The sequence below is a fragment of the Desulfurobacterium atlanticum genome (assembly GCF_900188395.1).
GTDB classification, from domain to species: Bacteria; Aquificota; Aquificia; order Desulfurobacteriales; family Desulfurobacteriaceae; genus Desulfurobacterium_A; species Desulfurobacterium_A atlanticum.
Genome location: NZ_FZOB01000006.1, coordinates 1 through 57,671, shown reverse-complemented (window position 1 = coordinate 57,671; position 57,671 = coordinate 1). Strand labels below are relative to the sequence as shown.

The window sequence follows — 57,671 nt, the reverse complement described above, 5'->3', positions numbered from 1 at the left end:
GTTTGCCTCTCTTATGGCAATTACAATGTATGTTTCTTATATAGACCAGATAAAGCTGAACCTTTCTGGCCAGAAAGGTTCAGCGGTTCTTCCAGCTGTTACCGTTGTCAACTGTATCTCCTGGATAATGTATGGTTATTTAAAAGAGAAGAAGGATTGGCCTATTATTGTTTGCAATCTTCCAGGTGTTGTTCTTGGAGCGGTAACATTTTTAACAGCAATTTTTTAATTTTTTTTCCATCTGTTTCAGGTATTCTACATAACCTATTTTTTCAAGGGTCTGGGCTTTAGCTTCAACCTGACTCTTCATTGAAGATTTATACTTTTTCACCTTTTCTCTTATTTCAGGATACTTGTTCCCTAAAATTTGCACTGCTAAAAGGCCTGCATTTTTTGCGTTGTTTATTGCTACGGTTGCTACAGGAACACCGCCTGGCATCTGGACTATTGATAGCAAAGAATCTATACCGTTTAATGTAGATGTTTTTACAGGAACACCTATAACAGGTAGCGGTGTTATTGATGCTACCATCCCAGGTAGATGTGCCGCACCACCTGCCCCGGCTATTATAATCTCAAGTCCTTTATCTTCAGCAGTTTTGGCATAATCAAAAAGTCTTTCAGGTGTTCTATGGGCTGAAACTATTGTCAGCTCATAATCTATTCCAAATTCGTCAAGCACTTTTGCTGCTTCTTTCATTACTGGAAGGTCTGAATCACTCCCCATAATTATTCCAACTAAAGGTTTTTTCATATCTTTTCCTCCCCTTTAATTTTGACAGTTCTTTTAACTATATCAGCTTTTTCAATTGCTTTTTCAATGTTTTTGTCAACAACTGTTACATGTCCCATTTTTCTGAAAGGTTTTGTTTCTTTTTTACAGTAAAAGTGAAAAGAGATACCGGGGATGGACAGAATCTCCTCAAGTCCTTCTATTACAGGTTTTCCTTTATAACCTGCTTCCCCTAAGAGATTTATCATAACAGCTGGAACTATCTGCTTGGTAGAACCAAGAGGAAGGTCAGTAATGGCTCTTATATGTTGTTCAAACTGACAGGTTAAACAGGTTTCTATTGTGTGATGTCCTGAGTTGTGAGGGCGAGGAGCTACTTCATTAACAAGTATTTTTCCCTCTTTTGTGAGGAACATCTCCATGGCGAAAACGCCGATACCATCAAGAACTCTGACCGTTTCTATTGCTATTTCTCTGGCTGCTTTTAAGAATTTCTCCTCTATTCTTGCAGGTGCGACTACCGTATCACAGATATTTGCTCGTTCATCAAAAACCATCTCAACAACGGGATATGTTTTGATTTCTCCTTTAATATTTCTTGCTACCAGGACAGAAATTTCTTTTTCTATATCAACCATTTTCTCTATGAAAGTTTCTCCTCCAAGTCTGTTTTCAATATCTTTTTCCGATTTTAGAACGAAAACGCCTCTACCATCATAGCCACCTTTTCTCGTTTTCTGAACTACAGGAAAACCGAATGCTTTTAGATCATCGCAGGAGATGACCTCTTTGTATTCAGGAACGGGAATTCCGTTTTTTGACAGAGTTTTCTTCTGTATGTATTTATCCTGAATTATTTCAAGGGTATATGGAGATGGAAAGATTTTGTATCCTTTATCAAATAGCCTTTTAAGCACTTTAGTGTTAACATTTTCAAGGTCATAAGTTACTACATCACAGTTTTGCGCAAGCTCTTCCAACTTATTTTCATCGTGGAAATTCCCTATAATCTGTCTATCTGCCACCTGTCCTGCCGGTGATTCGGGAGTCGGGTCAAGTATGGTAACATGGAATCCCATCTTTTTGGCTTTCTGTGTCATCATCTTTCCAAGCTGGCCACCACCAACAATTCCAAGTTTAAAAAGTGGATATGAAAATTGCTTCATACTGATGCCTCCAGAGGTTGAGCTTGAAGGAATTATATCAGAAATATGTCGTAAAAAGAGATAAATAGTCTAAGCTTTAACAATCGCTTTTAAAGCTTTAACAAATTTTTAATAGAATAAAAACAAACTAAATTATGAGGAAATTGTGAAATACTATCCGTGTATGGTGCTTGATATAACTTATCGTCCTTTCACAATCTTTTCCCATTTTAAATCTTTTGTTCTTGTTTATTCAGGTAAGGCGGAAGTGATTCAAAACTATGAAACGAAAGTTATAAAAGCGGTTGATAGGAGTATTCCTGCTCCTCTCGTTATAAAGATAGCTATTCTTTCAAAACACTGGGAGAAAGTTGCACCTTCAAGGAGAGCAGTTTTCTTAAGAGATAATTTTACCTGTGCTTATTGTGGTAAGCTTGTTAAGGATAGTGAAGCTACAATAGATCACATAATTCCGAAAAGTAGAGGTGGTAAATTTAGCTGGGATAATCTTATTACAGCGTGTGATAGTTGTAATCAGAAGAAAGGAGACAAATTACCTGACGAAGCAGGAATGCCTTTACTCTTTAAACCTTACAGGCCGACAAAGTTTGAGGTTGAGTTAAAACGCTGGAAAATAAACAGTGAATTTGAAGTTGCTCTTGAGATTTTCTTTCCAAAATATAAGGTTCTTATCAAAAAGTAGATCTGTTTGATAAAAACTCTTCAAGAATCAGGGCTGCCGCAATGTCGTCTTTTCTGTTTCTTTTTTTAAGTGTTTCAAGATTTTCTGCTGTTGCCGTTGTTAAATACTCATCCTGAAACACAATTTCAATGTTTAATTTTTTATTTTCAAGATAAGATTTAAGTTTTTCTGCAAATTTCTCTATTTTCTCTGCCATTTTTGTTTTTTTACCGTTTGATGTTAAGGGAAGTCCTATGATTACGGTGGTTATACCGTATTTTTTTATCAGCCTTTCTATCTCAGAAAAAGTCTCTCTGTTGGTTTTCCTCTCTATAATGCCTGAAGGAGAAGCTATTATTCCTGATAAACTTGTGGCAACGCCGATTCTTTTAAATCCCACATCAAGGGCAAGGTATTTTTTATTCCGTCTTGTTTGTCCCATTTACGATGATTCCTTTTTCCCTGTATTTAATCCTCTGCTGCTCTTCCTTTATCAGTTTTTCAATATCTTTTCGCTCTTTCGCTACCTGAATATATATTTCAACCCTGCTGTTTCTTGCTCTAAGTATTGGATTGTTCCAGGTATAAAGTGGACGGGTGTCTCCGTATCCTACAGCCATAAGCCTATCCTGCGGTATTCCTTTGGATATAAAATATCTTATAACGGCAGTGGCCCTTCTAAGGGATAAATCCCAGGAATCTTTAATGCCGTCTATCGGTTTTTTAGGTTCTCCTATATCGGTATGACCTTCAACTCTTATTGTGTAGTTTCCGTCTATCATTTTTATCGTTTTCACAACTTCATCAAGGGCTTTCTTGGCTTCAGGTGTTAGATTAAAGGAGTTTTTTTCAAACAGCACTCTGTTAAAAATTCTTAGCAGAACATACTGCTTGGTAACCACTATCTGATATCCAGAGATGGGCAGGGTTCTTGCCAGTATTTTTCCAAGCTTTTTTGCAAGGTCTTTTGTATAAAATTTGATTGGTTTAACAATTGAAAACTTTTTAAAGTATTTTGCCCTTTCTCCTTGAAAGTAGGACAGAAACTTTGCAGCTTTTGACACATCAAGACTGCTCATTGAATATAGAAGGATGAAAAATGTAAGAAGAAGTGACATAAGGTCACTAAAACTTGTAAGCCATGCCGGAAAACTTTTACATTCATCCTTCTTCTTTCTCACAGTTTCTCCTTATTGAGGTAGTTCTACAGCTATTTCTATACGCCTGTTTTTTTCCCTTCCTTCAGGTGTTGTGTTTGGAGCTATCGGGTGTGTTGGACCAAAACCGGCTGCAGACATCAGTTTAGGATCATATCCTTCTTTTTCAAAGATTCTAAGTACTGCTACTGCTCTTGCTGCTGAAAGTTCCCAGTTTGAAGGAAATTCTTTAGTTTTTATAGGAATACTGTCCGTATATCCTTCTATTCTTATGGGAACACTTATTGCTTTTAACTTATCACACATCTCTTTTATAGCAGGTAGAGCACTTCTGTATGGTGTGGCACTTCCCGGAGGAAAGAGTTTGTTCGTATTAATTCTTATTTTAATTTCTGTAGCGTATTTTGCTACTTCTGCTTTCAATCCTTTTTGTTGAAGCATTTTATGGATTTTTGCTATCTGTTCTTCTATCTCTCTACGGGAGCGCATTTTGGGATAAGTTTTTGGCATCTGAATGTTTAAGTTCGTTCCTTCAGGAATTCCACCTTCCTGGAATATTACCTCTCCACCAAAAGCAGATGATAGTCCCTTTATAACCTGTTCAAACTTTTCAAGGGAAATTGTACTCATAGAATAAAGAAGAATAAAGAAAGTAAGAAGAAGAGACATTAGGTCTCCAAAGCTTGTAAGCCATGCCGGGAAGCTTTTACACTCCTGCTTCTTTTTTCTCAAGGATTACTCCTCTTTAAGTTCCACACCAAAAAGACCACCAAGTTTCTGTTTTAGGATGTTTGGGTTTGCTCCTTTTTCTATAGCTTCAGCGGTCATAAGATACGCTTCTTTAAATGTCATGTTAAGTTCTTTATAATATTTCAGTTTTTTTGTTATCGGAATACAAAGAACGTTTGCAAGGATAGCTCCGTAAAGGGTTGTAATCATAGCAACAGCCATACCAGGACCAAGAGCAGCCGGGTCGCTAAGGTTCTGAAGCATCTGGATAAGACCTATAAGTGTTCCAATCATACCGAAAGCCGGGAAAAGATCTCCAAGGGTTTCCCAGACAGCCGCTTCTGTTGACAGTTTCTGTTCTATCTGTGCCATGGCAGCTTCAGCGTTACTGTTTATCTCTTCCATATCAAGGCCGTCTATAAGCATTCTCATGATATTTCCAAGAAATGGGTCACGGGAATAAAATTCATCAATGCTTGATTCAAGAGCCAGAATTCCCTCTTTTCTTGCTTTTTTTGCTATGTCAACAAGAAAATCTATTGTTTCTATCGGGTCGGGAAGGCCTGGGTTAAGGGCTTTAAGGAATGCCTTTAGCCCGCCTATATACTCTCCCATCGGGAATCCTGCCATGGCAGCAGAGAAGCCACCACCGACAGTAATAAGAAGAGAAGGAATGTTTATAAATGCTCCGGCACTTCCACCAAGAACAATAGTTATGATAATCAGAAGGAAAGCTGCTGCAAGACCTATAAGCGTTGCTATATCCATTGAGCACCCCGTTCTCTTTAATACTTATATATTTTTTATCGGCTTAAATGTCAAAAATTTTACCCGGATTCATTATGTTATTTGGATCAAGAGCTTTTTTTACAGCTATCATTTTCTCAAGAGCTTTTCCAACTTCAAGTGGCAAAAACTCTTTCTTCATAAATCCTATTCCGTGTTCTCCAGATACAGAACCGCCTATTTCTATAGTAAACCTGAAAAGATCTCTTACAGCTTTGAAGACCCTTTCCTCTTCGTGAGGTTCATACATAAAGTTTACGTGGATGTTTCCATCTCCGGCGTGTCCGAAATTAACTACCATTATGCTGTAACGGTTAGCAATTTTGTATGTTTCTTTAATGAGTTGGGGGATTTTACTTCTTTGAACAACTACATCTTCGTTAATTTTTTTCGGTTTAAGCTGAACAATGGCAGGGGATAACTGTCTTCTTGCTTTCCAAATCTCTTCTCTCTCTTTTTCATTTGAAGCTTTTTTTATTGTTTTTGCTCCTGCTTTTTTACACACCTGGAGGGCTTTTTCTATAAGCATGTCAACAATTTCTTTATATCCGTCAACTTCTATTATAAGGAGACCTTCAGCATCAGTAGGGAGACCCAATTTTGCGTACTTTTCTACCGCTACTATAGAATTTTTATCAAGAAGTTCTAAAGCAGTTGGAATTATTTTTGCCTTAAACATTTCCGCAACGGCTGTAGCTGCATCTTCAACTTTGTTAAAAATTGCCATAGCGGTTCTTACAGCTTCAGGGGCAGGGATAAGTTTAAGGTAGGCTTTCGTTATTATTCCTAACGTTCCTTCAGAACCTATCATTAAATCTTTCAGATTATATCCAGCCACACTTTTTACCGTTTTTGCGCCAAGATTTGTTATTGTTCCGTCAGCAAAGACAGTTTCAAGTTGCATTACATAATCTTTTGTAACTCCATATTTAACACACCTTGGGCCACCTGCATTTTCTGCTATGTTGCCGCCTATTGTTGAGTATTTATAACTTGAAGGATCCGGCGGATAAAATAGTCCTCTTTTCTCCACTTCCATCTGCATGTTGTAAGTAACTACTCCGGCTTCAACAAGTGTTCCAAGGTTATCTTCATCAATCTCAAGGATTTTGTTCATCTTTTCTGTTGTTACTACTATCCCGCCTGTTGTCGGTGCAGCCCCTCCTGTTAAACCTGAACCTGCACCTCTTGGGAATACAGGAATAAGTTCTTCATTTGCAAATGATAAGATTTTTGATACATCTTCGGAAGTTTCAGGGAAGACAACCACATCGGGAATTCCTTTTCCGCCGGTTGGGGTTGCATCATAAGAATAACTTATACAGAAATCCTGGGAATCTTTTACTTTTTCACTTCCTATTAAACTTTTAAGATGCTTTGCTATGTAATCTTTCCTTTTCATTTAGCCTCCACTTTGCAGCGGTTAATTGTAAAAATGGTGTCTGGAAGTTTAACATTTTCCTGCCACTTTTCTATTATGTAGGTTATGGTACTTCCATCTTCATTTATAACCTGGAATGATACTGGATAGGGTTTATCTTCTTTGAATATGATGATTATTTTTTCGTAAGTGACGTTTTTTCTTTTAGGAGTTATTTCATAGGCTATTTTGTCTTTAAATTTCGCGTCGGAAACTAACATAAAATATTTGCTGAACTCTTGAGGGTATTCCAGTATTCTTATGATTGGAAAATAGTCCATGCTTTCTTCTGTGGAGGTTTTTTCAAGTTTATTATTTTCAGGTATGCATGTCCATACGGTTTTTCCATCTGAAACTATTTCTATTTTGGAGTTTTTTGTATAGCTCCATTTAAATTTGGCTGGACGTTTGTATTCAATTTTACCTTTGTAAATGTCTTTTTCCTCAAGTTCTGGATCGTATTCTGTTATTTGAACAAAAGATATTTCAAGAGTTTTCACCTTTTCAAGATGGGATAGAAAATTTGAAAATTTCGTTTTAGCATTAGCTTGCAGAGAGAAAAACATTAAGATTATTGCCATAAGAATTGCCATTTTTTTCATAAGCTGTTAACCTCCTTTTATATACCGTATAATTATACCTGCTGTTTTATTTAAAATTATGTGGAGAAATTTATGCGAATAATAGGTGGAAAGTATAAAGGAAGAAAACTTTTTTCAATGCCCAAAAGAAAAGATACCAAACTTTTAAGACCGACTACTGACAGAGTTAAAGAATCCGTATTTTCAATTCTTGATGAATATCTTGAAGGTGTAAGATTCCTTGACCTTTTTGCCGGGACAGGAAATGTTGGGATAGAAGCTTTAAGTAGGGGAGCAGGAGAAGTTGTCTTTGTGGAATCGGATAGAAGGTTTTGTGAACTTATAAAGAAAAATCTTAAAACACTTGGAATTTCTCCAGATAAATACAGGATAATTTGTGATGACTACACAAAAGCTCTTAAAAAACTTGCTTCAGCCGGCAGGAAATTTGATTTTATCTATGCTGACCCCCCTTATGAAAAAGGATACTATAACCGTATAGTTAATTTAGTTAAAAATTTTAACCTTCTTGATGAAAACGGGTTGCTTATTCTTGAAGAGCCAAAGAGCAATCCTTTCCTACCAAATGATATTAAGTGGATAGTTGAAAGACGAAATTATGGCACGACAACTGTTACTTTTTTGAATTTTGCTGAATCTTTTTCGGAGGAGTAATGTTTGAGATTTCAAAGACTTTCACCTTTTCTGCGGCTCATTCGGTTTTCTCTCAACAACTAAATCCTAAGTGGACTACAAACACCTATCCTAAATGCAGAAGGCTTCCTGGTCATGGACATGATTATAAATTAACCGTTTATCTTTGTTCAGAAACTTTGGATAAGTCTCAAATGGTGACAGATTTTCATCATCTTTCGTGGTTTAAGCAGTTTTTAGACAGATGTTTTGACCATAAGTTAATCTTGAGCCTTCAGGATTCAGGAACGCTGCTTTTTTTAAAAAAGCTGAATCTTATAGATGATGATGTTTTTTCCCTTCCTGAGATTGAGAAAATGAAGCCTTCTGTGAAATTTTACGGAGTTGAAACTGACTTCTCTTTTGTTTCAGGTGAGATAGATGTTGATGCTATAGACCTGAGCAGATTTATTTACCTAACATTTGATAACTTCTCCTGTCCAGCCTTTTCTGAAAAGAGTGTTGTAGAGATAGATTTTTATCAGAGGCTTCTTGATGGTATAGCCCTTTTTAAATATTCACCAACATCAGAACAGATGGCAAAGTTTTTCTACAAGTTTATAAATAAGAACATAGAACCTCTTGGAGTTAGGTGTAGCAGGGTGTCAATATCTGAAACAGAAACCTCATGTGCTACATACAGTGAATAGATATGGAGCTTCTTTTACCGGCAGGTAGAAAAGAACATATTTTTGCTGCTTTTAATTATGGAGCTGATGCCTGTTATCTTGGTGTTGGCAGGTATAATGCACGTGCTGGAAGTGAGAATTTTACTGTTGAAGATTACAGAAGGTTTTTGAAGTTTGCACGGGATAAAAATGCAAAAATTTATATAACCTTTAATACTGTTTTGAAAAATAGCGAAATAGAGAAGGTTTTTTCTATTCTTGATGAAATTTACGATTTAAATCCTGATGGTATCATAATTCAGGATCTGGGGCTTGCCTATCTTGTAAAAAGAGAATTTCCCAAAATACCGCTTATAGCGAGTACTCAGCTCGGGATTCATAACATAAGTAGCGCTAAATTTGCAGAAGATTTCGGATTTAAAAGAGTAATTCTTGCAAGAGAACTGACTTTAAAAGAAATAGAGGAGATAAAAAAGAATACTTCTATAGAGATAGAAACATTTATTCACGGTGCTATCTGTTATTCCTATTCTGGTTTTTGCTTTGCTTCTTCATTTTTAGGAGGACATTCGGGAAATAGGGGAAAGTGTTCACAGGTGTGCAGAATGTTCTTTGACGGTGATTTTAAAGGTTCTGTTTTTAATCTAAAAGACCTTGCTGGCTTTGATTATGTGAAGAAACTTTATGAGATTGGAATAGACAGTTTAAAAATTGAAGGGAGACTGAAAGACCCTTTATATGTTGCTGTTAACGCTTTTGTTTACAGACAGTTTATAGATGAAGCTTCTGGAAAGATAAAGATAGATGGCAGTAAAAAAGAATACTTCAGGAAAATATCAAAAATCGTATTTTCCCGTAAAACCTGGAATGGATATTTTGAAAATGACCATCCTGAAGACTGTATAGATTCTGAATATACAGGAAATTACGGTCTATTCATTGGAAAAGTGAAAAAGACAGTCAGACAAGGGTTTGTTGTTGATAAACTTTCTTTCCCTGTCAAAAAGCATGATGGCCTTTTAATTTTTGAGGATGGAAAACCTTTCCCGACAAAAGTTTTTAAGGTAGCAGGTAAGAAGATTTTTATTAAACCGTTTAAACACTTCAAAGTTAATAGTGATGTATATCTTGTTCATTCTGTAAAGCTTCAAAATAGTTTTCCGATAAGGCTTTTGAAAACTTCTGAAGCAAAGCCTACGATTGAAATTTCAGTAGAATTACAGGAAGGTAGCATAAATGTGAAAGCTTTTAATCCTGTGAGAGAAGTTGGAAAAGATTTTTCTCTTCCCCTAAAAACAGAAAAACCTGAGAAGATTACAATAACAGAAAAAATGTTAAAGGTGGAGTTTAAAAAATCGGGAAATTACAGCTTTGATGTTCTTGTAAAAGAGGTTTCTGTTTCAGGTAAATTTTTTATTTCTAAAAGAGAACTTTCTTCAGCAAGGAAGCAGATTTTCAAAGAAATAGAAAAGCTTTTATTCAAGAAGAAGAAATATAAAGTTTCTGATGTTGAAAAATTTTCTTTAGAATTTGAAAAGATTTTTGTTGTTGATGATATTAACTTTGATTCTTTCTTATCTTTACCTGATAGCCACTTTTTAAATTCTATACTATTCTTAAAATCTTTTGATGTTTTGAAATTCAGAAAGCTTATAGACAAAGGTTTTAGGGTGGGAGTTTCTCTCCCGCTGATAGTAAAGACGTATGAGGAAGAGAAGCTAAAAAAATTTATTGAAAAACTTATAGAACTTGGTATAAAAGATTTTCTTATTCCTTCTGTTTATGGGATAGCCCTGTTTAAAGGAAAAGAGGTTAATCTTTATGGAGATTACACCCTTTACACTTCAAATTCTGAAACGTTAAAGTTTTTTGATTCTTTAGGATTTAAATCGTTTACATACAATGTTGAAGATGATTTTCAAAATATATCCTCTCTTTCATCTGCTAATGGTATAATAATTATTTTTCAGGATACTCCTCTTTTCTATTCACAAACCTGCCTTAAGAAAGTTTTTAAATCCCGCTTCTGCAACCTTAAAGTTTGCAGTGAAAAGTACAGGATTACTAAAATTTCAGGGAAAAGAGATAAGTTCTTTATTTCTTTTACAGATTGCAGAACAGTTATGTTCTGGTATTATCCTTTAAATTTAAACAGATTTTCACAGCAACTGTCAGGTATAAGGCGTTACGATTTTATAAATCGTTTCTATTCATCAGAAAAGATGAAAGAAATTATAGAAGGAAAATATAAAAAAGGTCATATTGGAAATCTCCTGAGGGGATTAAAATAAAACTGAAATTTAATATAATGCCGCTAACATTTCCTTAACTTTTCAGGAGGAGAGATGGCAGTTTGTGAGACAATGTTTAAAAAGATGTCTTTAAAAGATGTTCCTGTTGAAAAATTGAAAGGCTCCAGGGTTTTTGTTAGAGTTGATTTTAATGTTCCACTTGAAAATGGCGTTATTATGAATGATAAAAGGATAAGGGCAGCTCTTCCGACAATCAACTATCTCATAGACCATGGAGCCAAAATAATTCTTTGTTCCCACCTTGATAGACCTAAAGGAAGGGATAAAAGATTTTCTTTAAAACCTGTTGCCGAAAGGCTTTCAAGATTACTTGAGAAAGATGTTTTTTTTGTTCCTGACTGTATAGGAGAGGAAGTGAAAAGTGCTATAGAAAACCTTAAAGAAGGGGAGGTTGCTCTTCTTGAAAACGTCAGGTTTTATCCTGAAGAGACAAAAAATGATGAAGAGTTTGCAAAGAAACTTGCAGAATTCGCTGATATTTATGTAAACGATGCTTTCGGCACTGCTCATAGAAAACACGCATCCACATACGGGATTACAAAGTTTGTTGATCTTGCTGTTGCAGGATTTTTGCTTGAAAAAGAGATAGAGTATTTAAGAATGGCTCTTGATAATCCTAAGAGACCGCTTGTTCTTATTATTGGAGGTGCAAAAGTTTCGAGTAAATTGCAGGTGATAGAGAATTTACTTAAAGTTGTTGATAAGATGTTAATTGGCGGGGGGATGGCTTACACTTTCTTAAAAGCCGCAGGGTATGAAGTTGGAAAATCTCTTGTGGAAGAAGATTTTGTTGATTCAGCAAGGGAAATAATGAAGATGGCAGATAGTAACGGTGTTAAACTTTACATACCTGTTGACAGTATGAACGCTGAGGAGTTTAAAGAGAATACGAAAGTTAAACTTACAACTTTCAAAGAGATTCCTGAAGATATGATGGGACTTGATATAGGACCTGCTACCGTTAAACTTTTTGAAGAAGCTATGGCTGATGCAGAAACAATTGTCTGGAACGGTCCTATGGGCGTTTTTGAGATGGAAAAGTTTAGATTCGGCACAATGGCTATAGGTAAAGTTGTAGCATCAAAAAAGGAAGCTCTAACAATTGTTGGTGGTGGAGACAGTGTGGCAGCTCTTGAGCTTTTAGGACTTGAACATTCTGTTGACCACGTTTCTACAGGCGGTGGAGCGTTTCTTGAATTTCTTGCAGGCAAAGAACTTCCCGGAGTTGTAGCCCTTACAGATAAAGAGTAAGGGAGGGAAACTTCCCTCCCTATTTTAATTAATCTTCAATTACTCTCTTTACAAGTTCATAGGCAACTTTTGCAGCTGTTGGTGGACTTACTTTTGCAGAGTTAAACTTCATATGGAAAAGGTCTATTTTTGTTATATCAGCATCAGCAATATCTTTGTAGAATCTTTGTTCCCTTTCATCAAGCTGTTTGATTCTTTCAATGGCTTCATCTATTGAAATTCCAAGTTTTTCTGCGCAAAGCTTTGCTCTGTAATCCATAGGTGCTTCTATTTTAAAGTGAACTGTGTTTGGATATTCTGCTAAAATTGCGCAGGCTCCATGTCCTACAAGAATAACATTGTTTGAAAAAGCCATATTCATAACAACTTTAACAAGCATCTCTTTAAACTCTTCAAATGTCACCTCTCTTTCTTCCTCTTCTCCTTTCAAAATAGAGAAATCAAGAAACTTTCTGCTGAACTGAAGAAAATCAGCAAGAGATAATTTTGCAGCAAGATAGTTAAAATCATCAAACTCTTCAAGTTTTTCTGTTGGAAGATTAAGCCTTTTTGCGGTCTGGATAAGAATTTCCTTGTAAAGGACGTCATATCCGGTCAATTTTGCAAGCTCATTTGCAAACTCAAGCCCTTTTGAACCATAATCAAAGGTTACTGTAATAACTCCCATCTTTCCCTCCAGAATATCTTTAACTTTTGGAAATTTTCCACTTATTAGTAATTCTCTAATTTGCTCTATTATCTCAAAAAAGGTTTCTTCACTCAAGGTTGAAGGTAAATTTTTGAAAAATTGTGTTAGTTTTTTTTCAAAGTCAGGGAACTGCTTCTCTATTATTTCTGCTATCTCTTCATCTTCGTAAAGAATGTCTATTCCCTCTTCAATCCATTCCTTCTTCAATAATCTCCTCCAGGTCAAACGAAGGAAGCTCCTTCAGGCTTTTAAGGCCGAAATGGATTAAAAATTCCTTTGTTGTGCCGTAAAGTTTTGCTCTTCCAGGTCCCTTTTTCCTTCCGACAACTTCTATAAGCCTTTTTTCAAGGAGACTTTTTATCGCCCCGTCTGATGTTTTTCCTCTGATAGTTTCTATTTCTCTTTTTGATACAGGCTGTTTGTATGCTACAATTGCAAGAACTTCAAGCAGGTGCCTGGAAAGCTTTATTGGTTTATCCTCAACAAATCTTTTCACAAAATTTGCAATTTCCGGATTTGTGTAAAACTTATAGCCTTCAGCAACCTCTTCTAAAATTATACCTCTATTTGCAAAGTTTTGTTTAACTTTTTCTAATGCCAGTTTTACTTCTTCTATTTCAATTTCAAGTTTTTTGGCTATCTCTTCTGCTGTAACAGGTTCTTCAGATACAAATATTACTGCTTCAACTATCTTTTCAATCTCCTGCATTTTCTGTCTCTCTTACAACTCTCAAAGTTGCATCTGGAATTGAAAAAGATTTCATAACTTTTGAAAACTGTTCTCTTAGAGATTCGTTAGTGTAAAGTTTTTTTATAAGAAATGCAAGTTTTTCAGGGGTTAAATTTTTCTGTCTATAAAGGAAACAACCTTCTTTTTCTTCAATAAGCTTTACATTAAAATATTGATGGTCATCCGCTGCAAAAGGATAAGGAATAAAAACGGTGGGAATACCAAAAAAGCATAGTTCAGATACTGCCAGTGCACCACTTCTTGATATTGCTATGTCTGCACTTTTATAGAAGAGCCATGGGGTATCAGTAAATGAAATAACTTTTGCTGATATATTTAGGCTGTTGTAAACTTCTTTTAACCTTCCCTCTTTTTCTTTCCCTGTTATGTGTAATATCTGTATATCTTCTTTGTCTTTCAGTAAGGGTACGGTTTTTTCCATCAACTGATTTATGAAAAGAGCTCCCTGACTTCCACCAAAAATAAGAATTGTGAATTTTTCTATGTCAATACCAAGTTTTTCTCTTGCTTCTTTTTTAGAAATATTACATTCTATAATTTCCTTTCTTAAAGGATTTCCTGTTAAGATGCCCTTGGGAAAATATTTAAAACAGAAACTATTAGCTATTAAAGTTTTGTTTCCTATTTTGTTTAAAATTTTGTTCGTTTTTCCAGGTATTGAATTTTGTTCATGAATAATAACAGGGATTTTCTTTATTTTTCCCACAACTCCTGCTGGGAAGGATACATATCCGCCAAAGAGTAGAATTCTGTCAGGTTTATAATTATTAGCTATCTTTTTCATTTTCCTTATAGCTAAAAATAGAGAGGCGGCTCCCTTTAAACTACCTGCAAATCCTTTACCCCTGACTCCAGATATGGGTAGAAACATTTTTTTACACGGTATCCGGCTTTGCTTTTGAAATTCTATACCGTTTTCTGTTCCGATGTATAAAACATCGTGCCCATTTTCCATAAGCTTTTCTATTGTTGCAACTGCAGGAAAGAAGTGTCCTCCTGTTCCTCCTCCTGCCACAATTATTCTCATCCGTACCGTCCTCTTTGAACTTCTTTAAAGTTTATTCTTGTTTTTTCCGGTAAATTCTTGGCAATACTCATTAAAAGTCCTACGGCTATATACATTGCAATAAGGGAACTTCCACCCTGACTTACGAAAGGAAGGGTTATTCCTGTGGTGGGAACAAGGCCAATATTTACGCCTATATGAACCATTCCTTCAAGGAAGATATAAAGGGTTAAACCTAAAGAGAGGAATTTACCCATTTTATCGTCAGTTCTGTCAGCTATCTGGAGACCTGTAAATAGAATTGCAAAAAAGAGGATAAGTATAAAACTGGCCACTATAAAGCCTCCCTCTTCACCTATATGGGCGTATATAAAATCACTAAATGCAAGTGGTAGAAATGCCAATTTCTGCTGTCCCTGACCTATCCCAACACCTGTTAAACCACCTTTTGCAAATGAGACAAGAGCCTGAACAAGCTGATAGCTGTCGCTTTTCCCCGGTGCTTTAAAGTATGCCAGTGGATTAAAGAGCATCTTTATTCTGGCAATTCTGTAAGGGGCTGTTATAACTGCAAGGAAAAACATGGCACTTCCTATTGCAAAAGGGATTAAAATGTAGCTTAACCGAAATCCGGTGATAAATATCATTGCAAAAACTGAAATAAAAACTATCATTGCTGAGCCAAGGTCTTTTTCTAAAAGGATTAAAAATATAGGAATGAAAACAAGAATCATGAAGCCGATGAAAACCTCATAACTGTTCTCTATTTCATACCACTTTCTTTCAAGATAACCGGCAACAAACAAAATTATAAACACTTTAGCAAACTCTGCAGGTTGAAGAGAGAATCCACCTATTCTAATCCAGCTTCTTGCTCCGTTTACTTCAACGCCGAATATAAGAACAAATATGAGTATAAATAAAGTTGCTCCATATATAGACCACAGCCATCGCTTTTCTTTAAGCTTTTTGTAATCAAACAGTTTATATGTGAAGTACCATGCTATTAGAGCTATAAAAAGAGAGATAATTTGCTTCATTAAAAGGTAATAGGGTGAGTTTCCACGTGATACGCAGAAGAAATAACTTCCGGTATAAATGAAAATCAATCCTATAACCGTTAAAATAACAGCAAATATAAATATCAATTTTCCAAGTGTTTCAGGTTTCATTTAATCTCCTCAACTATCTGTTTGAAAATTTTACCCCTCTCTTCAAAGTTTTTAAACATATCAAAACTTGAACATCCTGGAGAAAAAAGTATTACATCTCCATGTTGAGAGCTGTTAAACGCAGAAATTACAGCATCTTCTAAACTTTGTTTTATTTCAATTTCCGTTTCATTTTCAAAAAGTGATTTGAACATTAAAGCTGTTTCGCCTATTGCTATTAACTTTTTAACTTTATTCCTTATCAAGTCTTTTAACGGAGAAAAATCTATTCCTTTATCTTTACCGCCAGCTATTAGAATAACTTTTTCAAAGCTTAAAAGTGCCTTTTCAAGAGAATCAATATTTGTTGATTTTGAATCGTTTATAAATTTTACTCCACCTATTTCCTTTACAAATTCAAGCCGGTGTTCAAGTCCTTTAAAGTCTTTAATCGCTTCTAAGAATTCAGAAACAGAAAATCCAAGCTCTTTTACAACAAGAATAGAAGCCATAATGTTTTGTATGTTGTGGTATCCAGATAAAGGCAAAAAGTTAGCGTTAATCTGCATCTTTTCTATGTTTACAAAACCTTCTTCGTAAAAGATATCGGCTTTTTCCTTCATGCTGAAATATAAAAAGTTGTTCCCTTTCAGGTTCTTAAGATTTCTGTCATCTTTGTTTAGAATTATTTTTCCCGTTGTATGGTCTATAAGATTTAGTTTTGCTCTTTTATATTCATCAAAATCTTTGTATCTATTAAGATGGTCCGGAGTTATGTTTAAAATAACAGAAATTTCACATTTAAAGTTTTTTAAATCCTCAATCTGATAGCTTGAAAGCTCAATTACAGAAATTGAATCGCTGTCTGTTTCTGAAGCGAATTCGGAAACAGGAATTCCGTAATTTCCTCCTATAAAAACTTTCCCTTTTTTCCAGAGTTTTTTCAGACCGTGATAGATGAGAGCGGTTGTTGTGGTTTTTCCATTTGTTCCGGTTATACATATAACTTTTCCCTTTAAAAACCTTCCTGCAAGTTCAACTTCTCCTATTACCTCTATTCTTTTTTCTTTATAAAATTTGACAGTCGGATGGCTCTGAGGAATTCCGGGAGATTTAACCACAAAATCTGGATTTTCAGGCAGTTTCCCTTTTTCTTTGTCGTCGTAATAGGTTACATTGTAACCGAGTTTTTCAAGGAGTTTTCCGGCAGATTTACCGCTTTTGCCTTTTCCAAGAACAACAACCATTTTGCTAATCTCCGGCTTTTTCATAATTTATAATTTTGCTGTAATCTTAAAAATTTTCAAACCTTAAATCTATGGAGTTTTTATGAGAGTTGAAAGGCTTGATAACGGAGCTTTTGTTGTTTTGAAATCAAGAAAGGATGTTTCTTCAGTTTCGGTGCAGTTCTGGTTGAAAACAGGAGCTGTTTTTGAAGACAATGAAAATCGCGGAGTTGCCCATTTTCTTGAGCACATGGTGTTTAACGGAACAAGAAATTTTCTTCCTGGTGAGATAGAGAAGATGGTTGAAAATGCCGGTGGTGAAATCAATGCGGCAACTTCTTACGATTACACTTTTTACTACATTACTCTTCCTGCAAAACATGTTTCTCTTGCTGTTAAATTATTAAAAGAGCTTGTGTTTTTTCCTGTTCTTTCACAGGAGATGGTTGAGAAAGAGAAGCCTATAGTTCTTGAAGAGATAGCACGTTCTGAAAACAATCCAAAGACGCTTTTATGGAGAGAGTTTCTAAAACATCTTTATAAAAAGTCTAACTACAGGTATCCTATTCTTGGTTTTAGGGATACTGTATCATCTTTTACCGATAAAACGGTTAAAGAGTTTCATCAGAAACACTATCATGCAGGTAATTTAACCGTTGCGATTTCAGGTAATGTTGATGAAAACTCTCTGTTAACATTAATTAAAAAAGAGTTGAAGGAGATTCCGTCTGAAGAAAGAAATTTTTTTGTAACTGTTGATGATACAACCACATGTAAGGAGACTTTTGTTTTAAAGCACCCTGCAGTTGCAAATATCCATACCGTTGTAGGTTGGAGATTGCCGGGATTAATTCAAGAGCAAAATGTGGCTCCGTTTATTCTCCTTGAGTCCATTCTTTCTTACGGCAGAAGCTCAATTCTTTATCAGGAGATTACTGAAAAAGGTTTTGCTTTTGGTGTCAGTGCTGGATTTGAAGAGTTTTTAGGCGGTAGTTCCTTTTATATCTACGGAATAACCGATAGTAGCAGGAATGGAAAGTTTAAAGAGAAACTTTTTTCCATTTTAAACTCCTTTAACACTGAAGAAGTTTTTGAGTTTGCAAAGAGGAAAGTGCTGAAATCGGAAATTTTCAAAAGAGAAGCTGTTGAATTGGAAGCTGAAGAGATTGGATATTCAATGACTCTGCTTGAAAGTCTTGAAATTTATGAAAGTTTAATAGAAAAAATTAGTTCTCTTTCCTTTGAAGATTTTTTAGAGGAGACAGCCTTTATTAAAACATCTCCCCTTATTATTGAACTTATACCTGAAGATATGGAGGTTATATTATGATAGATAAACTCTGGGAATTTATTGCTACAGGATGTTACAGCGGAAAACTTCCTAAAATGCCAGGCACCTGGGGGTCCATTTTCGCTGCTGTTCTAATCTATTTTTTCTGGCCAGATAATTTACTATTTCAGGGAGTAATTGTTCTTTTAACTTTTGTATTAAGTGTGCTTTCTTCCCATTTTTATTCTTTAAATCTTGGAGTAAAAGATCCAGATTCTGTTGTTATAGATGAGATAATAGGAATGCAAATAGCAATGCTTGGAATAAAGCCTTCTTTATCTGCGGTGCTTTTTGCCTTGGTAATCTTTAGAATTATTGATATAATGAAACCGCCGCCGATAAAGATGTTTGAAAAATTGCCCGGTGGATTTGGTATCACCGTTGACGATATGGTCGCCGGGCTTTATACCAATCTACTTCTCAGGCTACTTGTCTGGAGGAACTATGTTTAAAAAAATCTTAATAGCAAACAGAAGTGAGGTTGCCACAAGGGTTATTCGTGCCTGTAAAGAGCTTGGTATTAAAACAGTTGCTATCTATTCTGAAGCTGATGTTAACTCCCTTCACGTTAAAAAAGCTGATGAAGCTTATATGATTCACGGAGATCCTGTAAAAGCTTACCTTAACTACTATAAAATAGTAGATATTGCCAAAAGGGCTGGAGCAGACGCCATCCATCCTGGATATGGATTTCTTTCAGAAAGGCCAGATTTTGCTGATTATTGTCGTAGAAAAGGTATTGAATTTATTGGGCCTTCAGTTGAACATTTGAAAATGTTCGGTAGCAAACTTGAAGCAAAGAAGGTAATGAAAGAATTGGGTGTTCCTGTAGCAGAAGGAAGCGAAAAACCGATTACTGATTTGGAAGAGGCAAAAGAACTTGCCAGAAGAATAGGTTATCCTGTTATGATAAAAGCTTCTCACGGTGGAGGCGGAAGAGGTTTAAGAGTCGTCCGAAATGAAGAGGAGCTTGTAAGACAGTTTACCACTGCTGTTGCAGAAGCCGAAGCTTCATTTGGAAAGGGTGAAGTTTTCATTGAAAAATATATAGAAGAGCCTCGCCACATTGAGATACAGATAGTTGCTGATAAGCATGGTAATGTTGTTCACCTTGGAGAGAGAGACTGTTCTATGCAAAGACGCCACCAGAAGGTTCTTGAAATAGCTCCATCTCCTGTTTTAACTAAAAGGCAGCGAGAGAAACTTGGAAATATATGTGTAAAAGTTGCTAAAGAGATAGGATATTATGGTGTTGGAACGTGGGAATTTCTTATGGATAGATATGGGAATTTCTACTTTATGGAGGTAAATCCAAGGCTTCAGGTTGAGCATACAATTACCGAAGAGGTTACAGGTATTGATATTGTTCAGGAGCAGATAAGAATAGCTGCTGGCATGAATCTCTCTTTTTCTCAGAGAAACATAAATATTTACGGATTTGCGATGCAATTTAGAATAAATGCTGAAAATGTTGCAAGGGATTTTGCTCCTTCACCTGGAACTATTACAGCTTACTACTCTCCCGGTGGTATAGGTGTGAGAATAGACGGAGTTGTTTATAAAGGCTATAAGATTCCTCCTTACTACGATTCTATGATTGCAAAACTTATAGTTTGGGGAAGAAACTGGGATGAGGCTATAAGGCGTTCCCGTAGAGCTCTTGATGAGTTTGTGATAAGAGGTGTCCCTACCACTATTCCATTTTTCAAGAAAATTCTCAACGATCCTGAGTTTATCCATGGCAGGTTTGATACTTCATTTATAGATAGGAAAATCAAAGAGTTTAGTTTTGTTAAAGAGCCTGATCCTGAAATTCTTGCACTGGCTCTTTCTGCAGCTATTGCTGCTCATCACGGACTTTAATTTTAGGAGGAACAGTTATGGGCAGAAAACTCCAGTTTACAGATGTTACGTTAAGGGATGCTCATCAATCCCTTTTTGCAACCAGGATGAAAACAAAGGATATGATAGATATAGCTCCTGTAATAGACAAAGCAGGTTTCTGGTCTGTTGAAATGTGGGGTGGTGCTACTTTTGATGCCTGTTTGAGATTTTTGAGAGAAGATCCCTGGGAAAGATTGAAAATTTTAAGAAAACTTATGCCAAACTCAAAGCTTCAGATGCTTTTAAGAGGTCAAAATCTTGTAGGATACAGGCACTATCCTGATGATGTTGTGAAAGCTTTTGTAAGAAAAGCTGCAGAAAATGGAATAGATGTTTTCAGGGTTTTTGACGCTCTTAATGATTTGAGAAATGTTGAAGTTGCTGTTGAAACGGCGAAAGAGTGTGGAAAGATAGTTGAAGGAGCTATTTCTTACACAGTTAGCCCTGTTCATACTGAGGATTTATACATAGAGCTTGCTCTTCAATATAAAGAGATGGGCGTTGATATTATCACAATAAAAGATATGGCAAGTTTGCTATCTCCTGAAAGAGCATATTCACTTGTTAAAGCTCTCAAGGAAGAGGTTGGACTACCTGTTCATATTCATACTCACTGCACAAGTGGAATGGCTGAAATGGCACAGCTTAAAGCAGTTGAGGCAGGTGCTGATATTATGGACGTTGCCATTTCTCCCCTTGCTTCTGATACTTCTCATCCGTGTGCTGAGACGATGGCTTTTGTTTTTAAAGGTTTTGGTTATGATGTTCCACTTGATAAAGATGCTCTTTCAAAAATGGCTAAACACTTTAAAGAAGTTAGAAAACACTATAAGAAATATGATATGGACTTTAAAGGTGTTGATGCAGGAGTTCTTGAACATCAAATACCAGGTGGGATGATGTCAAACCTTGTTAACCAGCTAAAAGAGCAGGGAGCCCTTGATAAGCTTGATGAAGTTTTAAAAGAGATTCCAAGAGTCAGAGAAGATTTAGGTTATCCTCCACTTGTAACACCTACCAGCCAGATAGTTGGTACTCAGGCTGTTTTAAATGTTCTGTCAGGTGAAAGGTATAAAATGATTACTCAGGAAACAAAAAATTATGTTAAGGGTCTTTACGGTAAACCTCCAGCTCCTATAAAAGAGGAAATTATCAAGAAGATTTTAGGAGAGGAGCAGCCTATAACATGCAGACCTGCTGATTTACTTGAGCCAGAACTTGAGCAGAGAAGGAAAGAGATAGGAGATCTTGCCAGGTCTGAAGAAGACGTTCTTTCCTACTGTATCTTTCCACAGGTTGCTAAAGAGTTCTTTGAATGGAGAGAGAAAGTTGAAAAAGGAGAGATACCTGCAATTTCTGAAGAGGATCTTGCAGATACGATGGAGGAAGAAAATCTCTGCCCGCAACCTCTTGCACCTACAGAGTTTGTTATCAATGTTCACGGTGAAAGCTACCATGTGAAAATTGCAGGTGTTGGCCACAAAACAGAAGGTAAAAAACCTTACTTTATTAAAATAGATGGAAGACTTGAAGAAGTTGTAGTTGAGCCGCTTGTTGAAGTTGTCCCTACCGCTGGAGAGGTTGAAATAAGCGGTGGGTTGACAAGCAGTTCAAAAAGGCCAAAAGCTATAAAAGAGGGTGATGTAACATCTCCTATGCCTGCAAAAGTTGTTGAAATAAGAGTTGAAGAAGGGCAACAGGTTAAGGAAGGGGATGTTGTTGCTATAGTGGAAGCTATGAAGATGCAGAATGAGGTTCATGCACCTATAAGTGGAACGGTGAAAGCTATATATGTTAAACCTGGTGATCAGGTTAATCCTGATGAAGCTATAATGACAATAGAGTAGGAGTTTGCCTATGCCGAAAATAATACTTGTTAGACACGGAAAGACAGTCTGGAATGCAGAAGGCAGGTATCAGGGAAAGATGGATATTCCTTTAAATGAGGAAGGAAAAGAACAGGCAAGAAGAGCAGGAGAAGCTTTAAAGGATTTCCCTGTTAAGGCTGTTTATTCAAGTCCTCTTAAAAGATGTTTTGATACTGCATCTGAGATTGCGAAACATCACGACCTTGAAGTTAATACTGAAGAAGGCTTTAAAGAAATAGACCACGGAGAGTGGGAAGGACTTTTAGCTTCAGAAGTAGAAAATAAGTATCCGGAACTTTACAGATTATGGAAGGAGAAACCTTCTGCAGTTAAAATGCCAGGAGAAGGTGGTGAATCTCTACAGGATGTTTATAATAGGGCTGTAAAAGCCTTTGAAAATGTAGTTTCAAAACATTCAGATGATGAGCTTATTGTAATTGTAGGTCATGATGCAACAAATAAAATTCTTATGTGCTATCTTCTTGGAACAGACCTTGATAAATTCTGGGCTTTTAAACAGGCAAATTGCGGAATAACAGTTCTTGAGTATAATCCTGAAACAAAGAAGGTTGTGGTTCATGTTGCAAATGCTACAGGACATCTTGGGAAAGATATAGATTTTGAAATTCAAAAATCTTTGTAAGGTAGGAGTGTCTCCCTCTCCTGCCTTCTTATTTTTAAACCTATCATGGAAAAACTTTTTGATTTAAAAGCTCATTTTGGTGATTTAAAAGCCGGATATTTTCTGGAAAGATTAAATCGATTTGTAGGTCTGTGCAGACTAAAAGATGGAAAGAAGATAACCTGCCATATTGCGGATACAGGGCGGTTAAAAGAAATTTTAACAGAAGGCAGGGAAATACTGTTAGCTTTGAATCCTAAAGGTTATAAAACCGATGCAAAACTTGTGGCTGCAAAAATGGAGGAAGGTTTTATCCTTCTTAATACATCTATCCATTCAAAAATAGCAGAAAACATTATAAAAAGTGGAGCTTTAGGCTTTGTTCCCTTAAAGCTTGAGAAAGAGGTTGCTTTTGGAAAAAGCAGAATAGACTTTCTACTTGACGGTGATCACTTTGTTGAAGTTAAAGGATGTAATCTTAAAGTTGGCGATAAAGGTCTTTTTCCAGATGCTCCAACAGTCAGAGGAAGAAAACATCTTCTTGAGCTTATTAATGCTGTAGAGAAAGGTTTTAAGGCAACTATATTGGTTATGGTAATGAGAGATGTGAGCTATTTTTCTCCGAATTTTGATACTGACCCTGATTTTTCAAAAACATTTTTAAAAGCACTTGAAGTTGGGGTTAACTTTAAAGCAGTAAAAGTAAGAATTAAGCATAATTACAACTTGGTTCTCTCTCATGAAGTGAAGCTTCAGATTTGATTTCTCTACTTTCTTGCTCTTTTTTATCAAGGTAATACCACCAGTATTTTTTAGGTGGTTTAGGAAATGTCATTTTTCTTAATCTGCTACACAACACCTTGGTGCTGTAAAAACTTGCTTTTTCTTTTAGTTCATTATCAAGTGTTGAGAGTTTTCTCATATAGGCATTGCTAATATTTCTGTTTTTCCTTATTTCCTCTTCTATTTTTGTCCTTATGTTAAAGAGAAGAGCCCACTCAAGGTAATTTTCTTCATCAATACCGTTAAGATACAATTCGTAAAAGAAGAGAAGATTGTCAAGTTTTCTGTTAAGGAGCTTTTTCATCCGCCGTCTCCTTAATGGATTTTGGCACTTGCTATTTAGTATCGGCAGAAGTTTTGGAAATTTTAGTAAATTTTATGTATAAGTCAATATCTGAAACTTTTTATATTTGAAAGTTTTTCTTAAAGGTTTTCTTCCAGTATTTTCCTTCCATTCTTTTTTTTCCACACTATTTTGCAATACCCTGCTCTACCTGATAACTCTTTATATTTTTCATATCTAAACGGCTCTTTCTTAAAAAAGTTTCTGTGGTAATCTTCCGCTTCATAGAAGTTTTCAAATGGTTTTATTTGGGTTGCTATAGGTTCGGTAAAGAGCTTACTTTCTTCAAGAATTTTTTTACTCTTTTCTGCTAACTTTTTTTGCTCTTCATTGTGATAGAAGATAACTGTTTGGTATTGGGGTCCTCTATCGGCAAACTGTCCGTTTTTATCTGTAGGATCTATACAACACCAGAAAGCTATAAGAAGTTCTCTATAGGAGATTTTTGTAGAATCATACTTTACTTTAACAGCTTCAACATGACCTGTTTCACCTGTTAAAACTTCCTCATAAGATGGATTTTTAACTGTTCCTCCTGCATAGCCGGGAATAACTTCTATAACTCCTTCCAATTTGGAAAATGTTTCTTCAAGACACCAGAAACAGCCACCTGCAAAAGTAGCTTCCTTTATCATACTCTTCTCCTTTAAGGGATATTAAATGGGAGTTTAAAGGGTCTTGAAATGGTAATCTTTCTATGTTTGCTGTAGTAGAAAGTTTCCAGAATAAAGCAGATGAGGAAAAGAGATATTGATACTAAAAATGTTTTCTTATTTGAAATGTATTGATATTTTAATATTTCAACTGCTACAAAAGTGATAACAATAAGGTTAAAGAAAATCAGTCCTTTGTTTCCGTCAACTTTTCCATTTTCGGTGAGTTTTAAATGTGAATAGATAACAAATATGTAAATTACTGTTGTTATAAGGCTTATCATTGAAGCAACAGAAGTTATATTAAAAAATAGGGCAAATAGCAAAGCAATAGAACATGTCAGGTAGAGTCCAAAATGTTCACTCATCCATTCCCTTTTTAACTGTTTCCTGGGAAACGGAATATACCCTTTTTTCATAAGGGCGTAAGCAGCATTTGCCCCGCTATAAAGTGTTGCATTAAGTGCTGATGAGATACTTATAAGAGCACCAATGCTTAAAAGAAAAAAACCTAATTTTCCAAGAGCCGGTTCAGCAGCAACAGCAAGGGCATTTTCCTGATATTTTACGAGCTTATCTACAGGTATGGCTCCAAGTGCTGACAGAGAGACAGAAACATATATAAAGAGAACAACAATAATACTTATAAAAATAGCTTTTGGCACGGTTTTTTCAGGACTTTCTATATTTTCACTTGCATTTGTTATAAGTCCAAATCCCATGTAGGAAAGGAAAAAGATAACAGAAGCGTTCAATATTCCTTTTATACCCTGTGGAGAAAAGTCAAAGTGGAGAAATTCTGGATTAAAAACGGTAAATCCAGCCACGATGAAAAGAAGAAGAATCAAGATTTTTATTAAAACTATCCAGAATTCAAGTTTTCCAACAGCTTCACTTCCTCCGAAAAAGTTTAAAGCTCCAAATAGGGAAATTATGAAAACTATAATGAATGTTTGAATTGATGGATTGTGTATATTTATAAACGGAAGAAGATAGCCTGCAAAACTTATTGCAAAAAGTGCTATAGATATTACATAGCTTATCCACATCAAAATGCTTAAGCTTCCTGTTATTGCTCCTCCTCCGATTGCTTTTTCTATGAAGGCAATTGGCCCTGCGTTTGAAACTATTTTTGTCCCGAGCTTTGCATAAGAATATCCGACCATAAGGGCATAGATACCGCTTAATATAAAAGCAAACGGTAAATCTGTTCCAGCAATTTTAACACCGACACCGAATATGGAAAATATGCTTGCTCCTATCATTGTTCCGACTGCAAGTGAAACTGCTTGAAGAAAGGTTAATTTTTTCTCTTTCATTTTCTCCTCATTTTTCTTTTTTACTAATTCTATCAGTTTCCAACTTTAAGTTTAAATTAACCAAATCTTTACAAAATAACTGCTACTTTTACTCTCAGGAATTTTAAAATTTTCTGGAGGTAAAGATGAAGGGGTTGAAGGATGTGTCAAGAAGAGGATTTTTAAGGATCCTCATGGCTGTTGTTGCGTGTGTTTTAGCTTTCCCGCCTTTAGTTGCTCAGGCTGCAGGGAAAACTGCAAAGTATGTTTTCTACTTTATCGGTGATGGGATGGCTTTTACTCAGAGAATGGCTGCCGAAAATTATAAGGGTGAAAAGCTTATGATGAATAAGCTTCCTGCTCAGGGAATGGCAACAACATACGCTGCCAACAGGTTTATTACAGGTTCAGCAGCAGCGGGGACAGCTCTTGCCTGTGGTCATAAAACAAATATAGGTGTTATAGGGCTTACTCCTGATGGAAAAAGACTTGAAACAATCGCAGAACTTGCTAAAAAGGATGGTAAAAAAATAGGAATTATAACTTCCACATCAATTGATCATGCTACTCCGGCAGCTTTTTATGCTCATGTTCCAAAAAGAAGCCACTACTACGATATAGCTATTCAGCTTGCAGAGAGTAACTTTGACTATTTTGCTGGTGGCGGTTTTAAGGATCCTAACAATAAAAAGAAAAACAGTAAGCATTATGTTGGAAATGCCATTGAGTATATTAAAAATCACGGATACAGAATAATCACTTCAAAAGAAGAGTTTGAAAATTTAAGGAAAGGAGATGAGAAAGTTGTTGTTATTAACCCAAGGCTCCAGCCAGGAAAGTCTCTTCCTTACACAATAGATCAGACAAAGCAGGATATAACTCTTGCTGAATTTCTCAAAAAGGGAATAGAACTGCTTGATAACCCGAATGGATTTTTCATAATGCTTGAAGGTGGAAAGATAGATTGGGCGTGTCATGCCAACGATGGAACAACCGCTATTCAGGATACTCTTGCCTTTGACGATGCTATAAAGGTGGCTTACGATTTTTATAGAAGACATCCTGATGAAACACTTATTGTTGTTACTGCTGATCATGAAACTGGCGGTCTTGCTCTTGGGTTTGCCGGCACAAAATACTCAACAAACTTTGCCGTTCTTCACGCTCAAGATATGTCATATCAAAGATTTACAGATGAAATAGTTAAAAAACTTAAAAGAAAAGGGAACGTTACTTTTGAAGATGTTAAACCTTTAATAACAAAGTATTTTGGTCTTAAATTTGAAGGTTTATCAACAGACCCTCTTGTTTTGAAGCCTTATGAAGTTGCTCAGCTTAAAGTTGCGTTTATGGACAGTATGAATAATGCAAAAGGAAAGAAAGATCCTTACAAGTATCTTCTCTATGGTGGTTATGAGCCTCTTACAGTAACAATTACACACATTCTTAACCATCATGCAGGTATGGGCTGGACATCCTATAAGCACACCGGTGTTCCTGTTCCAACATCAGCTGTAGGTGTTGGTGCTGAAATGTTTAACGGATTTTACGACAACACAGATATAGCTAAAAAGCTTATGAAAGCTATGGGTTATGCACCTGTTGTTCATTACGCTGAAAACGCTGCTTACACTTACGCTAACTAAGGGGATATTGATGGGTGGTTTCCTGAAACATAAAGATGCTGCTGTTACACTGCTGTTTCTGATTTTGAGTATAGGTCTATTCTTCTTTCCCAATGAGTTTGCAAATAGAATTGATAAGAATGCTGTAAGGTGTAAAGGAACCATACTGAAAGTGGATAACAGTGATGTAAGGCAGCACGGATTGATAAAAACGGGAAACCAGGATGTTGTTTTAAAGATAGAAGATGGTCCTTTTAAAGGGAAAGTTTTGAAAGCTGACAATCCTTTACTTGGAAGGCTTGATAGAGATAAACTTTTTAAACCGGGAGATGAAGCTTTTGTGATTTTGACGGTTAACAGCAAAGGAAAAATAATATTTGTTAATCCGCAGAGTTATTACAGGCTTGGAACAGAGTTTTTGCTTTTTGTTATGTTTGTGGCTGCGGTGCTGATATTTGGTGGATGGACAGGAGCAAGAGCGCTCCTGTCTTTTCTTTTTACGGCTCTTGTTATATGGAAAATTCTGATACCTTACACTTTAAAAGGTGTAAATCCTGTGTTTCTTTCTCTTGGAGTGGTTGCCGTTCTTACAACAGCAATTATCTTTCTTGTTGCCGGTATATCAAGAAGAGGAGTCGCAGCCTTTTTAGGTTCAATGCTGGGAATCTCTACAACCTGCGTTCTTGCTCTATTTTTTACATATAAAAGTCATATAAACGGTGCTGTTATGCCGTTTTCAGAAACGCTTCTTTATGCAGGATTTGGAAAACTTGATTTAACCCAGATTTTTATAGCTTCTATCTTTATTTCAGCTTCCGGAGCTGCTATGGATATAGCTATGGACATAGCAGCAAGTATAGATGAGATTGCAAACAGAAATCCTGACCTTTCAAGATTTCAGCTTATGGTTTCGGGAGTAAGAATAGGAAGGTATGTGGTTGGAACAATGGTTACAACGCTCCTTCTTGCCTACTGTGGTGGATATATGACCCTTCTTATGTATTTTATGGCAGAAGGTGTTCCAGTTGATACGATGCTTAACATAATTTTTGTTTCAGCGGAAGTTATTAAAACATTAACCGGAAGTTTTGGATTGATTCTTACTGCACCTTTTACTGCTTTTGTTGGAGCATATCTTCTTGGAAAGAGGAAAGTTCCCCAAACAGAATCTCTCCAGCCTTCTCAAGAACTCTAAGGTTATATCCGCCTTCAAGGGTTAAAAGTATTGGTATATTTTCTGTTTTTGCAATTTTGAAGACACTTTTAATTACAATTTCCGTTCCCTTATCAGAAACATTAAGACCTGTTAGGGGGTCAAGAGTATGGAAATCAAATCCTGCTGATATAAGTAAAATTTCTGGAGAAAAGCTATGGACAATTTCAGGTAAAGTTTCTGTGTATATAGGAATAAAAGTTTCATCTCCGCTTCCTGAAGGTAAAGGAATATTATGGATGTGAAAATTGTTTTCCTTTATACTTCCTGTTCCCGGGTAAAAAGGAAACTGGTGAGTTGAAAAATAGAATATTTGAGGATAGTTTTCTATCAGATGCTGGGTTCCGTTACCGTGATGGGCGTCAAAATCAACAATGAAAATTTTTTTAAAGCCAATTTTAAGAGCTTTTATAGCTGCCACAACAATGTTGTTGAAAAGGCAGAATCCCATGGCTCTATTAAACTCTGCGTGGTGTCCGGGAGGTCTTGCAGCACATAACACACTTTTCTCTCCTTCTTTTATCAGTTCTACTCCTTTTTCACACGCTCCTGCTGCAAAAACAGCAGCTTTAAAACTGTACTCATTGACATAGGTATCAGGGTCAAGATAATCAAATCCTGCCATTGAAGCACTTTTAACCTTGCTTATGTACCTTTTATCATGAATTTTCTCAAGGAGTTTCATATTTACAGGTTCTGACTCTAATACTTTCAGCGGAAATTGAGATACAGTTTTCATAAAGCTTTTAAGTCTTTCCGCATTTTCAGGATGGGATGGAAGGTTGTGCTTTAGAAATATGTCAGAGTATAATACTGTTGCCATCTTTTTTCCTTAAAAAGGTTTGCTTAATATATTAAAATATTTCTGGAGATTGCTAAATGGTATTTTCCTCTTTTCTTATAAGAAACAGGAAAGGCGCTCTTGCATCTGTTATTACTCAGGTTACAGGATTTTCTGGTAAAAAGGTAAAAAGATTGATTGATGAAGGAGTTGTATCTATTAACGGTGTGAAAGTCAGGAAGAGAAATTTTCCTCTTTCTTTTAAAGATTCTGTGGAGTTTTCTGTATCTGAATTCCTTTTTCAAAAAAACTTTGATATTGAAGTTCTTTATGAAGATGAAATTTTCCTTGTAGTTAATAAGCCTCCGTTTATTAACACAAACAATGATAAGCCTGACTTAGAAGGAATTTTAAGAAGAAAATATGGAAATATTTATGCTGTTCATAGGCTTGATAAACAGACTTCAGGTGCTGTTATTTTTGTTAAAGATAAAAAAGTTTTTTATGCTATGGTTGAAATTTTTAAAAGAAAAAAGATAACTAAAACTTACAAAGCAGTTATTTCAGGAAGATTTTTCTTAGAAAAAATGCTCTCTTTTAAGCTTGATGGAAGGGATGCAGTTTCTTTTATAAAACCTGTTGAGATTTTTGAAAATGCAACCCTTGTAGATGTCAGGATAGAAACAGGGAGAAAGCATCAGATAAGAAGACATCTTTCCATGCTGGGCTTTCCGGTGGCAGGAGAGTTTCTATACTGGAAAAAAACGTTCCCTTTTCTTTTAAGATTTGCTCCAAGAATTATGCTTCATTCTGAACACATTTCCTTTAAATCACCTGTTAATGGGAAAAGGATAGATATTAAAGCTCCAATTTTAGAAGATTTTAGAAGTTTCTTGAATGTGGTAAGGAGAGGCAGGGAAGTCCTACCTCTCAAGGAATATACTTAAATCAATATCAAGACCATGATTTCTTAGCTTTTTAAGAGCTTTTGACTCTATCTGCCTAATCCTTTCTCTTGTAACCTTGAAAGCTCTTCCAACCTGTTCAAGGGTGTGTTCAGGATGGCCATCAAGTCCAAAGCGAAGTTTTAAAACATCCGCTTCCCTTTCGTTTAACACTGCAAGAAGTTGGGAAACTTTTTCTTTAAGGTCATTTTTAATAATTATATCTTCAGGTATTGGACTTTTAACATCTTCAATAAAACTTCCCAGTGTGCTGTCTTCATCATCTCCTATAGGCGTCTCAAGGGATACAGGTTCCTGGGAAATCTGCATTATTGCCCTTACTTTACTTACAGGCATTTTCAATCTTTCTGCTATCTCTTCAGGTTTAGGATCTCTTCCCATTTCAAGGAACATCTGACGGGAAACTTTTATAAGCTTATTAATTGTTTCTATCATATGAACGGGTATTCTTATTGTTCTTGCCTGGTCAGCTATTGCTCTTGTTATTGCCTGTCTTATCCACCATGTAGCATAAGTACTGAATTTGTATCCTCTTCTGTATTCAAACTTGTCAACAGCTTTCATAAGCCCTATGTTGCCTTCCTGAATAAGGTCAAGGAACTGAAGTCCTCTGTTTATATACTTTTTCGCTATACTTACAACAAGTCTTAAGTTTGAACGCACAAGAATTTGCTTTGCTTCCTGGGAATCTTTTTTATAGTAATAAACTTTCTCAGCTATTTCGTAAAAGGTTCTTTTAGGCATTCCTATTTCTTGGGACAGTTTTGTATATCTTTCTTTGTAGTGGAGGTATTTATTAACAAACTTTTTAATTTCCCGTGTTGTGTATTTGGAGTTATCTATCTTTTCCTGAATTTCTGGATTATCAAACATTTTTGGAAGTTTCTCTATAGGAGTTCCGAGAAAGGAAAGCTTACCGCTTAATTTCTGAATGTTTTTTTCACATTTTTTCAGCTCTCTCATTTTACAGTAAAGATCTTCAGCCATTGAATCGTATATGGAAAATGAAAGTGGAAGCTGTCTTAGTAAAATATTTATATTGGCCCATACCCTAAGAAGTTCTTTTTTATTCTTTTTATTTCTCGGTCTTTTCTGGTATGTTGCATATCTTTTTTCAAATTCAGGCAGAATTTCCTTTATCTGGCTCACTATTGCAAAAAACTTTTTTCTCCTTTCAGCTTCTCCACCTTCTGCGAAATCATCAGGAGAACGCAATATGTCCCTTACTTTTAATCTGTCGTTTCTAATCTCTTCATCTGCATAAAGAATAAAATCAAGAACTTTACGAGTTTTAAGCAGATACCTTATAAGTGCTTTTCTTCCAAGTTCTACTCTCTTTGCAAGGGTTATTTCTTCATGTCTTTTAAGGAGAGGAATTCCGCCCATTTCTCTAAGATAAAGCCTTATCGGATCATCAGAACGGGGCATGGTGTCCGGGGAAATTGTTATCTGAAGTTTGGAAAGGTCTATTGCTTCGGCACCCTCTTTTGGTATAATGTCTATATCGTATTCGTCAAGCTGCGTCATGAGTTCTTCCAATAGTTCGGGGGTGAGAGCTTCTTCGTCTATGTGTTCTATAAGTTCATCAAAGGTTACATAGCCCTTCTCTCGCCCCAGGGCTATAAGTTCTTCAAAGTGACCTTTTTCCAAGGCTGCACCTCCTTAAGGTTTAATTGATACATGAAAGTATATCCTCTATTCCCCCAACCTCTTTGTTTGAAAGATTTATTGACATAAGCTTAAGTTTTTTCTTAATGTTAAACTCTTTAACATTTCTTAGTTTCCTCTCAATTTCCTTTTTTAAAACTCTACAAAGTGCGGCTTTAATCTCATCTTCTGTGAATTCAGTTAAAGAGAGTTCTGCAAGGATTCCGCCAAGCTCTGGATACTCTTTCTCAAGTTCAATAGGATTTGGTGGTTTCTCGCTGTGTTTTAAAAGTATGTAAAGTTTTCTGCATTCATCGGAAATAAAAAGGTTTGGAGAGATTTCTACTTTAGAAGGAATTTTTCTTTCAAGTAGTCCTTTTATAAAAGCTTTTTCATATTCTGGAGTTGGAAGTTTTGAAGAAGTTGTTTCTTTAGTAAAACTTCTATTTGCAGTTTTTATTAGAGATTTAAGCCATTTAATATCACTGTCTGTTTCCACAGAAAGCTCTGAAAGGAATCTTCTCAATTTAAAAGGATCTACAGTATCAAAATAGGAAAATATGGAAACAACCTGTTTTATGGTATCTGTTTTCTCTTCTAAAGAAGAAGTTTTTGCAAGCTTTATCAGATATTTAGAGAGGGGTAGCGCTTGAGAAATTATTTCGTCTAACAGTTTTTTGTTTCTGGATAAGGAGTCTGGGTCTTCTCCTTCAGGAGGTCTTGCAATAAACGGTTCAACACCAAGTTTAGCGAAAATTTCAGCAGCTCTAAGGGTTGCTCTTTCTCCAGCACTGTCTCCGTCAAAAAAGAGAACAATTTTTTTTGCATATCTTTTTAAAGTTTTTGCGTGATTTTCTGTTAGGGATGTTCCCATTGGTGCTACAGCTTTTTCTATCCCTGCCTGAAACAGTGAAATTACGTCAAAATAACCTTCAACAACTATCACTTCTTTATCTTTTAGAATGTTTTCTTTTGCCTGATAGAATCCGTAAAGTATGTTTCCTTTATGAAAAATATCGTTCTCAGGGCTGTTTATGTATTTGGGAGTTTGATTTTTTCTTAAGGCTCTTGCACCGAATGCTACAATTTTTCCTGTATGGTTAAAAATAGGGATTATCAGTCTGTTCGCAAAAAACGGCTTTCCTTTTTCGGTTACTAAATTAAGTTTTTTAAGGATTTCTCTATCTTTTTTAAGATCTTTAAGGTAGGTTTCAGGTGCGTATCCAAGCAAGAATCGTTTGATTGTCGTGTTTTCTAAATTTCTATTTAAAAGATAATCTTTTATTTTTTCTACTTTGGAGTGAAAATATTTAGCTACTTCGTAAGCGGTCTCATACAGTATATCTGTTTCTTCATCTATTTCTGAAAATTCTGATGGAAACTCAATTCCTGTTATCTCGCATAGCCTTTTTACAGCTTCATAAAAAGAAAGATTTTCATATTTTTCAATAAAGGTTATAGCTGTGCCACCAACTCCGCATCCAAAACATTTGAAAATCTGCTTTTCAGGACTGACAACAAAGGAAGGAGTTTTTTCAGGGTGAAAAGGACAGAGAGCTGAGTAGTTTCTTCCAACCTGTTTCAAAGTTAAATATTGAGATATAACATCTACTATGTCAACTCTTGAAAGCAGGTCTTCAATAAATGAAAGGGGAATTTTTTTTCTCCCCAATTATATCACCTCTTTCTGAAGTAGTAAACAACTCACAAGTAAAATTATTCTTATTCAGGGATAAGTCAAGATAGAACAGGGGGAAGAAATCCCCCTTGAATTTTATTCGTGCATAAAAAGAAAATAATCTGTAGCTGTTGATGGGACATCTTCAGCTCTAACAGGCCCAACTTTCTTGGGTTTAACCCCTGGAGGTGGTGGTGTTCTCAAAGCTTCTTTTCTTGCTTCGATAACTTTTTCTGCCGTTATGTTTCTTGGAATGGCAAACACCTGATTTGGATAGATAAGATGTGGATTTTTAATTTGATCTCTGTTTGCTTTGTAAATTAAGGGCCACTGCCATGGGTCGTTGTAGATGTAGCTCTTTGAAGCTATCCCCCACAGAGTATCTCCTTTAACCACTCTGTAGCTTTTTGGCAAAGCCATAAAAGCTCTTCTTAGTTTTTCAACTTTGCTTTCGGCTTTCTTAAGTTTTGCCTTTAATGCGGCTATCTTTGCTTCAAGCTGTTTTCTATACTCAATCTCCTTTTTCAGTTCGGCTACTTCTTGAGAAAGAAGATTATATCTTCTGAGAAGATCTGCCTCTTTCGCTTTAAGCATTGCAAGTTCTTGTTCCTCTTTCTCAAGCTGAGCTTTAAGTTTGTTATATTCTTCAAGAGCTTTTTGGTATTTTTCTTCAAGTTCAGCATAAGTATTTGCTGTAACTTTCTCATTTTCTACATTCATTGGTGCTTTGTTCTCAATTTTTGTAGTGTTTTCGGCAACGCAAGTTGTATAGTTAGAAATATTACTTGGACAAGAAGTAGCAGCAATAGATGTTGATACAGAAGCTCCGATAACAAAAGCTGTTAATATTCCTGTTAACTTTCTCATTGTTCACCCCCTACCTGGGCTTGTAACTGTTGCAGTTCTTGTTCAAGCTCCTCTCTTGAAGGCATTGATTGAAGTTCTTCCTGAAGTCTTGCTTTTTCACTTTCAAGAATTGCTATCTGGTTTTCAAGATAGGTGATTCTCTCCTGTGTTGCTTTCTTTTCACTTTCAACTTTTGCAAGTTTTTCTTTCAGTGTGTCAATTTCATCAAGGAGGTTTTTATACTTTTTTTCCAACATTGCAGTTTCTTCTTGTTGCTGTGGTGTAACTTTAACTTCTTTCTTTGTTCCGCAGGAAGCAGTTATCAGAATGGGAACTGCCAGAAGGCTCAAAGCCAATTTTCTTCTCATCATACCCTCCATGGTAATGGATAATCTTACATTTATATCCTACTTTTTAAAATTTTTGATGTCAAGCTTTATAAAACAGCAAATTAAGGTAAATTTGTTAATTTTTTGTTAGGAAATTTAATATTTCCACAGTTTTAATTCTATTTTTCTAAAAATTTTTCTGACTGTTTCTGTAAAATGCTTAAGGTCTTCTTCTGTAGTGAAAAATTCATAACTATCGTTTCTTTTTACAACTAACCTAACGATATTTTTCTTTTGAGGTTTTATCTCAAGCGGTGGGAAAAATCCGGCTTTTATAAGCTTAATGGTAACGCCTATCCATGTTAAAGATTTTTTTATCTCTTTTTCATATTCTTTTGCAGTAAACTCCTCAATTCCTCTGTCGCTTTCTGGATGAAATTTTGGAATACTTACAAAACTAAATTTTATGTTGGGGAGTTTGTTTATTGTTTTAAAAACGTCTCCGTTATTAAAAAGGGCTAAGCCGTAAAGTATAATCTGAAATGATTTTTTGTTTCCAGGTAGATACTCTCTATTTTTAACGTTTCCCCGTTTAAAATCAACAATTTTCACTTTTTCTCTATCACTTGAGATTTCAAGCCAGTCTATCCTTCCTGAAAATGTGAAATTTTTAAATTTTATTTTTATCGGTTTTTCCTGTTCAACAATTTCAAGTTCTGGTTTGAATTGCTTTATAAATTTCAGTGCGTTTTCCTTTATAAAAGGTTTTATGTAAAAGATTACTTCATCTTCATATTTTTCGGTTATTTCGCTGAAAACTTCTTCAAAAATATCTTCTGCTTTTTTCTTATTAAAATATGCTCTATTTATAAATTGGTGATAAATTTCTCCTTCTATGATTTCTGTTGTTTTTGAAAAGGTGCAGTTAAGAAGTTTTGAGAAAAGAAAGTCTGCTGGACAGTCCATATAGCTTAAAATATCTGTAACCGAAATTTCTTGAGGGAGAAATTTTCTGATAAATTCAGGTTTAAATATAAAGTTGTAACTTTTTTCTCCCTGTAATTTCTTCAACCATCCATCAACTCCAAGTTCCAGAAGGTTTTCAGGTCTCTTTTCTCTCCTGTAAACCTTTAAAATACCTTCAGATTTTTTTGTTATAAGGCTTTTTTCCATCTTATTCACTTTGGATACTTTTTCAACGATAGAAACAAAGATGGACTCTCCTTTTGTTTTATCGTAGAAGAAATGGATAGATTCTGGATGGTGTGCTATGGAGTTAAAAAAAGTTTGAAATTCATACATTATTAACTTTTCTCTTCCAGGTAGAGCTTCAAGAAGAGGATTGGATATGTTGAGAAGGTTGTTTATTTCTTCTCTTTCCCTGTATGAAAAATCGGGGTCAAAAGGAAAAGCTCTCGGATATGTTCCGTTTGAGATATCAAAAAAGATTATATGTTCTGCTCCAGTTTCAGGTATCGCTTCAGGTGAGCCAATGAAAACTCCCAGTGGTTCGGTTTCTTTTATAAGATATGTTCTGTTTTCTGTAAGAAGAGAAAAGAATTTTACAAATTCTATAGGATTGTAAGAGTTGCTTTCTATAAATCCTTTTACTGAAAGATTGTCTATCTCTTTTTGTAAAATCTCTATTTCTTCAATAATACTCTCTTCATCGGTATGAGAGATAACAAAATTTTTTAATTTTCTACACCAGTCAGGCAAAGAGTAGCTTTCAGTTTCTTTTTCAATTTCCCTTAAAAACTTTTTAACCACAGGATGAGCAGTTACAGGAACACCTTCATACTGAAGGTGGAAAGGAATTTTATAAATTTTAAAATAATGGTAGAAAAGCAGTTCCTTTCCCTGTATATCTCTGCCTATTACTGCGATTTTTTCAGGTGGTATTCCTTTATTGAGCAATGCTTTGACAGTTAAAGCTACTTTTTTTATTCCTTCACTTTCTCCAAGGTAAGAATTTACCGTTATATCAGAACCGGAAACGATCTCTTCTGGAACCATTGAAAGCGTATTTGCAAGTAGAGATGGTTCAACTTTTATGACTTCCCAGTTTTTAACGAGTTTAAGATTTTCTTTGTTTAATTTTGTAAAGATGGAAGTGTTGGGCTTATAGGTAAATACGGTAATTGGAATATTTAGAGAGTTAAGAAATTCAATTTCAAGCGGGAGTATCTGTGGTAGAAAAAAAAGGACTATTTTTTCATGTTCAGGTTTTATGCCTTTTGCCATTTCAAAAAGGGAAAAAATGTCAAACATTTCAGATTTTAAAACGTTGTTATTGTAAATATCAAGGAGTTTTGCCGCTTCTTTTATTTTCTTTTTTAATCTTGGATTTACACGTTCTGCTACTTTATACAGTTTCTCAGGTTGAATATTGTGTTCTTTAAATTCTCGTATTCTGTTATCTGCAAGTTTTACATAGCTTGGTGAGTTCCATAAAGGATGTTTCATATCTTTTAAACTTTTTCTGACAATAAATAACCTTTCCTGGTCTGTCATTATTGTGGGATTTTGAAATCTACTTGAAAGCAGGTTTAAGGCAAGTTCTTGAAGTGTGCCTGCGTGTTTTCCGATAATCGGCTTCTTTCTTTTTTTACAGATTTCAAGAAGAAGCCGTGAGGGGGAGTTTCTCACGGCTATAAAAACATTTTCGGTTTTAAGTTTTTCTACTAAAAAATCAGAGACTTCTTTATATTTCATTTAGTTTTTTCCAAGATAGTATTTTGCTACCTGGTTTTCAGGGTCAAGGATTAAGACATCTGATAAAACGGCATAAGCTTCCTTCTTTTTATTCTGTGATAAAAGGTCAAGGGCAAGTTCGGTCAGGAAAGGAACATTTGAAGGATAAAGTGTAAGCATTTTTCTTGAGACCTCTTCTGCAAGTTTTCCTTTTCCTTCGTTTCTAAGTGCAACAGCAAGGCGTAGGTTTCCGTAAAAGTTGTAAAAGTCGCTTTTTAAAACTTTATACATCAGATTTTCTACATCTTTCCATCTTTTTTGTGCCATGTAGGGAAGAGAAAGACCAAGTTTTGGTTCAACTGCGTAAGGAGCAGCTTTGATGGCTTTTTTGTAATGCTCTTCCGAATTTTTATACTTACCTAAAAGGTAGTATAACCATCCCAGTCTCAGATTAACCGTATATCCGTTGGGATAGGCTTCATAAACCGGCATTAGAGCTCTTATGGCATCTTTATAATCCTTCTGTTTCTCGTAAAGAAATGACTTATGATAAGCATTTTTTATCTCTTTGTAGGTGATTGCTCTTGCATAGGTGGAAAAAGCAAGGTTTAAAACTACTAAAAACACAGCCAATCCTTTTAGATATTTTCTCATTATTTAATGCCTCCCTGATATAATTTTTAAACATTATATAATTTACTTGAAATTACGGTTAAAGGGAAGTTCTAAAATGGTAAAGATGTTCTTTCTTATATTAACCGGTGCATGTTTATTTTCTGGATGTTCTGTAAAGAAAGTTGAGGAAAATAAAAGTGGTTATATTTTACTTCCTGGTTATTTTTATCCTACCGAAGATGCCTGGAAATACGTGTTTTCAGCTCCTTCTGATGTTTTAAAGATTGTGGTTGTTAATCCCTGCGGGGGACCTTTAGATTGTGATGGAAACCTTGATTACAAGTATAAGGAATTTATTAAGGCTTTAGATGATAATGGCAAGCTTCCTGTAGGTTACGTTTATACAGATTATGGAAATAGAGACATTTTAGAAGTTGAAAATGATATAGATATCTGGATAGAAGAATACCCTGAGATAAAAGGTTTTTTTATAGATGAAGTAACAAGAACAGAAGATAATGTAGCTTATTATAAAGAGCTTGTGGCTTACATAAATGAGTGGAGCGAAATTACAGGAAACTCCTATTTTATAGTTTTAAATCCTGGCACAAATCCTGATGATGTTTATTTTTCTATTGCCGATCTTGTTGTTATTTTTGAACACGATTTTAGTTCATTTAAAAGCGACAGTTGCTACTCTTCCTATCCTGAGAAAAGTGTGTGTATAGTTTACGATGCAAATGAAACCGAAATGGAAGAAGTTTTTTCATCTTCCAATGTTGCATACTATTATATAACTGATGATACTTTACCATTCCCTTACGATTCTCTTCCATCGTATCTTGATAAAGAAATTGAATTTCTTAGATAGGAGGTTTTATGGAGTATCTAAAAGAGTGGGATAAAAAGTATGTGTGGCATCCTTTTACTCAGATGGCAGAATATGTAAAGCATGAACCGATAGTTATAGAAAGGGGAGAAGGTTGCTGGCTTTATGATACTGATGGAAAAAGGTATCTTGATGCTGTAAGCTCAATCTGGTGTAATGTTCACGGTCACAATGTAAAAGAGCTCAACGATGCTTTAATTTCACAGATTAATAAAATTGCTCATTCAACACTGCTTGGGCTTACAAATGTGCCTGCTGTTAAACTTGCAAAAAAACTTGTGGATATAACTCCAGAAGGTTTGAATCACGTCTTTTACTCTGATAACGGTTCTACAGCAATGGAAGTTGCCTTAAAAATGGCTTATCAATATTGGCAACTTAAAGGAGAGAAAAAAAGAACGAAATTTATAAAACTCGGAGATGCATATCACGGTGATACTATAGGTTCTGTCAGTATCGGCGGTATTGATCTTTTTCACTTAATGTATAAGGAGCTTATGTTTGAAACTTTTAAGGTTCCTTCTCCTTTTCCTTATAGATTTGAAGGAACTCAAGAAGAGTGTAAAGATTACTCCCTTTCTATGATGGAAAGTATTTTGAAAGAAAAGGGAGATGAGATTGCTGCTGTTATTATGGAACCTATTGTTCAAGGAGCTGCAGGAATTATTGTTCATCCTGAAGGGTTTTTAAAAGGTGTAAGGGAGCTTTGTGATAAATATGGTGTTCTTTTAATTTGTGATGAAGTAGCTACAGGTTTTGGAAAAACGGGAAAGATGTTTGCCTGTGAGCTTGAAAATGTTGTTCCTGATATTATGGCGGTTTCTAAAGGATTAACTGCAGGATATATGCCGCTTTCAGCCACTTTAACCACAGATGAAGTTTATCAGGCTTTCTGGGGAGGAGATTACGGTAGCAATAAAACTTTCTTTCACGGGCATACGTTTACCGGAAATCCACTTGGATGTGCAGTTGCATTAAAAAACATAGAGCTTTTTGAAAAAAAGAACTGGCCGGAAAGTTTAAGTTCCAAAATAGAGTTTCTTCACAAAATGCTTGATGAAGAGATAAAAGAGCTTCCCAATGTAGGTGATATAAGGAAAAAAGGTTTTATGGTCGGAATAGAGCTTGTGAAAGATAAAAGAACGAAAGAGCCTTTTTCATGGAAGGAAGATGTTGGTAGAAGAATTTCTCGTAGAATTGTTGAAAAAGGGGTGTTTACAAGACCGCTTGGTCCTGTGCTTGTAATGATGCCGCCTCTGGCAATTTCTGAAGAAGAGATAGAACTTATGGTTAAAACCTATAAAGAGGCTATTTTGGAAGAGTTTGGCACCTGATTAATAGGTGTCAACTCCTTCTCTTCCTGTTGGTTTATTGATGAACAATATATTGGACAGAATATCCATATCACTTTTCCCTATTTTAACTTTGTCGTGAGCTGATTTTAACGGGTATGGATAACCATTAACTATTGTATGAGTTAGATAATCCATAACACATTCAGGGTCTATAGCAGTTTCTATTTTATAGACAAAGTTTTCAAATTTTACATAAAAGATTTTTATTCTGTAATCTCTAAAACTCTCTTCAAAAATTTTTGGAAAACTGTACTTAACTTCTGGCGTTATTTGTTTTTCAACAGGCTCGCTGTATCCTGGAGGAAGGTTAAAATGCTGAAATATAAAAATATCGGGCATTATTGAATCAAACTTATATATTCTGGAAGAGGAGCGTTTTGATATCGCAACCAGTTTTTCAAAATAATTCTTCATCAGTTTTTCAAGGGAGAGTAGATACTCAAGATACTCAAGGTAGCCGGCTATTAATGGAAAAAATTCTTTTGGGAATTTCTCAATAATTTTGTTTTCAAGCTGTTTGGAATTTATTTCATTTTCTGAAAAAATTTCTATAAGTTCTGGGAACAATTCATCTTCCACTTTTTTTCTTAAATCTTTCTCAAGATAGCTGGAAAAAACAACAGGTCTTATAATATCTCCCACCAGTGAACCATCAAGAAGAAGTATTTCAGGTTTTCTCTCTTTTCCTATCTTGATAAGCTCCTTTATTTCAAGAATCCCCATATAGATTCTAAGTCTTGTTTCTGAATACTCTTGAGGTTTAAGAGTACCTACATCAACATTGTAATTTTCCCAGTCATTACTTTCCTTTCCATTTTTGTCAAAAAAAACAGAAACAGCTCCAACGGCATAAAGGATAAATCCAAGAAAATCCTTTTTGTTCAAACTTCCATCAACTGCTCCTATAGAAACCACTTTGTTTTTTGGTAAATAGTTGTTCCATAGGTTTTTTACAGCTTCTTCAAGGTAAAAAATATCGTCTTTTCTGTAAGTTAAATGAGAAGTGCTTTTACTAACCGCTTTTTCAATGAGTTTCGCTTTTATAGACACCTTTCCATCCTACACTATTTTGATATATGGAATATATTTTAAGCTAACTTTGAAGAAAGAGGTAATACTTTATGGGTAAAAATAGCAGGTACGGATTTTTTGCAGTTTTAATAATTTTACTAATAGTTTTGTCTCCCTTTATTATAGATTCTTCAGCAAATATTGATGTTAAGTTGAATTCAAATTTTAAAGATAGTGGGAAAGATAAAGTTGAAGTTGAAACTGAAAATGAAACGTCATACAGGTTTTTCCTATCAAAACTACAAGGGGATTTTCTATATCAGTTTAAACTTTTTAAAAAGGCTGAAGAAGAAGATGGTAGATACGTTTACAGAGATTTAAACGGAACTGAAATCGTTTTCACTGTAAAACCTGAACTTCAAAACAGTATAAAAAGAGAATTTAAAAGATATAAATTGAAGTATGGAGCTTTTGTAGCCATTGAACCATCAACAGGAAAAGTCCTTGCGGCAGTTAGCAGTATTGACTATCCAGATTTAACTGTAAAAAATGGATTTGTTGCAGCGTCAACCTTTAAAATAGTTACTGCGGCAGCAGCTCTTGAAAAAGGGATAAGTCCTTCAAAGAAAATTGTAACACGGGGGCATGATGATTCATGTTCTCCAGAAGTGTGGTTTAACAGCAGGTATATAATTTATAGAAATATGTTTCATTCATTTGCATACTCTTCAAATCCGTATTTTGGCGTTCTTGGAAGGCTGATTGGAGAAGATACACTTTTTAAATATGCTCACGCTTTTGGTTTTAACAGAGAAGATTACAATTTCCCGTGGGGAATTATAAGGAAACCGCTTGATGATTATGATCTTGCTTTAATAGCTGCTGGACTTGGAGAAGTGAGAGTTAGTCCTTTTCACGAAGCTTTGATATCCGCTACAATAGAAAACGGCGGTATTATGGTTATGCCTTCTCTTATAGAAGAGGTTAAATATAAAGGAAAAATTATTTATAAAAACGATAAGCCGGTTATCATAGGAAGAGTTATTAAAGAAAAAACAGCAAAGATTATCAAAGAGATGATGATAAACACCGTGAAATTTGGTACGGCTTCGGGAAAGAAATTTTTTAGAAGATTGCGCAGGTATTCCTTTTTAACAGTTGGAGGGAAAACAGGAACCCTTTCTCAGCTTAATTATCCTGAAGGAAGGTGTGAGTGGTTTACAGGGTTTGTAGAAAATGGGGATAGAAAAATTGCCATCTCATCTGTTGCTGTAAATGAGGCAAGGTATTACATTACAGGTTATGATCTTTCTGCTCTAGCTGTTTTAACCATGATAAGAGAAAAATATCTATTCGCTCAAAGATAATATTTAACCTTATTATTACTAAATTTGAATTTAATGAGAAATCTAATGAAAATTGTTCTTAAATAATGCTATTTTTTGATACAATTTATTTGTAACTTGTAGATTTTGTATTGGAGACTAAATTTGAGAAGAGGATTTTCCCTTTCAGTAAAACTCCTTCCGGCCATTATCTTTTCTATAATTGCCGTGTCATATTTTATATTTGTTAAATCTGAATTCAATTTTGAGAGGGAAGAGGAGAAAATTTTCAGGAAAGAGGCACAGTCTTACATAGCTGGAGTAACGAATAACACAAAGACATGGCTTTTATCTCAGGCTTTAATGATCTCTCATGATAAAACAGTTCAAGAAGCCTACATTGAAAATACCCCCTTTAGAATAAAAGAAGAGTTTGAATTTTTCTGGAAAACACTTCATAATAAATTTAAAATTGAAGAGATGCATTTTTTTAAATATCCGTATATTAATTTTTTCTCTTTTTCTTCTATATCCACAAAACCACTTGTTCTTTCGCATAGAGAAGATATTGAATTTATTCAATCTGCATTTACTCCAGACGCTTATTTTTTCATATGTAAAAGATATCCAGGATTAAGAGCTTCATATCCAATATCTTACAATGGAAAACTTTTAGGTGCAGTTTCTTTTGGAATTTCCATTGAAACATTTAGAAATTATCTGGCAAAGCCTGAAAATAGAGAGAAAGTTTTTTACCTTCTTAGCAGAAATATATTAGAAAAAAATCTTGATAAAGATAGTTTTTCTTTTTGGATTTCACGAGCAACACATAAAGATAAAAACTTTTATTATTTTCATATAAAGGAAAGTTTTTCTAAAAATCAGCTAAATAAAGGTTTTTTAAGAGATAAAAATAAATTTGTCTATTTTTATCCTATGAAGGATTTCAAAGGGAAAGTGTTGGGCTACATAGGTATTTCTAAGGATTACTCTTATTTATTTAATTTCATTTATAGAATTGGGATTATTTTTGTAGGAGCCTCCGTTCTTGTCATCATTTTAGTTTTTCTCGTGTGTGTTGGAGAAGTAAGGTATCTTGAAAATCAAAAAAATACGGTTTTAAACTTGCTTGATATGATGAAAAGGCGGGATTTTTCTTCAGTAGAAAAATTTTGTAGCTCTTATCGAGCTACAGGAGATATTTTTGACGATATTGTTTCAAAAATAGATTTTATAAACAAAGAAATGAAAACATATCTTCAAATGGTTTATAGTAAGCTTAAAACGGCATCTCAAAAAGCACTTACCGATGCACTTACAGAAGCATTTAACAGACACGCACTTGAAAATGTAGAAAAATCGTTTAAAGATAGACACTATTCTGCACTTATGATAGACATTGATCATTTTAAGGCTATTAATGACAAGTACGGTCATGAAGCAGGGGATAGAGTTTTGAAAGAACTTGTAAGGAAATTAAGAGATAAAATAAGGGACAACGACAAGATTTTTAGATATGGCGGGGAGGAATTTGTTGTTTTGTTGCCAGAAACCTCTAAAGAAAATGCAAAGAAACTTGCAGAGAGAATTAGAAAACATATTGAAGAAACAGAAGTTGAAATAGGTGAAGGGAAGAAGATAAAAGTAACTGTAAGTATTGGTGTTGCTGAAAGAAAGGAGGGAGAAACTATTGAAGATGCAATAAAACGAGCTGATGAAGCGATGTATCGGGCTAAAAAGGCCGGAAGAAACAGGGTTTCAGATTAATTTGTTCAGTGTATCTGTGAGATTTATTATATCCTCTTCTGTATGCCCTGCAGATAGAGTTATTCTAAGACGTGAAGTTTTCTCAGGAACGGTGGGAGGTCTTATTGCAGGTATTATAAATCCGCTTTTGAAAAGTTTTTCTGAAATATCAAGAGCTTTTTGAGAGTCTCCAACCACCACCGGGAAGATTGCAGTTTTACTTTTGAATCCTGTGAGCTTCTGGAAAAGCTCTATATTTTTTTTCAGCTTCTCCATCCTTTCTGGAATCAGTTTCAGATTATAAAGAGTAGCACAGGCTATGTGAGGCGGTAGTGCAGTTGTGAATATAAAACTACGTGCTTTATTTATGAAAAATTTTCTTAGTGTTTCAGTTGAAGCTACAAATGCTCCAAATGTGCCTAAAGCTTTTCCAAGTGTTCCCATAATTACAGTATTTTCAGCTGGTGTGATGTTAAATATCTCAAAAGATGAATAACCTATTACACCGGTAGCGTGGGCGTCATCAACAACAAAATAGGTGTCGTATTTTAAAGAAAGTTCAAAAAGTTCATCAAGAGGAGCAATATCTCCGTCCATGCTAAATACTGAGTCTGTTACTATACACGCTGATTTAAATCTCTTTCTTTCTCTTTCAAGGAGAGTTTTAAGATTTTCTGTATTATTGTGCTCATAGACAAATATTTTTGCTTTTGAAAGTTTGCATCCATCTATTATGCTTGCGTGATTTAGCTTATCACTGAAAATAACATCATCTTTTCCCATAATAGATGATAAAATTCCGATGTTTGCCATATATCCAGTAGAAAAAAGAAGTGCTGCTTCTGTTTTTTTAAGTTTTGCAAGTTCTTTTTCAAGCACCTCGTGAATTTGAAAGTTTCCAGTTATAAGTCTTGATGCACCCGCACCTGTTCCCCAGTTTTTCAAACACTTAATATGTTCATTTGCAACGGTTTTATCAAAAGCAAGATTAAGGTAATCGTTAGATGAGAAGTTCACAAACCATTTCCCTCCAATCTTAACTCTGACTCCGTCAACTTCTTCAATTGTCTTTAATTTTCGGTATAAGTTGTTTTTTTTAAGTTCTTCCAAAACTATCTCTACCATCTTACTCAAACCTTGGAAGATGCCAGTTTTTGTAAATCGCTGTGAGTCTTAAAGCCATTGTAAATATAAGAGAAAAAAATCCGGCAGATTCTGGAGAAAAGCCAAATGTTTTTGTAAGAGTAAAAAGTATAAAAGCTCCGGCTATGGAACAGGTAGCATACACATCTTCTTTTAGAATAAAAGGCACTTCACCTGTTAGAATATCACTTATCATCCCGCCTCCGGTTCCTGTTAAAACGGCTAAAAGGATAACTCCTACAAGATTAAGTCCTGCGTTTATTCCCACGATAGCTCCGGAGATGGTAAATGCAGCAAGGCCTATTGCATCAAAAATCTTTACTGTAGTAGATGTGGATATATCTTTTTTAAAAATCTTATAGAATAACATTCCTGCAATAATTCCACCTGTTGCGAAAGATATGTCCATATAACCTGTAAGAACAACAGGAATTCTGTTTATAATTATATCCCTTAAAATACCACCGCCAAAAGCTGTTAAGAATCCAAGAATGGAAATTCCAAGGATATCAAGCTCTTTTTTTATTCCTTTATAAACCCCGGAAACTGCAAATGCAACAAGACCTATAATGTTGAAAAAATCAAACAGTGTCATTTCCTATTCCGTATTTATTCATCTTTCTGTAAAGATTGGAAAGGTCTATCTGCATTTTTGCTGCTGCAAGTTTCATGTCACCTTTTGTTTCCTTTAAAGTGGCGATTATATACTCTTTTTCAAACTTTTCTTTCGCTTCTTTAAGAGGCATAGAGAGAAACCTGTTTATTGAAAATCTCTTCTTCGCAAACATATTTTCCGGAAGGTCTTCAGGTTCTATTATTTCTTTTTTAGCAAGTATTACAAGCCGTTCTATGAGATTTTTAAGTTCTCTTATATTACCGGGCCAATGGTAGGTTAGAAAAATCTCTTTAACACTTTCGGAAAGTTTTATTTTCTCCCTTTTGTAATCTGCTGAAAACTTTGAAAGGAAGTAATCTGCAAGAAGAAGAATATCATTTCCCCTTTCCCTTAAAGGGGGAACATGTATGGGAATAACGTTTAACCTATAGTAAAGGTCTTCTCTAAAGCTTCCATCTTCTATAGCTTTTTCAAGATTTTTATTCGTAGCAGAAATAACTCTTACATCAACGTTTATTCTTTCAACGCTTCCTATTTTTTCTATCACTTTATCTTCTAAAACCCTTAAAAGTTTAGATTGTGCCATTAAAGGCATATCACCTATCTCATCAAGGAAAATGGTGCCGCCATCGGCTATTTCAAATTTTCCTTTTTTTCTTGCATTAGCTCCTGTAAATGCTCCTTTTTCATATCCGAAAAGTTCTGCTTCTATAAGATTGTCAGGAATGGCTGCACAGTTTATTGGGACAAATGGAGCGGAGCTTCTTTTACTTAATTGATGAATTGTCCTTGCTACAAGTTCCTTTCCCGTTCCGCTTTCTCCGTATATTATTACAGTGCTATCCACAGGAGCAACTGCTTCTATCTCTCTTTTTAGTTTTTCCATTACAGGACTGTTTCCAATAATTGTTTCTGAAAACAGTTTCTCTTTTAAAATTACCGTTTCTTTAAGAAGGGATAGCTGCTTTTTTGCTTTTTCAAGAACACTTAAAAGCTTTTCAAAATTTATCGGTTTTTCTATAAAATCAAAAGCACCATTTTTTATTGCTTCTACTGCAGTTTGAATATTTCCGTGGCCTGAAATAACTATCACAACAGCTTTTTCTGTTATTTTCTTTCTCAAAAGCTGTTTCAGTATCTCCATTCCGGGTATTCCAGGTAAAAAAAGATCAAGGATGATAATATCGGGATTCTCCGTTTCAATCTTCTCAAGCCCTTCATTCCCCGACTCAGCCGTTGATATGCTGTATCCTTCATCCTCAAGGATTCCGGATAAACTTTCTCTTATCCCTGCTTCGTCATCTATAATGAGAATTTTCATTTTTCACGCCTCGGATATCCTGGAACAATTTTTGCATGAAATAGGGAAATTATTTTATCAACCTTTTTTTCGGTTTCCTCATCAAGTTTCACTTCTTTTAATCTTTTATTTCCGTTTTCAGGCTTAATTATCAATACTTTCTTGCCAAATTGATTTTCAAGTTCTTTTTGAATTTCAGAAAGTCTATCATAGGCTACACCATTTTTGGGAATTATCTGAATGTGATTTTCCTGTTCTATTTTTTCTTTTATGTAATAAGCTATGTTAAAGCCACTTTCTCCCTTCTCATTTGGGTTAATTTCTTTTTCTTTATCATTTAACTTACTGTTTTTTTTTAAGAACTCATCTTTTCTAACTGTGGAAATTTCAAAATCTTTTCCGTTTAAGAGTTCAGAAAGCTTTTTAATTTCCTTAAAGTAGGAAAGTTTATAAAGGGAAAAGAGCAAAGCAGTGAAAGGAAATGGATGAGAGTCAACAATTTTAAGGTTTTTTGAGAGAATCTCGTAAGCTGCTGTTAGTTCATCTTCAGAAAAGTCACTGTTTTCATTTATAAACTCTTCCTCTACAAACTTTAAAAGTTGTCTTATTATAGTTGATGGATTGTAACCGGTGGAATCAAGTTCTTCAAGTATTTCATGAAGTCCAAGCCTGTCTCCTTCAAATCCTTTTTGAATAAGCTCTTTTAAAACATTTTTTCCTAAAACTCCTAAAAATTTTGATGCTATTTCTGTTTTTATATTTCCAGATGAAAGAGCTATTAACTGGTCAAGAAGGCTTTCTGCATCTCTTAAGCATCCTTCAGATGCAACTGCTATAAGTTTTAAAGCTTCCGCCTCATAGTTTACACCCTCTTTATCACATATATTGGCAAGAGTTTCAACAATCTTCTTTTCAGGAACTTTCTTAAAAAAAAACCGCTGACATCTTGAAAGAATTGTTGCAGGTATTTTGTCAAGTTCTGTTGTTGCAAGAATAAAAACAACATGGGAAGGCGGTTCTTCAAGCGTTTTTAAAAGAGCATTAAAAGCTTCTTTAGTAAGCATGTGGAATTCATCAATTATGTAAACTTTATACTTGCCCTGTGCAGGTGAGTAAAAAACAGTTTCTCTTAACTCCCTTATCTGGTCTATTCCTCTATTTGAAGCTGCATCTATTTCTATCACATCAGGGAAAGAACCTTTATTTATAGATTCACAAACAGAACAGTTGTTACACGGTTCCCCATCTACAGGTGATTGGCAGTTGAGAGCTTTTGCAATTATCCTTGCAGTTGTTGTTTTTCCTACCCCCCGCGGACCTGCGAAGATATAGGCATGGGCTACTTTACCTGTTTTGATTGCATTTTTTATCGTTTCTGTAATATGTTCCTGGCCGATAACTTCTTTAAAAGTTGATGGTCTATACTTTCTGGGTATTGCAAGGTATCCCATTAAGAAATCCTTCCCGTTACATAAATAAGGGGCTGGACCCTTACCGCACACACCCTTCCAGCTTACCGTTGCTCCCTTCCGGGCCTGGCGGGGTTCACCTTCCGGGTGTTGCGGAGGACCCAGCCTTTCCTGATCTTCCATTTTACTAAATTAATGGCGGAGGGGGCGGGATTCGAACCCGCGGTACCCCTTGTGAGGGTACACACGATTTCCAGTCGTGCCCCTTCGGCCAGCTCGGGCACCCCTCCACTAATTCTGTGTTAGATAATATCTGCTTACTTTAGCAGTTTGTCAACAACTATTACACTTTACCGCTCTAATAAAATCTCTTACAAGGTTATGATTTTTTCTGCCCGGCTCTTCTTCTACACCACTACATACATCAACAGCGAACGGTTCTACCGTTTTAATTGCTTCCTTTACATTGTTTAAATTAAGGCCACCTGAAAGAATAAGTGGAATTGAGATACTCTCTTTCACCTTAACTGCTATTTTCCAGTCAAAACTTTTACCTGTTCCCCCGTAAGATTTTTCACTATAAGTATCAAGTAAAATCGCTTTAGAAACCGTTTCAAACTCTTTAATCTTTGCAATTTCATTTTCCGATTTCAGGCGAAATACTTTAATTACTCTTTCCTTGCCTATATATTTGCAGTAGTTAACCGTTTCATCTCCATGCAACTGTGCAAAATCAAGCCCTGCATAGCTTAAAATTTCAAGAACAGAAGCCCTATCTTCATTAACAAATACTCCAACTTTAGCTATAAAAGGGGGGAGATTTTTGGTTATGTTTCTTACTTCTTTTGGCGAAATGTATCTTTTACTTCCTTTGAACATTATAAAGCCAAGAACATCAGCTCCACTTTCAACAGCTTGCAAAGCATCTTCTAAATTTGTTATCCCACAAATTTTCACTCTAACCATATTTGCTCCATTAACTTTTTTCTGAAGTTGTATTATATTTACTCTGTCAGAAAAGTAAAATCTTAATTTTGAGGTGATGTGGATGTTTGAAACCCAAATCCCGCCGAGAAGATGTTCATTTTGCGGTAAAGATTCATCGGTAGTTGAAGCTCTAATAACAGGTCCAAAAGGCGTTGCTATCTGTAATTTCTGTGTTGATGAGTGCTATGAAATGATTCATTCTCAAAGTGACGAGAAAAAATCTATAAAAGAACCAGGTAGGTTGCCAACACCTAAAGAGATAAAGGAATTTCTTGACCAGTATGTTATAGGACAGGATGAAGCCAAGAAAGTTCTTTCTGTGGCTGTTTATAACCATTATAAGAGAATTTTTTCCCAGAGTTCAGCAGATGATGTTGAAATAGAGAAAAGCAACATCCTTCTTATAGGGCCCACAGGTTCTGGTAAGACTCTTCTTGCCCGTTCTCTTGCAAAGCTCCTGGATGTTCCGTTTGCCATAGCAGATGCTACAACTTTAACTGAAGCTGGTTATGTTGGTGAGGATGTTGAAAATATCCTTTTGAGACTTCTTCAGAACGCTGATATGGATGTTGAAAAAGCTGAAAGAGGAATTATTTATATTGATGAGATAGACAAAATAGGCCGTAAAAGTGAAAATCCTTCAATCACAAGAGATGTTTCAGGTGAAGGTGTTCAACAGGCACTTTTGAAAATTCTTGAAGGAACAGTTGCTAATGTTCCGCCACAGGGGGGACGTAAGCATCCGCAGCAGCAATATATTCAGATAGATACCTCCAACATACTCTTTATCTGTGGTGGTGCTTTTGTCGGACTTGAGGATATTATTGCAAAAAGAATCGGTAAAGGAACAATGGGCTTTAATGCTGACCTTAATAAAAAGAAAATGGAAAGAGATGAGCTACTTAAACATGTTGAACCTGAAGACCTTGTAAAATTCGGTTTAATTCCAGAGTTGATAGGAAGATTACCTGTAATAGCAACTCTTTCTGAACTTAAAGAGGAAGATCTTGTAAGAATTCTTAAAGAACCTAAAAATGCTCTTGTAAAGCAGTATAAGAAACTTCTTGAACTTGAAAATGTTGAACTTGAGTTTACAGATGAAGCTTTAAGGGAAATAGCTAAAGAAGCTATTAAAAGAAAGACAGGAGCAAGAGGCTTAAGAGCCATAATGGAAAAAATCATGACTGATGTTATGTTTGAAGTTCCACAAAGAAAAGATGTTAAAAAAGTAATTATTGATAAAGAAGCTGTTCTTTCTGGTAAGCCAAAGTATGAACTTGTAAAAGCTTCCTGATATGGAGGAGATTGTGAGAAGGCCTTTAATTGCTGGAAACTGGAAAATGAATAAAACGGTAACAGAGAGTATAGAGTTTGCAAAGGGATTTATTGAAGCAGTTAAGGATGTTACCGATAGAGATATTATGATAGCTCCGCCGTTTACATCAATTTATCCAATGGCTGAGGTTTTAAAAGGAAGCAATGTGTATCTTGGTGCTCAAAATATGTATTTTGAGGAAAAAGGTGCTTTTACTGGAGAGGTTTCTCCAATAATGCTTAAAGATGCAGGATGTAAATTTGTTATTCTTGGCCATTCAGAGAGAAGGTATATTTTTGGTGAAACTGATGAATTGATAAATAAAAAAGTCCTCTCAGCTGTTTCCCATGAGCTTATACCAGTCCTCTGTGTTGGAGAACTGCTTGAAGAAAGGGAATTAGGAAAAACGTTTGAAGTTGTGGAAAGACAGTTATCAGAGGGACTTAAAGGAGTTCCGGAAAGTGCAGAGTTTGTTATAGCTTATGAACCTGTATGGGCAATAGGAACTGGGAAAACTGCCACTCCACAGCTTGCAGAAGAGATTCACTCCTTTTTAAGAGAAAAGCTAACAGAACTCTATGGTAAGAGTAAAGCTGATTCGGTCAGAATCCTTTACGGTGGAAGCGTTAAACCTGAAAATGTTGAAGGTTTAATGGCTATGAAAAATATTGACGGCGCTCTTGTAGGTGGAGCAAGCCTTAAGGTGGATTCTTTTGAAAAGATAGTTAAATTTGGGAGGTAATCTATGTTTACACTTTTATTGATACTTCACGCTATTCTTGCTATTTTACTTGTTGTTGTTGTTCTTATTCAGCCAGGTAAAGGAGATATCTCTTCTCTAATGGGAGGAGGAAGTGCATCTTCTGCTTTTGGTGCTGATACAGCATCGGTTTTGACAAAAACTACGGCTATTTTAGGGGCTCTTTTTATTCTCAACTCCATATTTCTCTCTGTAGTTGGTTCAAAGTATATGGGTGGTTCATCAGTTGTTGATAAGGTGAAAGTGGAGCAGAAAAAGTGAGAAGCAGAAAATTACTGTTTCTCTTTATTTCTATCTTATTTTTCTCCTGCTCTTTCCAGCAGGAGAAAGCTTCATATAAAACTGTTCCTGCTTCTGAAACTGTATCTATCTTATCCTATTTTTCTCCAAAAGGCGGATGCACTTCTGCCATAATAAGGGAAATAGAAAACGCAAACTCATCTATAGATGCTGCTATTTTCAGCTTTACATCCAAAAAACTTGCCAGAGCTTTAATATCAGCTCATAACAAAGGAATAAAAGTAAGGGTTATAATAGACCAGGGAACGGCAAAATCAAAAAGGTGTGTTGCATCTATTTTGAAAAAAGCTGGAATTCCTGTAAGATTTAAAAGAGGTTCTGGTGGTGGGTTGATGCACAATAAATTTGCTGTTATTGATGGAAAGGTGGTTATAACTGGAAGTTTTAACTGGACTGTAAGTGCTGAAAAGAGAAACGATGAAAATATTGTGATTATTAAGGGAGATAGAGAGACCTCTGCCAGATTTAAAGAAAAATTTGAGCATCTGTGGCGCCTTGCTTATCTGGAGGAATAGGGTTGGTAGAGCTTGAAGTTGCTAAAGAGAGATTTTTGAAAAGAAGAGAAGAAATAAAACAGAAACATTTTGAAAAAAAGACAGGTTTTGAAATAGCTCAGGAACTTAAAGATTCCCTTGATGAGCTTCTCACTTCTGTCTATCCACATTTTTTCGGTAAGTGGGACATTCCTGCAACTCTTGTAGCACTTGGAGGATACGGAAGAGGAGAGCTGAATTTCTATTCAGATATGGATTTTAACCTTATTTACAAAGGTAAATTAACAGATTCTTACAGAGAAGACCTTGAAGCTTTTTACTACTACATGCTTTCTTTTAACATAGACCTTGGTTATTCTCCAAGGAATCTTGATGAAGCTGTTTCTCTTGCTCAAGAAGATTTAAGTGTTCTTACTAATTTCTTACAAATAAGGTATGTAGCAGGAGATGAAAGGATAGTTGGAGAGTTTGGGAAAAGGTTCTGGAAATTTCTAAAAAAAAATAGGGAAAACATAATAGATGAAATAATAAAAGCAAGAAACGAAAGGTATAAAAGGTTTTTCGGAACAGTTTATTATCAGGAGCCAAATGTAAAAGAAAGTAAAGGGGGATTAAGAGACTTACATGAAGCGTTCTGGATAGCAAAGATAGTTTTTGAGATAGATAACTATTCAGGATTTATTGATAAAAGCATCCTTGACTGGAAAAGTTTTAGAGATGTTATCTCTGCTTACGATTTCCTTTTAAGAGTCAGAAATCATCTCCATATCCTCAGCGGAAGAAAAAGCGATATTTTAAGCTTTCAACTTCAAAGAGAAGTAGCAAAGTTTTTCGGATTTTCTTCTGATAATAAGGGTGTTGAAAATTTTATGAAAAACTATTTCAGTGCTGCTCTTGACCTTTCTATAATTACAAGAGAGATAATCAAAAAATCAAGAGAGTTTGCAAGGAAAACCGAGAAAACCATCTTTTCTGTGTTTAAAAAAGAGAACAGGCTTAACGATTATTTTTATGAGCATGACGGCACTCTCTACATATTTGATGATAAAAAAACAGAAGTTTTAAAAAATCCTTCTCTCATACTTGATGGATTTAAGTTTATTCAGCAAATTGGATACACTTTATCTTCAGATGCTTTCAGTATATTTAAACTTTCAGCAGAAACAGAAAAGGAAGCGTTTCAGCAAAAGGCGGTTTTGAAAAAGTTTAAAGATATTCTTCTAAAACCTGTAAGACTCTCTTACGTGATTGAACTTATGCATGACTGCAGGGTTCTTGACACCTTAATCCCCGATTTTGAAAGATTAAGGGGACATTTTCAGTTTGATACATACCATAAATTTACAACAGATATTCACCTTATAATGACCGTTAGAGAGCTGGAAAAGCTGAAAGAGAACAGCTCCTACTACCAGATTCTTGATGACCTTGAAAAACCTCATACTCTTTTTATAGCTGCTCTTTTACATGACATAGGAAAAGGAAAGAAAGGTAAACATGAGAATGTTGGAGCTGCTATAGCTTACAGATATCTTAAAAGACTTGATTTTAAAGATGATGAGATAGAAGAAATTGTATGGCTTATTAAAAATCACCTTTTAATGTCTTTTTTAGCTTTTAGAAGAGATATTAGTGATCCAAAGCTTATAGAAGAGTTTGTGAAAAACTGTGAGACAGAAGAAAGATTAAAAAAACTGTTTCTCTTAACCTGTGCCGATATAAAAGCTGTGGGACCTGGTGGATGGGATAGATGGAAGGCTTCTTTACTCTGGGAGCTTTTTACAAGTGCACTTGATGTGTTTTATGCTGGAAAGGATGTAAAAACTCTTATAAATGAGAAAGTGAAGAAAAAAGCCGAAAAGGTAAAAGAGCTTTTAAAAGATGATACTGATAAAAAACTTCTTGAGAGGCTGTTTGAGTCTGCCGAAGAAGATTATCTGAGAACCTATTCAGCTGATGATATAGTGAAACATTTAAAATTGATAAAACGCCTGATGGATGAGGGAAAGGATATACTACTTATTTCAGAGTTTTTCCCTGAGCTTGGATACGCAGAAGTTACAGTTGTTGACAGATATAAAAGAGCATTTTTCTATAAAATAGCTGGAGTTTTTACATATCTTAACCTTAATATCAAGGGGGCTTATATAAATAAAGCTGTTACGGTTGATGAAACCGATTTTATGGTTTATACAGTAAGGGTTTCAACAGTTTCTGAAGAGGTTCCTGAAGAAGAGGTTATAGAAAAAGTGAAAGATTACGTGAGAGAGCTTTACTACGGAAAAATAGAGATAGAAAATATTTTGAAACAACCATTCAAAAGAAAAGGATTCAGGTCAAACCTTCCCAAACCTGTTACTAAAGTTAAGTTTGACAATTCGATTTCTGAAAAATATACTGTTGTTGAAGTTTCCACATGGGACAGGCTGGGTCTTCTTTACGCTATAACAAGAGAGCTTGCCCTTTCAGGAACAAAACTAAGAAGAGCTATAATATCAACAGAAGGGAACAGGGTTATAGATTCTTTCTACATAACAGATTTAAACCTTAATAAAATTTCTGACGAAGAGAAACTTGAAGAGATAAAAGTGAGGATTTTAAACCTTTTAAAAGATAAGTGATGGGAATTCTAATAAACTTTCTGCTTCTTGCTTACCTGATTACTGCCCTTTACTTTATGCCGCCTGCTTTCGCATCTGTTTATTTTTTCGTATCTTTTACAGGTTTTCTAACATTAAGATTTACACTGTGTCCATCCTGTAAAAAATACAATGAAGGATGTTCTTTAAATTGGAACAGAATCGGAAAGTTTTTCGGAGTTGCTTCCTGTAAAGATGATAGATTTTCTTTTCTTATAAAATTAGCTGTTTTTTACTGGTGTTTTGTTTTTCTGTTTCCTTTGATTTTCCACCTGGAACTTGCTGTTCTTCTGGTTTTTATAGCTGTTTTTCAATACTTAAACTGCTCAAAGTGTAAAATAAGAAGAAAGTGTCCTTTTGGCAGAATTTTTGGGAGAGAAAAATGGGAAGAAAGATAGAACTTGAGCTTCATCCTGAAAGGGCAAGGGAAGTTGCAAAGATTCTACTTAAAAAGTTAAAAGCAGAAGGGATTTTCAATGAAAAAGAGCTTCCAGATGACAGGATAAAAAAGCATATTCCTGAAGATATGGAAAAATATCTTGCAGTTCTTTCTCTTGTAACATCCCTTGATTATATGAGAGACGCAGCAAAACTCTGGGATAGTGCTATTAAAACACTTGAAGATGATGAAATTTCCTGGGTTTTTTCTCCTTCTGAAGTCAAAGAGCGGGGAAAGGAGAAACTTAAAGAGGCTCTTTTAAAACACAAGATGGCAATGAGAAAGGAAAAGGATACTGATACCTGGTGGCATATCTCCAAAACTGTTGCGGAAGACTATAACGGAAGCTTTCTTTCATTTTTCAACAGCTTCAATTTTGAGATGGATAAAGCGTATGAAACTCTTGACTCTAAACTGTGGCATCAAAAACTGCCCAATCTATCCGGCAGAAAAATCTTTCCTCACTGGATAAGAACGATAAAAGAAAAAATAAAAGAGATACCTTTTAAAAATCTTGAAAAATTACCCATACCTGTGGATGTTCATGTTGCAAGGGCAACATTTACAACAGGATGTATTACAGGAAAATATAAAGCGAAAAGTATTACAACTACGGTGAGAAACCTTATAATCAAACTCTGGAATGAAGCTTTAAAAGATGAAAATATCCTTCCTATTGAGATGTTTCGTCCCTTATGGCTCTTAAGTAAGCACGGTTGCCATTACAGGAAAAATGGTGATTGTCCGAAGAAAGAAAATTGTCCTGTTAAAGAGTTCTGCGTCAAAGGAAAGGTTGTTGTTTCAGCTTCAAAGATGGAGATTGACACAAAACTTTGAAGCTCCAGACAGGAAAAACACTCAAAGATAACAGTGTTATAATTTCTTAAAGTTTAAAATTTTCCAATGTTAGGGAGAGATTGATATGGCAAAAGAGGTTTCTCTTAAAGAGAAATTGTGGAAGTCTGCAAATAAGCTTAGAAAAAACATAGATGCGGCTGAATATAAACATATAGTTCTTGGGCTTATCTTTTTACGGTATATCTCCGATGCCTTTGACAACCTTTACTGCAAACTAAAAGAAGGAAAAGGTGAATATGAAGGAGCCGACCCTGAAGATATAGACGAATACAAGGCTGAAAATGTCTTTTTTGTTCCCGAAAAGGCAAGATGGAGTTATTTAAAGGCAAATGCTAAAAAGCCGGAAATAGGAAAAATAATAGATGAAGCGATGGAAGCCATAGAGAAAGAAAATCCTTCTCTTAAAGGTGTTTTACCTAAAGAATACGCAAAAGCCAATATTGACCCGATAAATCTTGGAGGTTTGATAGACCTTTTCAGCAATATTCCATTTGATGAAACAAAAAAAGAAAGTGCCGATATTCTGGGGCATGTTTTTGAATATTTTCTGGGACAGTTTGCCATTGCAGAAGGAAAAAAAGGAGGACAGTTCTACACCCCTAAGTGCGTTGTTGAGCTTTTAGTTGAAATGCTTGAACCTTATAAAGGAAGAGTTTTTGACCCATGCTGCGGTTCAGGTGGGATGTTTGTTCAATCGGAAGAGTTTGTCAAAGCTCATCAGGGGAAAATAGATGATATTTCTATCTTCGGTCAGGAGAGTAACTATACAACATGGCGGCTATGTAAAATGAACCTTGCCATAATAGGTAGGGGGTGAGCACATTCTCCCCACCCTTTTCCAATACCCCCAGCCTATTAGCCACCACAAAAACATCCTCAAGCAGCACAACAGGGAAACAAGCAACATTAAGATTAAACAAACAATCCCACTTACTCTTTAAAACCTCAAAAGGCGTTCTCCCATTCATACC

Annotated in this window: 55 protein-coding genes, 1 tRNA gene, 1 other RNA gene and 1 pseudogene (1 of these 58 running past the window's edge); 27 read left to right on the top strand and 31 right to left on the bottom strand. The window is 35.3% G+C overall.

Annotated features, from left to right (window positions below; translation table 11 throughout):
• Positions 1 to 229: the 3' portion of a SemiSWEET family transporter gene (locus CHB58_RS05410; RefSeq protein ID WP_089323091.1), read on the top strand. The gene continues 32 nt to the left of window position 1, outside the view; only the last 229 of its 261 coding nucleotides appear in the window; the start codon falls outside the window, past its left edge; the stop codon is at positions 227 to 229.
• Here the strand turns inward: CHB58_RS05410 and purE are convergent.
• Positions 212 to 754: a 5-(carboxyamino)imidazole ribonucleotide mutase gene (gene purE / locus CHB58_RS05405; protein WP_089323090.1), complete on the bottom strand. Its 543-nt coding sequence runs from the start codon at positions 752 to 754 to the stop codon at positions 212 to 214. The genes CHB58_RS05410 and purE overlap by 18 nt on opposite strands.
• Complete coding sequence (locus CHB58_RS05400) at positions 751 to 1,899, bottom strand: 5-(carboxyamino)imidazole ribonucleotide synthase (RefSeq protein WP_089323089.1); 1,149 nt, start codon at positions 1,897 to 1,899, stop codon at positions 751 to 753. The genes purE and CHB58_RS05400 overlap by 4 nt, the downstream gene beginning before the upstream one ends.
• Before the next feature lie 145 nt (positions 1,900 to 2,044).
• Between CHB58_RS05400 and CHB58_RS05395 the strand changes: the two genes are divergently transcribed.
• Complete coding sequence (locus CHB58_RS05395) at positions 2,045 to 2,581, top strand: HNH endonuclease (RefSeq protein ID WP_089323088.1); 537 nt, start codon at positions 2,045 to 2,047, stop codon at positions 2,579 to 2,581.
• On the opposite strand, the gene ruvX is transcribed toward CHB58_RS05395, so the two are convergent.
• Genes ruvX through CHB58_RS05365 form a run of 6 tightly spaced genes read right to left on the bottom strand, consistent with a single transcriptional unit; the run spans position 2,571 to position 7,254 of the window.
• Complete coding sequence (gene ruvX, locus CHB58_RS05390) at positions 2,571 to 3,002, bottom strand: Holliday junction resolvase RuvX (protein WP_089323087.1); 432 nt, start codon at positions 3,000 to 3,002, stop codon at positions 2,571 to 2,573. The genes CHB58_RS05395 and ruvX overlap by 11 nt on opposite strands.
• Positions 2,980 to 3,741 (bottom strand): OmpA/MotB family protein, encoded by a 762-nt coding sequence (locus tag CHB58_RS05385; protein WP_245807344.1) that lies wholly within the window; start codon positions 3,739 to 3,741, stop codon positions 2,980 to 2,982. The genes ruvX and CHB58_RS05385 overlap by 23 nt, the downstream gene beginning before the upstream one ends.
• Positions 3,742 to 3,750: 9 nt before the next feature.
• Positions 3,751 to 4,449, bottom strand: coding sequence for an OmpA/MotB family protein (locus CHB58_RS05380; protein WP_245807343.1), 699 nt, complete (start codon positions 4,447 to 4,449; stop codon positions 3,751 to 3,753).
• Between the two features lie 3 nt (positions 4,450 to 4,452).
• Entirely contained in the window at positions 4,453 to 5,214 is a 762-nt protein-coding gene (locus CHB58_RS05375) for a motility protein A (RefSeq protein WP_089323086.1), read from the bottom strand.
• A 43-nt stretch (positions 5,215 to 5,257) separates the two neighbouring features.
• Positions 5,258 to 6,634: an FAD-binding oxidoreductase gene (locus CHB58_RS05370; protein ID WP_089323085.1), complete on the bottom strand. Its 1,377-nt coding sequence runs from the start codon at positions 6,632 to 6,634 to the stop codon at positions 5,258 to 5,260.
• The gene (locus tag CHB58_RS05365; protein WP_089323084.1) at positions 6,631 to 7,254 is read right to left on the bottom strand and encodes a LolA family protein; all 624 of its coding nucleotides are present in this window, start codon (positions 7,252 to 7,254) and stop codon (positions 6,631 to 6,633) included. Before CHB58_RS05365 ends, CHB58_RS05370 begins: the two co-directional genes overlap by 4 nt.
• 72 nt (positions 7,255 to 7,326) lie before the next feature.
• Here CHB58_RS05365 and rsmD point away from each other — a divergent pair, with 72 nt between their 5' ends.
• The 4 genes from rsmD to CHB58_RS05345 all read left to right on the top strand — a co-directional run bounded on the left by rsmD (position 7,327) and on the right by CHB58_RS05345 (position 12,118).
• A complete protein-coding gene (rsmD, locus tag CHB58_RS05360) occupies positions 7,327 to 7,908 on the top strand; it encodes a 16S rRNA (guanine(966)-N(2))-methyltransferase RsmD (protein WP_089323083.1) in 582 nt (193 codons plus the stop codon).
• Entirely contained in the window at positions 7,908 to 8,576 is a 669-nt protein-coding gene (locus CHB58_RS05355) for a 6-pyruvoyl trahydropterin synthase family protein (RefSeq protein WP_089323082.1), read from the top strand. Before rsmD ends, CHB58_RS05355 begins: the two co-directional genes overlap by 1 nt.
• A 2-nt stretch (positions 8,577 to 8,578) precedes the next feature.
• Positions 8,579 to 10,846, top strand: coding sequence for a peptidase U32 family protein (locus CHB58_RS05350; RefSeq protein ID WP_089323081.1), 2,268 nt, complete (start codon positions 8,579 to 8,581; stop codon positions 10,844 to 10,846).
• 72 nt (positions 10,847 to 10,918) lie between these two features.
• Positions 10,919 to 12,118, top strand: coding sequence for a phosphoglycerate kinase (locus CHB58_RS05345; protein ID WP_343125000.1), 1,200 nt, complete (start codon positions 10,919 to 10,921; stop codon positions 12,116 to 12,118).
• 28 nt (positions 12,119 to 12,146) lie between these two features.
• Here the strand turns inward: CHB58_RS05345 and CHB58_RS05340 are convergent, their stop codons facing one another.
• The 5 genes from CHB58_RS05340 to murD are packed head-to-tail and all read right to left on the bottom strand — an operon-like array spanning position 12,147 to position 16,961.
• Positions 12,147 to 13,013, bottom strand: a complete 867-nt coding sequence (locus CHB58_RS05340; protein ID WP_089323079.1) for a cytidylate kinase-like family protein — start codon at positions 13,011 to 13,013, stop codon at positions 12,147 to 12,149.
• Entirely contained in the window at positions 12,994 to 13,515 is a 522-nt protein-coding gene (scpB, locus tag CHB58_RS05335; RefSeq protein ID WP_089323078.1) for an SMC-Scp complex subunit ScpB, read from the bottom strand. Before scpB ends, CHB58_RS05340 begins: the two co-directional genes overlap by 20 nt.
• Positions 13,502 to 14,584 carry an undecaprenyldiphospho-muramoylpentapeptide beta-N-acetylglucosaminyltransferase gene (gene murG, locus CHB58_RS05330; protein ID WP_089323077.1) on the bottom strand — a complete coding sequence of 361 codons (1,083 nt, stop codon included), beginning with the start codon at positions 14,582 to 14,584 and terminating at the stop codon, positions 13,502 to 13,504. Before murG ends, scpB begins: the two co-directional genes overlap by 14 nt.
• Complete coding sequence (locus CHB58_RS05325; RefSeq protein WP_089323076.1) at positions 14,581 to 15,735, bottom strand: FtsW/RodA/SpoVE family cell cycle protein; 1,155 nt, start codon at positions 15,733 to 15,735, stop codon at positions 14,581 to 14,583. The genes murG and CHB58_RS05325 overlap by 4 nt, the downstream gene beginning before the upstream one ends.
• Positions 15,732 to 16,961, bottom strand: a complete 1,230-nt coding sequence (gene murD / locus CHB58_RS05320) for a UDP-N-acetylmuramoyl-L-alanine--D-glutamate ligase (protein ID WP_089323075.1) — start codon at positions 16,959 to 16,961, stop codon at positions 15,732 to 15,734. Before murD ends, CHB58_RS05325 begins: the two co-directional genes overlap by 4 nt.
• 82 nt (positions 16,962 to 17,043) lie before the next feature.
• On the opposite strand from murD, the gene CHB58_RS05315 reads away from it, so the two are divergent.
• From CHB58_RS05315 to sfsA, 6 genes are read left to right on the top strand one after another with little or no spacing between them, the layout of a single operon-like run.
• Positions 17,044 to 18,270, top strand: a complete 1,227-nt coding sequence (locus CHB58_RS05315; protein ID WP_089323074.1) for a M16 family metallopeptidase — start codon at positions 17,044 to 17,046, stop codon at positions 18,268 to 18,270.
• Positions 18,267 to 18,722, top strand: a complete 456-nt coding sequence (locus CHB58_RS05310; RefSeq protein WP_089323073.1) for a phosphatidylglycerophosphatase A family protein — start codon at positions 18,267 to 18,269, stop codon at positions 18,720 to 18,722. Before CHB58_RS05315 ends, CHB58_RS05310 begins: the two co-directional genes overlap by 4 nt.
• The gene (gene accC, locus CHB58_RS05305; RefSeq protein WP_089323072.1) at positions 18,715 to 20,133 is read left to right on the top strand and encodes an acetyl-CoA carboxylase biotin carboxylase subunit; all 1,419 of its coding nucleotides are present in this window, start codon (positions 18,715 to 18,717) and stop codon (positions 20,131 to 20,133) included. Before CHB58_RS05310 ends, accC begins: the two co-directional genes overlap by 8 nt.
• 17 nt (positions 20,134 to 20,150) lie before the next feature.
• A complete protein-coding gene (oadA, locus tag CHB58_RS05300; RefSeq protein WP_089323071.1) occupies positions 20,151 to 22,001 on the top strand; it encodes a sodium-extruding oxaloacetate decarboxylase subunit alpha in 1,851 nt (616 codons plus the stop codon).
• Positions 22,002 to 22,011: 10 nt separating this feature from the next.
• The gene (locus CHB58_RS05295; protein ID WP_089323070.1) at positions 22,012 to 22,665 is read left to right on the top strand and encodes a histidine phosphatase family protein; all 654 of its coding nucleotides are present in this window, start codon (positions 22,012 to 22,014) and stop codon (positions 22,663 to 22,665) included.
• A gap of 45 nt (positions 22,666 to 22,710) precedes the next feature.
• Positions 22,711 to 23,406: a DNA/RNA nuclease SfsA gene (gene sfsA / locus CHB58_RS05290; RefSeq protein WP_089323069.1), complete on the top strand. Its 696-nt coding sequence runs from the start codon at positions 22,711 to 22,713 to the stop codon at positions 23,404 to 23,406.
• Here the strand turns inward: sfsA and CHB58_RS05285 are convergent.
• From CHB58_RS05285 to CHB58_RS05275, 3 genes are all read right to left on the bottom strand, one after another.
• A complete protein-coding gene (locus CHB58_RS05285) occupies positions 23,354 to 23,731 on the bottom strand; it encodes a hypothetical protein (RefSeq protein ID WP_089323068.1) in 378 nt (125 codons plus the stop codon). The two genes, sfsA and CHB58_RS05285, sit on opposite strands and share 53 nt — an antisense overlap.
• Before the next feature lie 119 nt (positions 23,732 to 23,850).
• Positions 23,851 to 24,405: a peptide-methionine (S)-S-oxide reductase MsrA gene (gene msrA / locus CHB58_RS05280; protein WP_089323067.1), complete on the bottom strand. Its 555-nt coding sequence runs from the start codon at positions 24,403 to 24,405 to the stop codon at positions 23,851 to 23,853.
• 11 nt (positions 24,406 to 24,416) lie between these two features.
• Entirely contained in the window at positions 24,417 to 25,742 is a 1,326-nt protein-coding gene (locus tag CHB58_RS05275; RefSeq protein ID WP_089323066.1) for an APC family permease, read from the bottom strand.
• Between the two features lie 125 nt (positions 25,743 to 25,867).
• Here CHB58_RS05275 and CHB58_RS05270 point away from each other — a divergent pair, with 125 nt between their 5' ends.
• Both CHB58_RS05270 and CHB58_RS05265 read left to right on the top strand, forming a co-directional pair.
• A complete protein-coding gene (locus CHB58_RS05270) occupies positions 25,868 to 27,367 on the top strand; it encodes an alkaline phosphatase (RefSeq protein WP_089323065.1) in 1,500 nt (499 codons plus the stop codon).
• Between the two features lie 10 nt (positions 27,368 to 27,377).
• Positions 27,378 to 28,541 (top strand): YibE/F family protein, encoded by a 1,164-nt coding sequence (locus CHB58_RS05265; RefSeq protein ID WP_089323064.1) that lies wholly within the window; start codon positions 27,378 to 27,380, stop codon positions 28,539 to 28,541.
• On the opposite strand, the gene CHB58_RS05260 is transcribed toward CHB58_RS05265, so the two are convergent.
• Positions 28,459 to 29,382 carry a histone deacetylase family protein gene (locus CHB58_RS05260; protein ID WP_089323063.1) on the bottom strand — a complete coding sequence of 308 codons (924 nt, stop codon included), beginning with the start codon at positions 29,380 to 29,382 and terminating at the stop codon, positions 28,459 to 28,461. The genes CHB58_RS05265 and CHB58_RS05260 overlap by 83 nt on opposite strands.
• Before the next feature lie 56 nt (positions 29,383 to 29,438).
• On the opposite strand from CHB58_RS05260, the gene CHB58_RS05255 reads away from it, so the two are divergent.
• Entirely contained in the window at positions 29,439 to 30,287 is an 849-nt protein-coding gene (locus tag CHB58_RS05255; RefSeq protein WP_089323062.1) for an RluA family pseudouridine synthase, read from the top strand.
• On the opposite strand, the gene rpoD is transcribed toward CHB58_RS05255, so the two are convergent.
• The 6 genes from rpoD to CHB58_RS05225 all read right to left on the bottom strand — a co-directional run bounded on the left by rpoD (position 30,264) and on the right by CHB58_RS05225 (position 38,153).
• Positions 30,264 to 31,955: an RNA polymerase sigma factor RpoD gene (gene rpoD, locus CHB58_RS09215; protein WP_089323061.1), complete on the bottom strand. Its 1,692-nt coding sequence runs from the start codon at positions 31,953 to 31,955 to the stop codon at positions 30,264 to 30,266. The genes CHB58_RS05255 and rpoD overlap by 24 nt on opposite strands.
• 19 nt (positions 31,956 to 31,974) lie before the next feature.
• Positions 31,975 to 33,624, bottom strand: a complete 1,650-nt coding sequence (gene dnaG, locus CHB58_RS05245) for a DNA primase (RefSeq protein ID WP_089323060.1) — start codon at positions 33,622 to 33,624, stop codon at positions 31,975 to 31,977.
• Positions 33,625 to 33,726: 102 nt separating this feature from the next.
• Positions 33,727 to 34,497 (bottom strand): LysM peptidoglycan-binding domain-containing protein, encoded by a 771-nt coding sequence (locus tag CHB58_RS05240; protein ID WP_245807342.1) that lies wholly within the window; start codon positions 34,495 to 34,497, stop codon positions 33,727 to 33,729.
• A complete protein-coding gene (locus tag CHB58_RS05235) occupies positions 34,494 to 34,844 on the bottom strand; it encodes a hypothetical protein (RefSeq protein ID WP_089323059.1) in 351 nt (116 codons plus the stop codon). The genes CHB58_RS05240 and CHB58_RS05235 overlap by 4 nt, the downstream gene beginning before the upstream one ends.
• Positions 34,845 to 34,961: 117 nt before the next feature.
• Positions 34,962 to 37,520, bottom strand: a complete 2,559-nt coding sequence (locus CHB58_RS05230; protein ID WP_089323058.1) for a PD-(D/E)XK nuclease family protein — start codon at positions 37,518 to 37,520, stop codon at positions 34,962 to 34,964.
• Complete coding sequence (locus CHB58_RS05225; RefSeq protein ID WP_089323057.1) at positions 37,521 to 38,153, bottom strand: tetratricopeptide repeat protein; 633 nt, start codon at positions 38,151 to 38,153, stop codon at positions 37,521 to 37,523.
• A 76-nt stretch (positions 38,154 to 38,229) separates the two neighbouring features.
• Here CHB58_RS05225 and CHB58_RS05220 point away from each other — a divergent pair, with 76 nt between their 5' ends.
• Positions 38,230 to 38,985, top strand: coding sequence for a spherulation-specific family 4 protein (locus CHB58_RS05220; RefSeq protein WP_089323056.1), 756 nt, complete (start codon positions 38,230 to 38,232; stop codon positions 38,983 to 38,985).
• Between the two features lie 8 nt (positions 38,986 to 38,993).
• Complete coding sequence (gene bioA, locus CHB58_RS05215) at positions 38,994 to 40,337, top strand: adenosylmethionine--8-amino-7-oxononanoate transaminase (RefSeq protein ID WP_089323055.1); 1,344 nt, start codon at positions 38,994 to 38,996, stop codon at positions 40,335 to 40,337.
• On the opposite strand, the gene CHB58_RS05210 is transcribed toward bioA, so the two are convergent.
• The gene (locus CHB58_RS05210; RefSeq protein WP_089323054.1) at positions 40,338 to 41,408 is read right to left on the bottom strand and encodes a DNA double-strand break repair nuclease NurA; all 1,071 of its coding nucleotides are present in this window, start codon (positions 41,406 to 41,408) and stop codon (positions 40,338 to 40,340) included.
• Between the two features lie 71 nt (positions 41,409 to 41,479).
• Here CHB58_RS05210 and CHB58_RS05205 point away from each other — a divergent pair, with 71 nt between their 5' ends.
• Positions 41,480 to 42,736: a penicillin-binding transpeptidase domain-containing protein gene (locus CHB58_RS05205; protein ID WP_089323053.1), complete on the top strand. Its 1,257-nt coding sequence runs from the start codon at positions 41,480 to 41,482 to the stop codon at positions 42,734 to 42,736.
• Positions 42,737 to 42,859: 123 nt separating this feature from the next.
• A complete protein-coding gene (locus tag CHB58_RS05200; protein WP_089323052.1) occupies positions 42,860 to 44,461 on the top strand; it encodes a GGDEF domain-containing protein in 1,602 nt (533 codons plus the stop codon).
• Here CHB58_RS05200 and bioF read toward each other — a convergent pair.
• From bioF to CHB58_RS05165, 7 genes are all read right to left on the bottom strand, one after another.
• On the bottom strand, positions 44,453 to 45,550 hold the full coding sequence (bioF, locus tag CHB58_RS05195) for an 8-amino-7-oxononanoate synthase (protein ID WP_245807341.1): 1,098 nt from the start codon (positions 45,548 to 45,550) through the stop codon (positions 44,453 to 44,455). The two genes, CHB58_RS05200 and bioF, sit on opposite strands and share 9 nt — an antisense overlap.
• A 16-nt stretch (positions 45,551 to 45,566) precedes the next feature.
• Positions 45,567 to 46,178, bottom strand: a complete 612-nt coding sequence (locus tag CHB58_RS05190; RefSeq protein ID WP_089323050.1) for a trimeric intracellular cation channel family protein — start codon at positions 46,176 to 46,178, stop codon at positions 45,567 to 45,569.
• Positions 46,165 to 47,520, bottom strand: a complete 1,356-nt coding sequence (locus tag CHB58_RS05185; protein ID WP_089323049.1) for a sigma-54-dependent transcriptional regulator — start codon at positions 47,518 to 47,520, stop codon at positions 46,165 to 46,167. Before CHB58_RS05185 ends, CHB58_RS05190 begins: the two co-directional genes overlap by 14 nt.
• Positions 47,517 to 48,950, bottom strand: a complete 1,434-nt coding sequence (gene dnaX / locus CHB58_RS05180; protein WP_089323048.1) for a DNA polymerase III subunit gamma/tau — start codon at positions 48,948 to 48,950, stop codon at positions 47,517 to 47,519. The genes CHB58_RS05185 and dnaX overlap by 4 nt, the downstream gene beginning before the upstream one ends.
• Before the next feature lie 27 nt (positions 48,951 to 48,977).
• An RNA gene (ffs, locus tag CHB58_RS05175) (signal recognition particle sRNA small type) lies at positions 48,978 to 49,075 on the bottom strand.
• A 29-nt stretch (positions 49,076 to 49,104) separates the two neighbouring features.
• Positions 49,105 to 49,198, bottom strand: a tRNA-Ser gene (locus CHB58_RS05170).
• A gap of 43 nt (positions 49,199 to 49,241) precedes the next feature.
• Entirely contained in the window at positions 49,242 to 49,874 is a 633-nt protein-coding gene (locus CHB58_RS05165; RefSeq protein ID WP_089323047.1) for a phosphoribosylanthranilate isomerase, read from the bottom strand.
• 82 nt (positions 49,875 to 49,956) lie between these two features.
• Between CHB58_RS05165 and clpX the strand changes: the two genes are divergently transcribed.
• The 8 genes and pseudogenes from clpX to CHB58_RS05125 all read left to right on the top strand — a co-directional run.
• On the top strand, positions 49,957 to 51,189 hold the full coding sequence (clpX, locus tag CHB58_RS05160) for an ATP-dependent Clp protease ATP-binding subunit ClpX (RefSeq protein ID WP_089323046.1): 1,233 nt from the start codon (positions 49,957 to 49,959) through the stop codon (positions 51,187 to 51,189).
• Between the two features lie 13 nt (positions 51,190 to 51,202).
• Positions 51,203 to 51,952, top strand: coding sequence for a triose-phosphate isomerase (gene tpiA / locus CHB58_RS05155; protein WP_180706443.1), 750 nt, complete (start codon positions 51,203 to 51,205; stop codon positions 51,950 to 51,952).
• A 3-nt stretch (positions 51,953 to 51,955) separates the two neighbouring features.
• Positions 51,956 to 52,231, top strand: coding sequence for a preprotein translocase subunit SecG (gene secG / locus CHB58_RS05150; RefSeq protein WP_089323044.1), 276 nt, complete (start codon positions 51,956 to 51,958; stop codon positions 52,229 to 52,231).
• On the top strand, positions 52,228 to 52,785 hold the full coding sequence (locus tag CHB58_RS05145) for a phospholipase D family nuclease (RefSeq protein WP_245807340.1): 558 nt from the start codon (positions 52,228 to 52,230) through the stop codon (positions 52,783 to 52,785). The genes secG and CHB58_RS05145 overlap by 4 nt, the downstream gene beginning before the upstream one ends.
• Before the next feature lie 2 nt (positions 52,786 to 52,787).
• Complete coding sequence (gene glnD, locus CHB58_RS05140; protein ID WP_089323043.1) at positions 52,788 to 55,385, top strand: [protein-PII] uridylyltransferase; 2,598 nt, start codon at positions 52,788 to 52,790, stop codon at positions 55,383 to 55,385.
• Positions 55,385 to 55,801 (top strand): hypothetical protein, encoded by a 417-nt coding sequence (locus CHB58_RS05135; protein ID WP_089323042.1) that lies wholly within the window; start codon positions 55,385 to 55,387, stop codon positions 55,799 to 55,801. Before glnD ends, CHB58_RS05135 begins: the two co-directional genes overlap by 1 nt.
• Positions 55,786 to 56,679 (top strand): N-glycosylase/DNA lyase, encoded by an 894-nt coding sequence (locus CHB58_RS05130; RefSeq protein WP_089323041.1) that lies wholly within the window; start codon positions 55,786 to 55,788, stop codon positions 56,677 to 56,679. The genes CHB58_RS05135 and CHB58_RS05130 overlap by 16 nt, the downstream gene beginning before the upstream one ends.
• 85 nt (positions 56,680 to 56,764) lie before the next feature.
• A pseudogene (locus CHB58_RS05125) lies at positions 56,765 to 57,508 on the top strand (N-6 DNA methylase); the annotation flags it as partial.
• Between the last annotated feature and the right edge of the window lie 163 nt (positions 57,509 to 57,671).

Coding starts and splice junctions, on each gene's coding strand:
- purE (WP_089323090.1), bottom strand. CDS start 754: ATGAAAAAACCTTTAGTTGGAATAATTATGGGGAGTGATTCAGACCTT.
- CHB58_RS05400 (WP_089323089.1), bottom strand. CDS start 1,899: ATGAAGCAATTTTCATATCCACTTTTTAAACTTGGAATTGTTGGTGGT.
- ruvX (WP_089323087.1), bottom strand. CDS start 3,002: ATGGGACAAACAAGACGGAATAAAAAATACCTTGCCCTTGATGTGGGA.
- CHB58_RS05375 (WP_089323086.1), bottom strand. CDS start 5,214: ATGGATATAGCAACGCTTATAGGTCTTGCAGCAGCTTTCCTTCTGATT.
- CHB58_RS05370 (WP_089323085.1), bottom strand. CDS start 6,634: ATGAAAAGGAAAGATTACATAGCAAAGCATCTTAAAAGTTTAATAGGA.
- CHB58_RS05365 (WP_089323084.1), bottom strand. CDS start 7,254: ATGAAAAAAATGGCAATTCTTATGGCAATAATCTTAATGTTTTTCTCT.
- rsmD (WP_089323083.1), top strand. CDS start 7,327: ATGCGAATAATAGGTGGAAAGTATAAAGGAAGAAAACTTTTTTCAATG.
- CHB58_RS05355 (WP_089323082.1), top strand. CDS start 7,908: ATGTTTGAGATTTCAAAGACTTTCACCTTTTCTGCGGCTCATTCGGTT.
- CHB58_RS05350 (WP_089323081.1), top strand. CDS start 8,579: ATGGAGCTTCTTTTACCGGCAGGTAGAAAAGAACATATTTTTGCTGCT.
- CHB58_RS05345 (WP_343125000.1), top strand. CDS start 10,919: ATGTTTAAAAAGATGTCTTTAAAAGATGTTCCTGTTGAAAAATTGAAA.
- scpB (WP_089323078.1), bottom strand. CDS start 13,515: ATGCAGGAGATTGAAAAGATAGTTGAAGCAGTAATATTTGTATCTGAA.
- murG (WP_089323077.1), bottom strand. CDS start 14,584: ATGAGAATAATTGTGGCAGGAGGAGGAACAGGAGGACACTTCTTTCCT.
- CHB58_RS05325 (WP_089323076.1), bottom strand. CDS start 15,735: ATGAAACCTGAAACACTTGGAAAATTGATATTTATATTTGCTGTTATT.
- murD (WP_089323075.1), bottom strand. CDS start 16,961: ATGGTTGTTGTTCTTGGAAAAGGCAAAAGCGGTAAATCTGCCGGAAAA.
- CHB58_RS05315 (WP_089323074.1), top strand. CDS start 17,044: ATGAGAGTTGAAAGGCTTGATAACGGAGCTTTTGTTGTTTTGAAATCA.
- CHB58_RS05310 (WP_089323073.1), top strand. CDS start 18,267: ATGATAGATAAACTCTGGGAATTTATTGCTACAGGATGTTACAGCGGA.
- accC (WP_089323072.1), top strand. CDS start 18,715: ATGTTTAAAAAAATCTTAATAGCAAACAGAAGTGAGGTTGCCACAAGG.
- oadA (WP_089323071.1), top strand. CDS start 20,151: ATGGGCAGAAAACTCCAGTTTACAGATGTTACGTTAAGGGATGCTCAT.
- CHB58_RS05295 (WP_089323070.1), top strand. CDS start 22,012: ATGCCGAAAATAATACTTGTTAGACACGGAAAGACAGTCTGGAATGCA.
- sfsA (WP_089323069.1), top strand. CDS start 22,711: ATGGAAAAACTTTTTGATTTAAAAGCTCATTTTGGTGATTTAAAAGCC.
- CHB58_RS05285 (WP_089323068.1), bottom strand. CDS start 23,731: ATGAAAAAGCTCCTTAACAGAAAACTTGACAATCTTCTCTTCTTTTAC.
- msrA (WP_089323067.1), bottom strand. CDS start 24,405: ATGATAAAGGAAGCTACTTTTGCAGGTGGCTGTTTCTGGTGTCTTGAA.
- CHB58_RS05275 (WP_089323066.1), bottom strand. CDS start 25,742: ATGAAAGAGAAAAAATTAACCTTTCTTCAAGCAGTTTCACTTGCAGTC.
- CHB58_RS05270 (WP_089323065.1), top strand. CDS start 25,868: ATGAAGGGGTTGAAGGATGTGTCAAGAAGAGGATTTTTAAGGATCCTC.
- CHB58_RS05265 (WP_089323064.1), top strand. CDS start 27,378: ATGGGTGGTTTCCTGAAACATAAAGATGCTGCTGTTACACTGCTGTTT.
- CHB58_RS05260 (WP_089323063.1), bottom strand. CDS start 29,382: ATGGCAACAGTATTATACTCTGACATATTTCTAAAGCACAACCTTCCA.
- CHB58_RS05255 (WP_089323062.1), top strand. CDS start 29,439: ATGGTATTTTCCTCTTTTCTTATAAGAAACAGGAAAGGCGCTCTTGCA.
- CHB58_RS05240 (WP_245807342.1), bottom strand. CDS start 34,497: ATGAGAAAGTTAACAGGAATATTAACAGCTTTTGTTATCGGAGCTTCT.
- CHB58_RS05235 (WP_089323059.1), bottom strand. CDS start 34,844: ATGAGAAGAAAATTGGCTTTGAGCCTTCTGGCAGTTCCCATTCTGATA.
- CHB58_RS05230 (WP_089323058.1), bottom strand. CDS start 37,520: ATGAAATATAAAGAAGTCTCTGATTTTTTAGTAGAAAAACTTAAAACC.
- CHB58_RS05225 (WP_089323057.1), bottom strand. CDS start 38,153: ATGAGAAAATATCTAAAAGGATTGGCTGTGTTTTTAGTAGTTTTAAAC.
- CHB58_RS05220 (WP_089323056.1), top strand. CDS start 38,230: ATGGTAAAGATGTTCTTTCTTATATTAACCGGTGCATGTTTATTTTCT.
- bioA (WP_089323055.1), top strand. CDS start 38,994: ATGGAGTATCTAAAAGAGTGGGATAAAAAGTATGTGTGGCATCCTTTT.
- CHB58_RS05205 (WP_089323053.1), top strand. CDS start 41,480: ATGGGTAAAAATAGCAGGTACGGATTTTTTGCAGTTTTAATAATTTTA.
- CHB58_RS05190 (WP_089323050.1), bottom strand. CDS start 46,178: ATGACACTGTTTGATTTTTTCAACATTATAGGTCTTGTTGCATTTGCA.
- CHB58_RS05185 (WP_089323049.1), bottom strand. CDS start 47,520: ATGAAAATTCTCATTATAGATGACGAAGCAGGGATAAGAGAAAGTTTA.
- dnaX (WP_089323048.1), bottom strand. CDS start 48,950: ATGGGATACCTTGCAATACCCAGAAAGTATAGACCATCAACTTTTAAA.
- CHB58_RS05165 (WP_089323047.1), bottom strand. CDS start 49,874: ATGGTTAGAGTGAAAATTTGTGGGATAACAAATTTAGAAGATGCTTTG.
- clpX (WP_089323046.1), top strand. CDS start 49,957: ATGTTTGAAACCCAAATCCCGCCGAGAAGATGTTCATTTTGCGGTAAA.
- secG (WP_089323044.1), top strand. CDS start 51,956: ATGTTTACACTTTTATTGATACTTCACGCTATTCTTGCTATTTTACTT.
- CHB58_RS05135 (WP_089323042.1), top strand. CDS start 55,385: ATGGGAATTCTAATAAACTTTCTGCTTCTTGCTTACCTGATTACTGCC.
- CHB58_RS05130 (WP_089323041.1), top strand. CDS start 55,786: ATGGGAAGAAAGATAGAACTTGAGCTTCATCCTGAAAGGGCAAGGGAA.